Origin of the sequence: Haloferax chudinovii, assembly GCF_042663345.1 — an archaeon.
GTDB lineage: Archaea > Halobacteriota > Halobacteria > Halobacteriales > Haloferacaceae > Haloferax > Haloferax chudinovii.
Genome location: NZ_JBHTAB010000011.1, coordinates 53,506 through 107,544, shown reverse-complemented (window position 1 = coordinate 107,544; position 54,039 = coordinate 53,506). Strand labels below are relative to the sequence as shown.

Genomic DNA, 54,039 nt, shown 5'->3' with positions numbered 1-54,039 from the left:
CACCTCTAGTCGTGGCGTGGCGTTCGGGAGTCGCCCGACCCCCGCAAGCGATAGTTTAGTTATCCCGCCCCGTCCACGACCGTACATGGCAACGGCACGACGCGAGCGATTCATCCGCGCCCAGCTCGCCTGGATGCTCGGCGCGACCCTCGTCTTGGTCCTCCTCGACGCGCTGTCCTACGAGCTGGTGTTCGTCGTGTCCCTCATCGGTTTCCTCGTCGTCGTCGAACTCACCGCGCCGGTCGCGGTGACGCCCGCGTGGCGGCGACGGCTCCTGTGGCTCATCGGCGGCGGCCTCGTCGCCTTCGGCTACATCGTGGTCAGACGCATCCTCGACATCCTCCCGCCGGGGGTGTTCTGAGTGCGCCTCGGCTCCCGCGAGGTCGGCTACCCGCACCTGTTGGCGGCGGCGCTCCTCGTCGCGATGCTCGTCGGCGTCGGCGTCGGCGCGGGCACCTCGTCGTCCACCTACGGCGCGTTCAACGCCGCGTGGGACGGCGGCTCCGGCGTCCGCGGAGTCGCGGCCGACGCGGGCGCAGAGACGGCGGTCGTCTACAACACCACCGAGTACGACGCGGTCGACCCGGGAGGTACCGTCGCGTTCGTCGTCTCGCCCGAGCGAGGGTACACCGACGCCGAGGCCGCTCGCGTCGAGTCGTTCGTCCGCGCCGGCGGGACCGTCGTCGTCGCCGACGACTTCAGGCCGCACGGCAACGACCTGCTCGCCCGGCTGGGCGCGTCGGCGCGCGTCAACCAGACGCCGCTCCGCGACGACCGCCACCAGTACCGCTCCGGCGCGCTCCCGGTCGCCACGCGGGTCGCCGCCGACCCGGTCACCAGAAACGTGACGCGACTCACTTTGAACCACCCGGCGACGGTGACGGCAAACGAAAGCACCGTCCTCGTCCGCTCGTCGAACTTCTCGTACCGCGACCGCGACGACGACGGCGAACTGGACGACACCGAGACGCTCCGGTCGTACCCGGTCGTGACCACGGAGCGCCTCGGCGCGGGCGACGTGGTCGTCGTGAGCGACCCGAGCGTGTTCATCAACGCGATGCTCGACCGCCCGGACAACCGGGCGTTCGCGGCGGCGCTCGCGGCCGACCGACAGACCGTCGTGTTGGACTTCTCGCACGCCGAGGAGCGCCCGCCCCTGCAGGTCGCGCTTCGGGCGCTCCGGGGTTCGGCCGGATTCCAACTCCTGTTCGGCGTCGCCGTCGTCGGCGCGCTCGCGGTCGTCGCCCGGCGGGGACGGCTCTCGTAGGCCGTCGAGGCGCTCGGCATGCTCGGCGCGGTCGGCCCGCCGTCCGCCTCGCGGGGTCGACGAGACCGCAGTTATATGTGGCCGCCGTCCCGACTGTCTCCATATGAGTGCTCCCGAAGAGGTCTACGAGGCCATCCTCGACGAGACGTCGCAACTCCTCGTCGGGAACGAAGACGCGATAGAGGCGCTCACTATCGCGTTGCTGACCAACGGGCACGTCCTCCTCGAAGGGGTTCCGGGCGTGGCTAAGACGACTATCGCCAACCTGTTCGCACACGCCGCGAACCTCGACTACCAGCGGATTCAGATGACGCCCGACGTGCTCCCGGCGGACATCACTGGCACCCACATCTACCGCGAGAACCTCGGCGAGTTCGACCTCCAGCGGGGGCCGGTCTTCTCGAACGTCGTCCTCGCCGACGAGATAAACCGCGCGACGCCGAAGACGCAGTCCGCGCTCCTCGAAGCGATGGAGGAGGGGCAGGTGACAATCGAAGGCGAGACGCTCAAGCTCCCCTACCCGTTCATGGTCGTCGCCACGCAGAACCCCATCGAGTACGAGGGGACGTTCAACCTCCCCGAGGCCCAGCGCGACCGCTTCCAGTTCAAGGTCGTCGTCGACCTCCCCGACCGGGCCGACGAACGGGAGATTCTCGAACGGTTCGACCGCTCGCCGTCGCTCAAGCCCTCGGACATCTCGAACGTCGTCGACGACGCCGACATCGGAGAGGCCCGACAGGTCGTCACGGCCGTCCACGTCGACGACAAGGTGTTCGACTACATCCTCGACCTCGTCGGTGCGACGCGGACGCACGCCGCGGTGGAGTTCGGCGCGTCGCCCCGCGCTTCGCTGGCCTTCCTGCGGGCCGGGAAGGCCGCGGCGGCGATTCGCGGCCGCGACTACGTGATTCCGGACGACGTGAAGCGACTCGCTCCGATCATCATGTCGCACCGCCTCGTCCTCGGGACCGAGGCGGACATCAGCGGGCGCGACCCCCGAGACGTCGTCGAGGAGGTCGTCGACACCGTGCCGACGCCCGAAGTCGGTCTCGACGAGTCGACGACGACCTCGGTCGCGGGCGACGACGACTGAGGGCCGTCGGCTATCGCTCGTCGGCTTCTGCTTTTTCGGCCTCGGCGGCCCCTTCTTCGGCCTCGGTCCCGCTGTCCTCCGACGCCGCGCCCGCGGACGCCGCACCGACTCCGCTGTCGTCGACGTCCCACCGGCAGGTGACGGCGAAGTCCATCTCCTCGCCGGCGGCGACCTCGGTGACGACCGGCGCGTCGAGGCCGCGGGCGACGACCACGGCGACGAACGACGCGACGGGCGTATCGAACGTCTCGGCGGCGGCGAACCGGCAGTCTTCGACGCGAACCGTTAGGCGACCGTCCGCGGCGTCCGTCTCGGCGGTCGCTGTCTCGGCGAGTTCGAACAGTTCCACGAGGGCGTCGGTCGCCTGCCGCGCCAGCGCGTCGGGGTCGTCGCCGAGCGGGCCGTCGAGACTCCGCTCGAACTCGTCGAACAGGCCGCCGCCGCTGGGGTCGAACGCGACGCCGCGAGTCAGTTCGTCGTCGGTGACGACGAAGGTGTCGCGGAGCGTCTCGGCGTCGGGGAGCGCGTAGTCGCGGCGCTCCGGGACGAACAGGCGAACGCTGTCGCGGCCGGCGTCGGGGACGTAGACGGTCGCGTCCTGCAGGCCGAGTTCGTCGACGACGGCGGCGTGATTGCGAGCGTGCGGGATGAACACTGACGACCCGACGCCGACGGGGATGAACCGCTCGGGGCTGAGATACCGCGTCACCGCGGCGGCGAACAGCCCGATAGCGCCGAGGACGACCAGCGTCTCCCGGACGGGGGGAAACAGCGCGCCGCCGAGCAGGCCGGCGACGCCGAGCGCGGCCAGCGCGATGGCGGTCTGCCGGTACCGGCCCTTTCGAAGCGCCTCGTAACGCTGTCTGAGCCGGGCGTTCTCGCGTCGGAGGGCGGCGAGTTCGGTTCGGGCGTCGCCCGCCTCGTCGGTGCCCGGCCGACCCTCGTCGCCGGTGGCGGCCGAAACGACGCCGCGGGCGTCCCCGTTCGCCAACGCCGACTCCCGGTCCCGGTCGCGCGCGTCGTCCGCGCTCATCGCTCCGCCTCCGTCGCGTCGACGAGGCCCAGCGCGACGCGCTCGTAGCGGTGGAGTCCGTAGGCGACCGCCGCCGCGAGGACGGCGGCGACCAGCGCGGCCTGCCACGCCCACCGGAGCGTCGTCCAGAGCGCCCACGCGACCCCGAGGGCGACGACGTAGCCCGCCGCCAATCGGGCGACTCGAGCGGGGTCCGGCGGCCACGCGTACGCGGCGCTCGCGAGGAGCGGGAACGCGGCCAGTTGCGTGGCTCCGAGCGCGACGAGGCCCGCGTCTCCGAACAACGAGACGGCGGTCAGTTGGGCGACGACGAACGCGAGCGGTCCCTCGCTGGCCGCCGCCGCGACGAGGACGAGGGCGCCCGCGGCGACGCCCCACAGCCCGTCTGTCAGGCTCACCGCGAGGGTGAAACAGAGGACGCCCGCCGCGTCCATCGGGGTGAGCTCGTTCGCGTCCAACACGGTTCGAATCGTCCGTTCGCTCTGGTTCACAGGTGTCTCCATCGGTATCACTCCGCGGCGGTGGCCCGGCCCGTCGCCAGTGCCATCGCGCTCTTCGGGGCGACCTCGTAGGCGGTGACGTTCGGCAGGCGTTCGAGGCGCTTTCTGAACTCCTCGAAGGCGACGAACCCGGCCGCGTCCGCGTCTCTCGCACCGCCCGCCCCGCCCGCGTCGACGGTCTCGCTTTCGGCCGCGTCGTCGAAGAACGTCGTCGGCGTGAGGAAGACGCTCGTCTGGGAGCTCCGTTTCGACGCGACGACGACCGCCTCGTACGTCTCGACTTTCGCCGAGTCGTCGGTGACGAGCACGAGGTGGTCCTGTCGATCCGACCGCGAGCACGCGGACTTCACCGCGTCGAAAAGCGGCCGGTCGCTGACCCGCGAGACGTAGCTCTCGCCGTCGCTGAGGTACGGGCGGAGCGTCGCCGCGAACGCCGAGTCGTCGCCGTCGAGGCGGCGGCTCCGCTTGCGGGCGTCTTCCGGGGCGACCGGGCGGGACGCGCCGACCGGGCGGTGCGGGCTGGTCGTCGGCGCTATCGCGAGCAGTCGCCGCCGAACCGTCTGGTAGGCGTTCGACGACGAGGAGGGGCCGAACTCCCACGTCGTCGCGGCGTCCCCGACGAACTGCGCCGAGACGGGGTCGGCGTGGGACTCCGCGGCGTCGACGAGGCCCAGCGCGACCTCCCGCGCGTACGACAGCATCGTCCGCCCGGTCGGCCCGCGGTTCATGTGCGATCCGCAGTCGACGACGAGCGACAGCAGGTAGTCGGACTCCGATTCGAACTCGCGGATGTGCGGGTGGTTCATCCGCGCGGTGGTCTTCCAGTCGACCTGCGACAGCGTGTCGCCGGGGAGGTACTGCCGCGTCTCGTGGGGGACGAGCCCCGGGCCGGTCTGGTCGCTGGCGTGGTCGCCGAAGGTCGCGCCGACCAGTTCGCCGCCGCGGCCGACGTGGATGCCGTCGGGGGCCGGCGGTTCGACCAGACAGCGGGCGTCGAGGTCGAGCGTCACCGTCTCGGTGAAGAAGCCGGCGCGGCCCTCGATGTCGACGGCGACCTCGTCGAACGCGATTCGCCCGGCGACGGGGAACTCGACACTGCACGTGACCGACCCCTCGGTCTCGCTGGGGTCGAACGCGACCGTCCGGCGGGGCCGCTCCGGCGCGTTCACGCTCGGCGGCGCGACGAGTTCGACCTCGACGGGCGCGTCGACGGCCTCGGACAGCGACGCCGTCAGCGTCACCGCGGCGCGGTCGCCGACGAAGACCGACGTGGGTTCGACCGAGACGGTCGCCGAGAGGTCGCGGTCGACCGCGCGCATCGCCCCGACGGCGTCGACCTGCGCGACGACGAGCCACGCGGCGAGGCCGCAGGCGGCGACGAGCGGCGTCGACTCGTCGAGAACGACCGCGTACACGGCGAGAAAGCAGGCGACGCCTGCGAGCGCGGCCCACCGTCGGGTCGGAAGCATCGTGGATTCGATTCGTGCCCCCGAAGTTGAATGTTTGTGTTGGAGCGGGCCGCAGTCGGTCGCGCGCGCCCCGACGACTCGGGGCACATTCGGCGTCCACCCGGCCGTTAAATCGGGTGTTAACCCGGTGCAGTCCCCGAATCGCGCGACCCGCTCGTCCGCGGAGCGTCAGCCGAATGCCAAAACCCATTAGGTCCCCCCGTCTGGCTACGGGTAGTGCGTGGAGAATCGGGCCGCCCGGCGCGGGTGCTTTGGACGATGTTCGTCGTCGGTTGTCTCGTCGCGACAGCGCCGGTGACCGTGGTTTCTGCGGGGACGGGAGCGTGGTCCGCGCCGTCCGGTGACGGGGTGAGCGCGACGACGTCAGCGCCGGTCGGTGTCGACTCGGGCCGCGCGTCGGCGCTCTGGTCGGTCGCGGGGCCGCCGCGACAGATCGCGAACGAGACGAACAACAGCACCGCCGTCCTCCACGAGAACCCCGACGACGTCGACGACGAGAACGAGCTCGACCGCCTGCTTTCGTACCTCTCGGGCGAGCTCAACGGCGACATCGGCGCGAGCGCCCTACAACTCAGTCAGGGCGAGTACGCGGCCGCGAGGGCGGCGCTCGGCGACGACTACGACGACTCGCTCGCCAAGTACGTCGACGTGGAAGGCGAGACCGGAACCGACCCCGCGGGCGATGAGTACCGGACCGTCGGCGAGACCCAGCGGGAGTACGTCGACACCGTCAGCGAGTTCCGCGAGACCCGTCGCGAGTACGAGGCGGCGAGGCAGGCGGGCGACGATGAGCGCGCCCGCGAACTCGCCCGCGAGTTGACGCGCCTCGCAGAAGACGGCGAGACGCAGTCCGACCGGCTCACAGACGCGTTCGAGACGATTTCGAATCGGACCGATGGCGACCTGACGGAGTCTAGCGCCCAAATCGAGGCGGTGCAGGCGAACATCTCCGAACGACGCGACGAAATCGTCTCCCGAGAGTTCGTCGCCACCCGTCTCACCGTCGACGACTACGACCGGAACATCTCTTTTACCGACCCGCTCGTCCTCTCGGGGTCGCTCGTCGCCGACAACGGCACGCCGGTCGCGGCGACGACCGCCCGCTTCGCGGTCGGCGGCCGGACGGTCCAGTCGCCAGTCGCCCCCGACGGCTCGTTCGAACTGACCTACCGACCGACGCGGATTCCGGCCGACACCTCGGCGCTCGTCGTCCGGTATCTCCCGAACGACGCGTCGATGTATCAGTCGACAGAGCGGGCCGTCCCCGTCGCCGTCTCGCAGGTGAACGCGACCGCGGACTTATCCGGGCCGTCCGCGTCGCCCTACGGCTACGCCGACGCCGTCTCGGTTCGCGCGGCGGTTCGTGCGAACGGGACGCCGGTTCCCGACTATCCGCTTTCTGCGACGTTCGCCGGCTCGGCGGCGACCGCGGCGGCGACGAACGCGAGCGGCGCGTCGACCATCTCGGCGACCGTCCCGGCGACCGCGACGGGGACGGCCTCGCTCCGCGTCGCGCCCGACGGCGACGACAGAGCGGTCACGTTCGCCCCCGCGTCGGTGTCGGTCCCGCTCGAAACCGAAGGGACGGCGCTCGACGCCAGCGCCCGCGAGACTGACACCGGGACGGTCGTCGTCGACGGCCGACTCGAAACCGACGAGGGCGAGGCCGTGCGCGGCCAGACGGTCGTCATCAGCGTCGACGAGCGCGCGGTCGCGTCCGCGACGACCGGCCAGTCGGGCGCGTATCGGGCGACGTTCGACCTCCCGAGCGACGCCAGCGCCGAGAACGCGACCGTCTCGGCCGCGTTCGACGGTGCGGGGACGAACCTCGGGCCGTCCGACGCGACGGCGAGCATCAGGGTCTCAAACGCTGTCGCCGAAGCCGACGGCGGAAGCGGCGCGTCCGGCGGGCTCCCGTTCGACCCGCTCGACCTCGCGTGGGTCGTCGTCGGGACCGCGGTGGTCGGTCTCGCCGCCGCCGTCCTCCTCCGGCGGAACGGCGGTGACGACGCCGTGACGGCGGCGGTCACAGACGAGTCGGACGCCTCGGACGCCGGCGACGCGGCCGACCCGGAACCGGCGGCGACGGGGACGCCAGCGTTTGACTCGGCGGCCGCGGCCCTCGACGCCGGGCGGCCGAACGACGCGGTCGTCGTCGCCTACGCGGGCGTCCGGGAGTCGCTCGGGTCCGCCGCGGAGGTGGACGACGCCGCGACCCACTGGGAGTTCTGCGACCGCTGTATCGACGCCGGCGTCGCGCCCGCCGACGCGCTCGAATCGCTCACCGCGGGGTACGAGCGCGCGGCCTACAGCGGGCTCTCGGTGAGCGACGCGGACGCGGCCGAACTGGTCGAGACGGCCCGCTCGCTCGCCGACCCGTCCGGGTCCGACGCGCTCGAATCGCCCGCGTCGGGCGACGGTACGGACCCCTCGGAAGCCGTCGGCGCGGTCGAGTAGCGCCGTCGGAGCCCGCGGCTGACAAATGATTTTTGTGTTCGTGTCTCCCACCTCGGGTAGATGTCGCCGCGCCAAGACTGGCGGTTGTTCCTCCCCGGACCCGTCCGCGACCTCCCGGCCGACCTCGCGGCCGTCGTCGCGGGGGTCGCGCTCACGCTCGTCGCGACGCTCACGCCCGGACTGGCGGGGACGCCGCTTCGGGTCGTCGTCGGCCTCCCGTTCGTGCTTTTCATCCCGGGCTACGCGCTCATCGCGGCACTGTTCCCCGAGCGCGGCCCGCCGATTGACGCCGACGAGGACCAAGACCGGATAGGGGGTATCGACGGCATCGAGCGGGTGGCGCTGTCGTTCGGGACGAGCATCGCCGTCGTTCCGCTCCTCGGCCTCGTCCTCAACTTCACGCCGTGGGGGATACGGCTCGCCCCCATCCTCGTCGTCGTGAGCGGCTTCACGCTCGTCGCGACGGCGTTCGCGGCGAGCCGTCGGTCGGCGCTCCCCGAGGAAGAGCGGCTGGTAGTCCCGTACCGGCGCTGGGTCGCCGCCGCGCGCGACGAGCTGTTTAACCCGGCGTCGCGGACCGACGCGATGCTGAACGTCGTCCTCGTGGTGAGCGTGGTCCTCGCGACCGCGAGCGTCGGCTACGCGGTGGCGGTGCCGAAAGACGGCGAGTCGTTCACCGAACTGTACCTGCTGACCGAAGACGGAGACGACGAACTCACCGCCGACAACTACCCGGAGGAACTCGTCCGCGGCGAGCCCGCGTCGCTCGTTCTCGGCGTCGGTAACCAAGAACACCGGCCGGTGAACTACACCGTCGTCGCGGTGCTCCAGCGCGTCGAGGTGTCGAACAACTCGACGACCGTACTGGAGTCCGAGCGGCTCCGGACGTTCACCCCTCGACTCGAACACAACGAGACGTGGCACGAGCCACACGAGGTTCGCCCGACGATGACGGGCGAGCGCCTGCGACTGACGTACCTCCTCTACGAGGGCGCGCCGCCGGCGTCGCCGACGGTCGACAACGCCTACCGCGAGGTTCACCTCTGGGTGACAGTTCGCGAGAACTGACGGCCGAACCCGACCCCAGCCGGGCGGTGCGTAGCCGACCAGCCCGCTGACGTTTCTCGGGACCGCTCCGGAATCCGTGAGAACCGTCTCGTAGCTCGTGTAACTCGCTTGTGTTCTAGTTTTATCATCTCTGATAACCCATGGGTAACGCTTAGGGTGTTGCACGCTAAGCTTGCGATAGCGAAGTCACAATGCGAGACTCTGGAAGGACGGTATCCCGCCGTGGCGGCCGAGGTCCGAAGATAGAACGCATCGCGGACCGATACGGGCTCGACGGCCTCGGCGACGACCTCGTCGCCGCGTGGCTCGGGGAGGGGCGGCCACAACGGAGCCTCCGCGAACTGGAGGGCGACGTGAACGAGCGCCTCGTCCGGGCCGCCCTCGACGAGGCCGGCGCGCACGTGCTCGAAGGCGAGGCGGAGAACTTCTACCGACTCCTGACGAGCGACGACGTGACCGCGGGAAGCCGCACCGACGCGCGGAACACGCTCCGCGAGCGTGGTATCGATGTCGAGCAGTTAGAGGGCGACATCATCTCCTACCAGTCGGTGTACAACTACCTCAAGCGACACCGAAACGTCGAACGCGAGGACGACGACGAGACGGACGCGACCGAGTCGGGACTCACAACGATTCGAAAGCTTCGGTCCCGACTTCGAACCGTGACTATCGACGTCATCGACCGACTGGTGAAGAGTGAGGCGGTCTTCATCGGCGCGTACGAGGTCGAAGTCGATATTCGCGTCACCTGTACAGACTGCGACACGCGAATGACCCCGACGGCGCTTCTCTCTTCCGGGCACTGCGACTGCGACCACGACGGAGACGAGTAGCGGTTCGGGCGCTCTCACACACCCACATCCGACACATGAACGATTCAGAGGCACTTCAGGCGGCGGCTGTCCACATACGAAACATCGGCGGCATCGACGAGCGGCGCGTCAGGCTCGACCCCGGCGTGACCGTTCTGACCGGCCGCAACGCGACGAACCGAACGTCCTTCTTGCGCGCGCTCATGGGTGCGTGCGGGAGCGACGCGGTCAGTCTCAAGGGCGACGCAGACGAGGGGCTGGTCGAACTCGAACTCGACGGCCGGACGTACACTCGCGTCCTCTCGCGCGAGAACGGTACGGTCTCGACCGACGGGACGCCGTACCTCCGAGACACGACGACCGCGGACCGCTTTGCGTTCCTCCTCGGCTCGAACGAGGCGCGGCGGGCGGTCGTCGCGGAGCGCGACCTCCACGACGTCATCATGGCCCCGGTCGACACCGACGCCATCGAGGCCGAAATCGAGCGCCTGCAGAGCCGACGGACGCAGGTCGAGCGCCGACTCGACTCGCTCGACTCGCTCGAAGCCGACCGGCGGTCGCTCGAATCGAAACGCGACGAACTCGAAGCCGAAATCGAAGACCTCGAAGCCGAGCGCGACGAACTCGACGCAGAAATCGAGGCCGAAGACCGGACGGTCGAGTCCCAACGCGAGAATCAGGCGGCGTTAGACGAGGTGCTGTCCGACCTCCAGTCGGCGCGGTCGGACCTCGAAACCGTCCGCTTCCGCCTGCAAAGCGAGCGCGAGAGCGTCGAATCGCTCCGCGAGGAGCGCGGCGAACTCCAGTCGGAGCTCGATTCCTTCGACGCAGAGGCCGTCGACCCCGGCGAGGCGAGCGACCGCATCGACTCGATTCGGTCGCGCATCGAGTCGCTCAACTCGACGATTTCGGAGCTCCAGACCGTCGTCCAGTACACGGAGGACGTGCTCGACGGGAAGGCGGGCCTCATCGAGGACTCGCTGGGGTCGGTCGGCGGCGACGGCTCGGTGACCGACCAGCTCGTCCCGTCGGAGACGACCACCTGCTGGACCTGCGGCACCGAGGTCGGCCACGACCAGATTCGGGAGACGACCGACCGCCTCCGCGGGGTCAGAGACGAAAACCGCGAGGAGCGCGCCGAGCTCCGCCGCGAACTCGACGAGCTCGAACGGTCGATGCGAGCCGCTGAGCGGGCCGAACGCGACCGCCGGAGCCGCCGCGACAAACTCCGACGACTCGAAGACGAACTCGACCGCCGGACCGGGCAGATAGCGTCGCTGACCGAGCGGCGCGAGGCGCTCGCCGAGCGGGTCGAAGCGCTCGAAGCCGACGCGTCGGACCTCCGCGGACAGGCCGAAGGGGACCTCATCGAACTCCACAAGGAGCTCAACGAGGCCGAGTTCGCGCTCGACCGGAAGCGCGACGAACTCGCGTCCGTCCACGACGACCTCGACGCGCTCGACGCCCGGTTCGACGAGCGCGAGGAACTCGAAACCGAACGCGCGCAGGTCGAAGCGGAACTCGAAGCCGCGCGGACCCGAATCCGCTCGCTCACGACCGCGGCGGTCGAGGCGTTCAACGAGGAGATGGAGACGGTGCTCGGTCTCCTCGGCTACGACAACATCGAGCGCGTCTGGCTGGAGCGGGTCGAACGCCGGGTCCGAGAGGGGCGTCGAACGGTCGATAAGACCCAGTTCGAACTCCACATCGTCCGCGCGTCTGACTCCGGCGCGGTGTACGAGGACTCCATCGCCCACCTCAGCGAGAGCGAGCGCGAGGTCGTCGGCCTCGTGTTCGCCCTCGCTGGCTACCTCGTCCACGAGGTGTACGAGACCGTCCCGTTCATCCTCCTCGACTCGGTCGAGGCCATCGACGCCGAGCGCATCGCCGCGCTGGTCGACCACTTCGAGCAGTACTCGACGTTCCTCGTCGCGGCGCTCCTCCCGGACGACGCCCAAGCCCTCGACGCGTCGTACCGTCGCGTCACGTGGGGCACCGACGTGACGCCGACCGCCTGACTGACCCGTGCCCCGACCTGACCGCGTCACTTCGCGACGACAGGCGTTCTCGCGTCTCCGCTTCGTTCGCTTCCGGTTGACTCTCACTCGACTCTGTTGAAGCCCGCATCCTGCGTCTGGACTGGCGTGACACACAGGGCGCGTATTTGTCAAACAGAGACGCGGTGCGCGGGCACTCCGGGACAGTTTCGCCCCGGTTGACTTGGACATCGAATCGCCGAAATCGGGCACCCTTCGTCGTTACTGAAGCCAATCGAAGACGGCGAAGCCGGTCAGATATCCTCATGACCGGTCCCTCCGGTGCCGGGAAAACGACACTTGCTCGATGCACTCAGTCCGGGGCTCGTCGATGACGTCGCTGATGGTGCCGCGGGAGAAGTCCACGAGCGAAACGTCGAGCGACTATCGACGCACAAGCGACTCCTCTACGACATCGTCAAGCGCCACGGTGAAGTCTCGTCTACAGACTCCCACGCCGCGTACGAAGAGCACATCTCCGCGCCGAAATCGAAGGCGACCCGCCGTCGGTATCTCGGCGCGCACGAACGGTACCGACTCATCGAACAAGACGGCGCGACGCGGGGAACCCGGTATCGGCTCGTCGAGCCGTGACTGACAAAACGGTTAATACTATCAATTCGATACGTCCTTACAACGCATGTCCGCTGACAAACGAATCCCGGTGACCGAAGAGACTCGGGAGGAACTTCACGAACTGAAAAAGCCGGGGCAGACCTACGACGATCTCCTCAAGGAACTTGCCCAAAGCCGACGTCGTGAGGACCTCGAAAAGCGTTTCCAAGAGTTGGAGGACGCAGATAGTGATGATCTAACCTCGCTTGAGGATGCCTGAGGACGACTACGCTGTTCTTCTTCTTGATCAACCACGCGAGTTCTTGAGTGTCGCCGATGAGAAGACGACACGAATTTGCAAGGAGAAACTGGGGTACCTGAGCGAAACTCCATATCCGGGACGCGGACGCGGGCATAAAGAGCAGTTGCCCATCGACGGGCGACGCGATAGATTCCGAATGCACGTCTCGCGGAGCTACACAGCGATGTACACCGTCTTGGAAGAGGACAGAGAGGTTCGGGTCCTCGAAATACTACCAATCGACGATGCCCACGAGCGATACGGTTTCTGACAATCTAGTAACGATCCCAATCCAGCGGTAGGAATCCTCCCGGCTAAGTCGCGCGAGGAGGTCGGTCTCACAGGCTACGGCGCGGCGGCACCGATGTTGTTGTTCGAATCCTTGAACGGAAGGTCGATTTCGAGACCGTCGTAGGCGAGTACGGGTTTCTTCGGGAGTCCCGGCCCACCGCCTTCGAAGTCGATGACACCGATGTCGGCCAGTTCAGTCAGGTTCCGGTGAACCTGCTTGTAGTCGCGGTCAACCGACTCTGCGGCGTCGCGGATGCTGTCCGGCTCCGCCTCAGAGACGCCTCTAACAGTTCGAGGTTCTTCGGGCTGAGCAGTCGACTGAGTTCTGCGAACGAGTCGAAGTTCAGCACCGGCTGAGCGTCTTCGAGTTCCTCGCCTGCCTGTGCCGCTTTGAGCCGCTGTCTCGTGGTTTCGTCGGGGTCACTCTCCTCACCAACCGTCACTTTGAGCTTCGTCATGTCGTGTCAATTTTCCGTGATTTCTCACGTTTCCCAGTCCCAGGAGACGGACGACATCTCCTCGGCCTCTTGTTCGAATCGGTCGTAGAGCGTCAGCATCCCGGGGAGGTCGATTATCTCGATTCGGGCCCAGCGTGCCGCCCGTGACTTTCGTCCGTTCGTGGGCGTTGTCGTACCGAAGGGTGGTATCCCCCTGCGGGTGCCGAGATGGAGGCTGTAGTCCCACCCACTAGGATACTTGTCAGCCACCGTCTGGCGGATGGTTACATTGACGACGTACTCGTCTTTGACAGCCTTCCAATCTGCAATCGTGATGTAAGACGCTATCCGTCACCCTATGTTATTGGATCCATGGGGATCGCCTATGGACTTAGACACATGGCAGATCCGATGAAACGTTCAGTCGTTGATTCGCTCCCTGCGGGCTTTTTACGCCCCGCTTCCCCCCCCCAACAGTATTGTTCTAAATGCCCACTATCAAGAGCACATACCGATAGTACGCAAGAAATATAACAGATTGGGACGACATATCGAACAGACGATATCGGGGGGACGAAGCTATCATCACATCTGACACACAGCTCCGAGACGAGTTCGAACCGACACGGGTCTGGTACGACTGCGAGCGTACTCAGCCCGTCTCTGAAGCGGTCGCCGCGGCCGTGGACAAGCACACCCGCCGCGACGCGGACCTGCCGCCGCTCACAGAGCACGTAGACACCGACGCCCTCGACGCCCTCTTCGGCCGCGAAATGCCCGGTGCACCCCGCGTATCGGGCGCGTCGCTCGAATTCGACTACGCCGACCTCGTCGTCACCGTCGAGTCCGTCGGGCGCATCGAAGTCCGCGACGCGGGCCGGTAATCGGCCGGGTCGCTCGGCACGACGTCGGGACGGGTCGGCCGTCGCCGGATGGACTGCCCGGCCCGCGCCGTACCGACCTGCGCGAATCGGTATCGAAACCAGGTGGACGGGTCGTTCGAACGACCCGTCTGGACGCTCCATCGACTTAATTGGTTGAGAACGTTTAGGCAGTATACTTGCAGTTTATTTGAATTACTGCCTCCGATAACCGGTTTTCCGACTTCTCCGCGGCCCCGCCGCGACGTACCTTTTTGTCTCGTGGACGCCGACAAGGGGTATGGAACTCGAATTACGCTTCTTCGCGACGTTTCGAGAGGTGGTGGGCCAGAAGTCCATCTACTGGCGGGTCGACGACGACGCGACAGTCGGGGACGTCCTCCGGTCGCTGGAAGCGGAGTACGACGGCCTCGCCGGCCGACTCATCGAGGACGGCGAGGTCAAGCCGCACGTGAACGTGCTGAAAAACGGGCGCGAGGTGGTTCACCTCGACGGGATGGCCACGACGCTCGACGACGCGGACGCCGTGAGCGTCTTCCCGCCGGTCGCGGGGGGCTGACGTGGCACGTCGACAGCGGGCCTTCCGCGGTATCTCGCCCCGCCTCGCGATTCAGTACCTCGAAGGACTGGGCGGCGAGGCCGACGGCGGCGGCCGCGTGGTCGGTCCCGACTGGGCCGTCGACATCGAGACCGAGGAAGTCACGATAACGAGCAGTATCCAACTCACCGAGGTGCAACTCGCGTTCGAGGGCGACGAGGAGACCCTCGACGACCTCGTCGAGCGGTTCGCCCGCAAGGCGATGCGCGCGGGGGGATGACCGTGGGGGCAGACGGCGACCGGCGGCCGGGGCGCGAACGACTCAGCGAGCGCCTCGCGCCGGATGGCGACGACGGCGCGCCCCGCGGCGGTGCCATCGACGGCACGGCCATCATGCTCGCGGCCGCGAAGGCGAGCGTTCCAGCCAGCAGTCTGCCGCGGTTGCTCGACCGGGCGCAGGCGTACCTCGACGGGCGGGCCGGCGAGTACGCACAGGGGTTCGAGTGCGTCCACGAGGACGACGAGACGGCGGTGTTTCTCGTCCCGCTGGGCCACTGGGACACGAAGGGACTCGACCTCGGCTTCTCGCACCGCGAGGTCGACGCCGTCCGCCGGGCGCACGCTGAACACCTCCGGCGGGTCGGGGCGGACGCCGACCGCCGCGACGAGTTCGAGACGGCGCTCGAAATCCGCGAGGTCGCCGTCGTCAGTCGGTCGGTCAAAAGCCGGCAATCCGCCCGACGATAGACGCCTATTTTGGGGGCGACGCCGTGCTACCGACAGATGCCAACCCTTTCGTCCGACCTCCTCGACGGCGTCCGGGCCGCGGGGCCGCTCCAACTCGGCATCGCGCCGTTCGGCCTCGTCGCCGGCGTCGCGGCCGTCGAACAGGGGCTGTCGGTCGCGCACGCCCTCGGCTTCTCCAGTTTCGTCTTCGCCGGCGCGTCGCAACTCGCCATGATAGAACTCCTCGGCGCGGACGCGCCGCTGGCAATCGTCGTCGGCACCGCCGTCGTCATCAACCTCCGGACGATGATGTACTCGGCCTCCATCGCGCCCTACTTCCGCGACCTGACCGCCCGGTCGAAGGCGCTCGCGTCGTACCTCCTGACCGACCAGGCGTACGCGGTCTCTATCGCCCGCTACGGCCGCGACGGCGAGACCGACCGCTTCGCCTACTATTTCGGCGCGGGCGCGTCGCTGTGGCTCGTCTGGCAGGTGACGACCGTCGCCGGCGCGCTCCTCGGCTCCGGGCTCCCGCCGGAGTTGGGCTTCGACTTCGCCGCACCGTTGGTCTTTCTCGCCTTACTCGTCCCCACGTTGAAAGACCGCGCCTCCGGCGCGTCGTGTCTGGTCGGCGGCCTCGTCGCCACCGGCGTCGTCGTCGCGGGCGTCCCGTTCCACCTCGATATCATCGTCGCGGCCGTCGTCGGCGTCCTCGCCGGCCTCGCGGTCGACTCGCTCGGAGGTGACGCCTGAATGCCGACCGGCTACGACTCGGCGACCGTCTGGCTCGTCATCGCCCTCGCGGGCGTCCTCACGTTCGCCATCCGCGGGTCCTTTATCTACCTGTTCGGCCGCATCGACGACGTGCCGCCGGCGGTCGAGTCGGCGCTGGAGTACGTCCCCGCGGCCGTGTTCGCGGCGCTCGTCTTCCCCGCGCTCCTCGCGCCCGCCGGCGACCTCGCGGTCTCCGTCGGCAACGAGAAACTCCTCGCCGGCGCGTTGGCCGCGCTCGCCGCGTGGTACACCGAGCGCGTGCTCGCCACCATCCTCGTCGGCATGGGCGCGCTGTGGGTCCTCCGGTTCGTCGTCTGAGCCGCCGCCAGCCCCGAAACCGACATTTCCCCCCAAGAGACTCGTCTCCGGGCGACCGCGACCGCACGCGTGCCCTCTCCACCCCCGCGCCGCAACTCGCTCCCCAGCGACAGCGAGGACCGCGCCCTCCTCTCGACCGGGTTCGCCGTCGGTGTCGCCGCGCTCGTCGCCCGCGTCGTCTTCGGCGGGGCGGTGGCGTCGCTCGTCGATAGACTCGTCTCCGCGGTTCGCATCGGTCGAAAACAGCGTGATTCGGATTCGCGCGGGAGCCGACCGCGACCGTCGGGTCGGTCGCGGCGGTCGTCTCAGTCGTCGGCGGGCGCGGGCGAGTCGCCGCGGGAGACGCCCGTACCGGGGCCGATGTCGATGCCGAGCTCGTCGAGGCGCTCGTCGGGGACGACGCCGTCGACCCACTGGCGGCGGGCGTAGTACTCCTCTTTCATCTCGTCGAGTTCGCACAGTTGGCCCTCGGACGCGCCCTGTCCCGGCATCGCCCCGTCGCCCTCGACGAAGCGTCCCGGAAGCGAGTCGTCGGCCCCGTCGAAGCCGGCGAGGTTGTTGTAGTACCGCTCTAACGTGTAGATGCGGTCGCCGGTTTCGAGCAGTTCCTCTTCGGTCACGTCGCGGCCGGTCATGCCGTTGTACTGCAGGACGTACTCCTCGATGCCCTCCGCGAACGCGTTGAACTTGCAGATGTCGAACGAGTCCGAGATGGCGTGCATGTCCTGGAACAGCGCCACGAGCTCGCCCTTGCCGCGCCACTCGTGGGGGTCGTGTTTCTCCGGGATACCGAGAATCTCTGCGGACGGCGTGTAGCCGCGGAGGTGGCACGCGCCGCGGTTGGAGGTGGCGTAACCGATGCCCATCCCCTTCATACAGCGCGGGTCGTACGCCGCGATGGTCTGGCCCTTGACGGCCAGCGAGTTGTCGTAGGCGTCGAACCGCTCGGCGAGGCCGTTTGCGCCCTCCGCGAGGGCGTCGGCGAGGTCGCCGTCGCGGTTCGCGACCTCCGTGATGAGGTCGATCATGCGCTCGGTGTCGCCCCAGTTGAGCTGTTCGCTCAGGCCGTCGAGCTTGCCCTGTTCGGACATCTCCATGGCCATCGCCATCATGTTGCCCATCTCGATGGTGTCGACGCCCATGTCGTTACAGCGGTCGATCATGACGGCGATTTCGTCGCGCTCGGTGTGTCCGGAGTTCGGGCCCAGCGCGTACGCGGACTCGTACTCGTAGGACTCGCCGCGGACGTTCAGCTCCTCGCCTTTGTGCATCACCGACACCTCGACTTCCTTCTTACAGGCGACCGGACAGGAGTGACACGTCGGCTCGTCGACGAGGATGTTCTCGCGGACGTTCTCGCCGGAGACGCGCTCGGAGTCGATGTCAGCGCCCTCGGCGTCTCGCATCGCCGCGGTCGAGGTGTACTTTCCGTTTTTCGTCGGGAGGCCGTCGAGCTCCTCGCCCGCGTTCATCAGGACGTTCGTCCCGTACAGCGACAGGCCGCCCTCGTTGGGCGCGGTGACCTCGGACTCGCGGATGAGTTGCATCGCCTGCTGGTAGCCCTGTTTGAACGTGTCGGCGTCGGCGGGCTTCGGCATCCGCGTGCCGGACTTCACGACGATTGCCTTGAGGTTCTTCGACCCCATCACCGCGCCCGTGCCGCCGCGGCCGGACGCGCGGTCGTCCTCGTTGATGATACAGCCGAACTTGACCTCGTTCTCGCCGCCGGGGCCGATGGCCATTATCGAGAGGTTCTTGCCGAGGCTCCCGTCGACCTCGCCTTCGAGCTCCTCGATGGTCTCGTGGACGCCCTTGCCCCAGATGTGTTCGGCGTCGTGGAGCGTCAGTTCGCCGTCTTCGACGACCGCGTAGCTCGGCCGCTCGGCCTTCCCCGTGAACAGCAGGCCGTCGAAGCCGGACCACTTGAGCCGCGCGCCGCTCCAGCCGCCGTGGTGCGAGTCGGTGACAGTCCCCGTGAGCGGGGATTTTGTCACGACCGCGATTCGACCGCTCATCACGGTCTGCGTGCCGGTGAGCGGGCCGGTCATGAACGCGAGGAGGTTGTCCGGTCCGAGCGGGTCCACGTCCGGTCCCTGGTCGAAGACGTACTTCACGCCGAGGCCGCGGGCCCCGATGTACTTCCGCGCGTCCTCGTCGTCGATTCCCTCGTACGCGATGTCGCCTGCCGACAGGTCCACCCGAGCGACCTTGTCGTGATAACCACCGAGTTCAGTCATTGTAATCCTCGTTAGTTATATACGGTCGCTGGCGGGTTAGTGATTCCCACCGCTGAGTAACCGATAGTAGTTACACCGGTGTGACCCGACGCCGGACTGTCTCGGGATTGCGGCAATCCGTGCGACTCATCCCGGTTGCGGGCCGGCCGCCCGAAACGCGACGGTTCCGGTGGCGTCGACGACGACGCTCGCGGGGCCGCGCGGCGGGCACGACCACCAGGTTCCCGAGACCGCCGCGCCGGTTTCGAGCGTCGCCGACACGGCGTGGCCCCCGGAGGCCGTCACGGGGACGAGGTCGCGGACCTCACCGGGGTCGAGCGCGAGCGTGCGGTCGAACGACTCGCCGTCGCCCGCGGCGTCGACCCGGAGCGAGAGGCGATGTGGCTCGTCGTCGCGGTTGGCGACTGTGAGCGTCGTGTTCGCCGGTCCGCAACCGGTCGTCCCGTTCGACACGTCGACGTACTTCGTCGGCTGGTCGGGCACCGGCCACGCCGTCTCGACGCGCCGCTCGGTCGTCTCGACGGCGACGCGGTAGCTCCCGCTCCGATAGGTCACCGGCACCGACAGCCGCGCTCCCGTGGGGACGCGGTACGTCCGGTCGACCAGTGCCGTCTCCCCGAGGTCGATGCGGAGTCGCGCGGTCGTCTCGGGGCCGGGGTTCTCCACGACGACGCCCGCGGGCGCGTACCACCGTGCTGAGCCGTCGCCGACGAGCGGGAGGTCGAGTCTCGGCCCGTCGTCGGGGGGTGCCGCCGCGAGCGCACACTCCCCCCGCGCGTCGCACGAGACGGTCCGCCAGAACGCCGCGGTGTCCCGACCGAGGACGACCTCCAGCCCCTCGAACGCCGCGTCGACGGTCCACGTCGAGCGCGCCCGCAGGCCGGAGTCCGTCTCGACGAGCACCGCCGTCTCCCCGGTCGGCACCGCCACCGACAGCGCGGCGCGCTCGCCGGGCAACAGGTCGCGGTTCTCGAAGAACGCGTCGCGGCCGCCGCGGACGCCGACGACGGTCGTGAACACGGGGTCAGGCGTCGGGTTCCAGAGCGTCAGCGACCGCTCTACGCGCGCTTCGGTCGTCGGCGTCGCGGTCGGCGCGTCGGTCCCCTCCTCGGGCGTCGGCGTCTCCGTCTCTCCGTCTGGCGTCCCGCACCCGGCGAGTCCGGCGACGCCGCCCGCGAGAAGCGAGAGGAGCGTGCGGCGCTCCATACCTCATCTACGGGCGCGACCCATATGAACGCCTGTCACCGCGGCCCCGGCCTCCAAAACAGCTATCTCGTCGGCGGTCAGTCGTGTTCATGAACAGATGGGACTCGACAGCTTTCTCGGCGCGATTGACACCGCGAGTCGGTCCCTCACGGTGGTCAATCGCTCGGCACCTGACCCCGTCCAGCGGATGCTCGAAACCACGTTCACCGACCAGCCGGTCGACGTCGACGAGCTGTCGGACGACGCGCGCGGCAACGACGTGATCGTGCTCTCCGAGCAGACGCCAGCGGGGCGCGAGGTCGTCGCGACCTCGTCGCTGGAGGACGTGATGAACACCGTCCTCCTCGTGAACTCCGACCTCTACAAGACGGGGCAGGCGAAACTCGACGAGTTCGAGCTTCCGTCGGTGCTCACGCGGCTCGACGACGTGCCGTTTTCCCTCCGCGGCTATCCCGAATCGGACAAGGAGAAACTGCTCCTCGTGGCGATTTCGCGGTACATCGAGCGCCACGCGTGGCGCGCCGGCGACGGCAGGCTCCGGTCGTCGTTCCAGCGGCTCTCCCGAATCGAAGACGAACGCGGGACGCGGGCGGTCTACCAGAAGGTCGCGTCGACCGACGTGCAGACCCACGTCTACGGGATTCCGGACTGGATGCCGCCGTCGGACTCCGACCTCCTGACCCACGGCGGCTACACGGAGGATTTCTACGACTCGTGGTTCGTCGTCTACACGCCGCCGGACGGCCGCTCGGTCGGGACGGAACCCGCGACCGACGGGAGTCACTCGGGCGGCGGGACCGTGGACGGCGCGGCACCGGGCCAACCCGTCGCTCTCCTCGCCTTGGAGACCGAACCGAAGCGTTGGGAGGGCTACTGGACGTTCCGCCCGTCGCTCGTCGCCGACATCGACCGCTATATCTCGCGGAACATGTGAGCTCCGACGGTCGGTGCCCGTCGGCCGTCGAACCCAGACGAAGCCGCTTTACGCACCCGTCCGATACGGGTATCCAATGAGTAAGCCGAGCCCCGAGGTCTACGAGCGGGGACGCGGGATGGACGCGCACAACAAGGTGATGCGCGACATCCGTTCGCGGAAGCAGAAGACCTACGACCCCCACGAGCCGACCCGGGTGTGGATAGACGAGGACAACACGCCCGACGGCGTCTACGACTCGCTGACGATTATCCTCAACACCGGCGGCTGTCGGTGGGCGCGCGCCGGCGGCTGTACGATGTGCGGCTACGTCGCCGAGTCCGTCGAGGGCGGCACCGTCGCCCACGAGGCGCTGATGGACCAGATTCAGGTCTGTCTCGACCACGAGGCCGAGGAGATGGATGACGGCGAGCAGGCGGGTCTCATCAAGATTTACACCTCCGGCTCGTTCCTCGACGAGCGCGAGGTGCCGGCCGAGACCCGCGACGCCATCGCCGAGACGTTCGCCGACCGCGACCGCATGGTCGTCGAGTCGCTTCCGGACTTCGTCACGCGCGAGAAGCTGGCGGACTTCACCGACCGCGGCCTCGAAACCGACGTCGCGGTCGGCCTCGAAACCGCCACCGACCGCGTCCGCCACGACTGCGTGAACAAGTACTTCGACTTCGCCGACTTCGAGGACGCCTGCGAGGAGGCCGCCGCGGCCGGTGGCGGCGTCAAGGCGTACCTCCTGATGAAGCCGCCGTTCCTCTCGGAGCCCGAGGCGCTCGACGACATGAAGTCCTCCATCCGCCGGTGTGCGGCGGTCGACAACTGTCACACCGTCTCGATGAACCCGACGAACGTCCAGCGCTACACGATGGTCGACGAGCTGTTCTTCAACGGCGGCTACCGCCCGCCGTGGCTCTGGTCGGTCGCAGAGGCGCTCCGCGAGACGGCCGACGTGGACGCCATCGTCGTCTCCGACCCCGTCGGCGGCGGCCAAGAGCGCGGCGCGCACAACTGCGGCGACTGCGACGAACTCGTGTTCAAGGCGGTCAAGGACTTCAACCTCCGACAGGACCCGAGCGTCTTCGACCAGGTGTCCTGCGACTGCGAGGCGACGTGGGAGTTCGTCCTCGACAACGAGACGAGCTACAACATGCCGCTGGTCACCTGAGCGCCGCGCGCTGAGTCCCCACGCAGTTTCTCCCCGTGCGGACCCGACGCCCGCCGCCAACTGAGCCGCCGCCCCGAACCGGCGACCGTTCGTCCAGTATCTCGGTTCGTTTTCTCCGATTCGGCCGCATTAGGGGGAGCTATCGGAAAGTAACTGGCTCCTAACCGTCGGATAGGATATTCGTATCAAAGAGGGTGTGAGTCGTTGTCATATTCGGTGGCTCGGACGTGTCCATCCGAGCCGCCCGCCATCATGACGAAACACACGTACAAGACCGTCTACTACGCGGATGGGTGGTTCGAGATTCGCGAAGAGGAGAACGCCGAGGCGTGGATCGCCACGGACGCTCCCTGCGCTCTCGCCCCATAGCACGCGGTACGCGGGCCGAAACCTCGACACTCCAACGTCGCTCATCGTGTACGCCGCTCCGCTCGCCAACCGGCCCCGTACCGCCCGCCACCGCGGCGGACGGTCTTTTTTATACCTCTATCCCTCGAAGCCAGCCAGCACGCCCCGACCGTCGGTGTTCCCGAGTTGCGGGAGCGACGCCCGCTCGGGGTGGGGCATCAGCACCGCGACGGACTCGCTATCGCCGAGGACGCCCGCGACGTTCCCGAGCGAGCCGTTGGGGTTCGCCTCGTCGGTGACGTTGCCGTCCTCGTCGCAGTAGCGGAACAGAACCCGGTCGTCGGCTTCGAGCGCCTCGTAGCGCTCGGCGTCGAGTTCGAAGCGACCCTCGCCGTGGGCGATGGGGAGTTCGATGACCTCGCCTTCCTCGTACGCCGCGGTCCAGCGCGTGTCGGCGTTCTCGACGCGGAGGTAGACGTGTTCGCACTGGAAACGGGCGCTCGCGTTCGTCGTGAACGCGCCGGGGGTGAGCCCGGACTCACAGCCGATTTGTGCGCCGTTGCAGACGCCGAGGACGGGCACGCCGTCTTCGGCCGCCTCGCGGACCGACGCCATGATGGGCGAGCGGGCGGCCATCGCGCCGCCGCGCAGGTAGTCGCCGTACGAGAAGCCGCCGGGGAGCACGATGCCCGTCGTCGCCTCGGGGAGGGGGTCTTCGTGCCAGACGCGCCTCGCCTCGAAGCCGAGGTCGGACAGCGCGCGCACGGCGTCGCGGTCGCAGTTCGAGCCGCCGAACTGCACGACTGCAATCATCTCAGGCCTCGGCGACCGCGACCTCGTAGTCGTGGATGGTCGGGTTCGCCAGCAAGCGTTCTGCCATCTCGTCGGCGCGGGCCTCGGCCTCGTCGGCGTCGGCCGCGTCGAGGTCGACTTCGTAGCGTTCGGTGAAACGTAGCGCGTCGAGCTCGAACCCGAGTCGTTCCAGCGCGCGCTTCGTCGTCTCCGCCTCCGGGTCGAGCACGCCGCGCTTGAGGCGCACCGTCACCGTCGCGGTGTAGGTAGTCATCAGGTGGCGATGCGCGGTCATGTGCAAAAACGGTTTTGGGTCGTGTTTGATATGCACAGATGTGCGTATTCGTGCGCCGGTCGGTGACGAAGCCACCGGAGACCGCGCCACATCGCCGCCGTCGGAGGCTCTAACGGGCGAGTCTCTGCGTCGACTCCTCTGTACTGGCTCTATTTTTTGTTATACTTACTGTACAAATTATTTCCCTTAATTTATACTATAATAATTACATACATGATATATGATAATCATTTTTATAGTGTGAGTGATACGGCGTCTCACGCATGGCAATCGAATTCGCACAGAGTCCGCTTTTGACGTTCGTCGTCGGACTCGCGTTGGTCGTGTTGCTACTGGTCGTGTTAGACCTCCCCGCGTTCGTCGGCTTGGCGATAGCCGCGTTCGCGGTCGGGCTCGTCAACGCGGCGTTCGTCCCCGACTTCGCGCTCGCCGACGCGGCTACCCGGACGGCGAGCGCCTTCGGCGACGGGATGGCCGGTATCGGGATTCCCATCTTGATGGCCGCCATCATCGGGAAGTCGATGCTCGAAAGCGGCTCCGCCCAGCGCATCGTCCGCTCCTTCCAGTCGCTCGTCGGGAGAGAAAACAGCGACATCGCGCTGTGGGGGAGCAGTACGGTGCTCGCCATCCCCGTGTTCTTCGACAGCGTGTTCTACCTCATGGCCCCGCTCGCGCGGTCGATGCGGGCGCGGATGGGCGACAACTACGCGCTCTACCTCGTCGTCGTCGGGGCCGGCGCGGCGACGGCCCACGTGTTCGTCCCGCCGACGCCCGGCCCGCTCGCGGTCGCCAGCGAAATCGGGGCCGACATCGGCACCACGATGCTCATCGGCGTCACCGTCGCCGTCCCGTCGGCCACCATGGGCGGGCTCGTCTACGGCCGCTGGATTAACCGCCGCATCGACATCCCCCTCCGCGACGCGATGGGGACGACCACGGAGGAACTGCAGGAGCGCGCCCAGCGCGACGTGTCGTCCCTGCCGAGTTTCCTCGAAGCCACCGCGCCCATCGTCATCGCCGTCGCGCTCGTCGGCTCGCTCACCGTCGTCAACGCCCTCGAAGGCGTGACGCCGGCGGTCGAACAGGTCCGGCCGTTCGTCGCGTTCATCGGCGACAAGAACGTCGCGCTGACCGTCGCCGCGCTCGCCGCGGCCTACACGTACTACCGCTGGTCCGACCTCTCGCGGTCCGACTGGGAAGACGAGCTCACCGAGGCGCTGAAAAGCGGCGGCAACATCGCGGCTATCACCTCGATGGGCGGCGCGTTCGGCGCGCTCCTCGCGGCCTCGGGAATCGGCTCGTACCTCGCCAACGGGCTCGAAGGCTTCGGCATCCCGCTTCTCGTGACCGCGTGGCTCATCGCCGCCATCGTCCGCATCGCGCAGGGCTCCGCGACCGCGGCGATGCTCACGGCCGCCGGCATCATGGCCCCGCTCACCGGCCAGCTTCCGGTCCACACCGCGTATCTAGTGATGGTCATCGGCGCGGGCGGCAACATCTGCTCGTGGTACAACGATTCGGGCTTCTGGCTCGTCAAGGAGATCGGCGGGCTCACGCAGGCCGAGACGCTGAAGACGTGGACCGCGCTGACGACGATTATCTCCGTGACCGGTCTCGTCGTCGTCCTCGTCGTCTCGTCGGTGTTGCCGCTGGCGTAGGCCGGTCTCACCGTCACGTCGGATTTTCCTTCTCACGGGTGATTCACGGTCGTTCCTCAGGGATTCGCTTGCGGAGAACGACAGCGGTTTACCGCTCGCCGACGCAGGACGGGTATGTTCAGCTTCGAACAGCTGGAGGTGACGGTATGACTCGCGAACTCACCGAAATCACGGTCATCGGAGGAGACAAGACCGGACTCATCGCGAACGTGACCACCCTGCTGTTCGAGCGCGGAATCAACGTCGAGGACTTAGACCAGGCGGTCCGCGAGGGAATCTTCCGGATGACCCTCCACGCCGACACCGCGGAGATGACCTGCTCGCGCGACGAGCTTCGGTCGGCGCTGTCCGACCTCGGCGACGACCTCGGCGTCGACGTGCAGGTCCGGTTCCCGTCGGACCGCGAGACCCGCGAAATCGCCGTCCTCGTCACGAAGGAGTCCCACTGTCTCGAAGCGCTGTTCGAGGCGTGGGCCAACGACGACCTCGGCGCGGAAATCTCGGTCGTCATCGGCAACCACGACACGCTCGAACCGCTGGCGAGCCACTACGACGTGCCGTTCCACGACATCGGCGACCAGAAGGGCACCGCCAACGAACAGCGCTTGCTCGACCTCCTCGAACAGTACGACGTGGACCTCATCGTCCTCGCGCGCTACATGCGCATCCTCGGCCCGAACGTCGTCTTCCGCTACGAGGACCGCATCATCAACATCCACCCGTCGCTCCTCCCGGCGTTCCCCGGCGCGGCCGCCTACCGGCAGGCGAAAGAGGAGGGCGTCCGCATCGCCGGCGTCACCGCCCACTACGTGACGACCGACCTCGACCAGGGTCCCGTCATCGCCCAGCGCGCCTTCGACGTGCCTGACGACGCCACCATCGACGAGATAAAAGAGCGCGGCCAGCCGCTGGAGGCCGACGCGCTCCTCGAAGCCGTGAGGCTCCACCTCAACAACGACGTGTCGGTCCACCGCGGGCGCACCAGCCTCCGCGAGAGCGCCGACCCCGAGCGCTACCAACTCGGCCTCACCCGCGAGGCGCAGGCGTCGAACCCCGACCGCCCGGTCGACGGCATCATCGACGCCCTCGGCGAGCGCGACGCGCTCGCGCCCGAGCCGTCAGAGGACTGAGCCGACGCTGAGCGGGGCGACCCCCGCCAGACCTATTCTCCCTGCGACACGACTCGGAGCCGTGCCCGTCTCCCTCCGCTATCGCGTCGCCCTCGGCTGTTACGCGTTGTGGCTCGTGGCGACTGTCCTCCTCGCCGCGCACGAACTCGGACTTATCCCGCTCCTTCCCGGCGTCGAACCGGGCGTCGTGACCGGCGCGACGGTGTTTTTCGCGCTCGGCGTCGTCCAACTCCTGCGCCGCGGCTGGCGATTCCTCGTCGGCGACGACGCGTCGTGAGAACTAAAAAAACCGGAGTCGCTCGCTCCGCCGATTACAGGTCGCGGACGCGTGCCACGGCGTCCTCGACGGCCGGCGCGTCGAACCAGTCGTGGGCGACGTAGGCGTTGGTGCCGGCGCAGTAGAGGGCCGACAGCGCCTCGACGATATCGGCGGGCAGATTGTCGGGTTCGACCGCACAGTTCTCGCGCCAGTTCGGCTCGCCCGTCTCGATGGCCTCGGCCTTCGCGTCCTTGACGGCCGCGACCCACTCGGGCTGGACGCGCTTGTAATACTGGCGGACGACCTCCTTCGAGACCTGCTGGCCGCCGTAGGAAAACCGGTTCTCGTCGAACGTGCCGACCACGTCGCCGACCTTGACGGTGCCGTCGTGGTAGAGACACTCGATTTTGCCGTCCTCGTGGTCGAAGCCGGCCGTCTCGGCGCGCTCTGTCAGCACGTGGTTCACGGCGAGCGCGAGTTCCTCAAGACGGTCGAGGTCGACTTTCCCGGCGATGTCGTCGGCCTCCTCGCGAGAGAGGTAGCGGTCCTGTTCTTCGTACTTCGTGGAGAACTCCACGACCGGCTCGGGGAGCGAGACGGCCTCGTCGGGCCACTCGTCGGCGTCGAGCCCGTAGTCCGCGGGCTCGCCGCGCCGCCGGAGGCTCGACCCCACGGGGACGGTGTTGCGGAAGACGATTTCCAGCGGGATGAGGTAGTTGTCGCCGGCGGCCTCGTGGTAGGCGTCGTAGTCGTAGTCGCCGTCGACGTGCGGGAGGTCGGGCACCTGCGTGAGTTCGATGGCCATCTCCGTCGGCGGCGACCCGCACTCGCCGAGTTCCTTGACCTCGCCGTCTTCGACCACGCCGAGGTAGTGGGTCGGGACGTGGTTCACGTCGAGCAGTTCGAAGTTGTACGCGCCCATGAGACAGAGGCTCGCGCCCTTGTTCGGGACGTGGTCGGGCATCTCGCCCCAGTCGAACACCGAGTAGCGGTCCGAGAAGACGAAGCGGCCCCGCCCGAGGTCGGTCGCCGTCGGCTCCTCCTCGACGCGGAAGTCCTTCACGCTGGTCATGGTCGTTCTCTGGGCTCATCCCACTAAGAAGCTTCCACTTCCGTGCGTATCTCGACCAGTGACGAGGCGAATCTATGCACGAACGCGCTCACCGAGCGAATCGTGTCGCTTTTTCGCGGCTGTCCCGTCCGTTGGGCTATGGACGCTGCCCTCGAATCAGACGCCGCGTGGGTCGCCCGGCGACTCCGCGAGGCCGACACCGCCGTCGCCTTCACCGGCGCGGGGATGAGCACCGCCTCGGGCATCCCCGATTTCCGCGGCGACGACGGCATCTGGGAGACCGAGTTCGACCCGGCGTCGTTCCACCGCGACCGCTTCGTCAACGACCCCGCCGGCTTCTGGCGCGACCGCGTCCGCCTCCAAGCGCGCATGTTCCCCGACGGCGTCAAGCCGAATCCCGGTCACGAGGCGCTTTCGGGCCTCGAATCGCGAGGTGTCCTCGACGCGGTCGTGACGCAGAACACCGACGGCCTCCACCGCGAGGCAGGCTCTGACCGCGTCGTCGAACTCCACGGGAACGCCGCGGAGGTCGTCTGCGAGGACTGTGACGCTCGAACCGACGCCGAACCCGCGCTCGAGACGGTCCGCGCCGGCGACGCGCCGCCTCGGTGCGAGGACTGCGGCGGCCTGCTCAAGCCCGGCGTCGTCCTGTTCGGCGAGCGCCTCCCGCGAGTCGCCTACAGCGAGGCGAACCGCCTCGCCGGCGACGCCGACGTGTTCCTGTCGCTCGGGTCGTCGCTGACGGTCCATCCCGCGGCGGGCCTCGCCGGCCGGGCCGCCGAGGGCGACTCGCTCGTCGTCGTCAACTTCGACGCGACGCAGTACGACGACCGCGCCGACCGCGTCGTCCGCGGCGACCTCGCGGCGTTCCTCCCCGAAGTGGCAAAACGAGTCTGAGCGCGGTCGCGAGCCCGCGCGACCGCACGCCAGCGAGACCGCGAGACCGCCGTGTCAGGCGTCGAACAGCTCGGCTCGCGGTCGTCAGGTCCGCCTCGGTGTCCTCGGCCATCGGGCCCCTCGCCCACCTCGCTCGCTGGGGATAGCTGATGGTAGAATGTCACGAACTGCCGTCGCACTCACCAATCAATTGATACTGGTTCCCAGTCATATCGATGCATGACTCGGTCACCCTCGCCGGGTGCGCCGGCGGGGACGGCACCGTCCGTTCTCTTCGTCGCTCCCGACCGCACCCGGGCGGACGCCGTCGCGGCCGCGCTCGACCGCCACGACGTGTCTGTCACCGTCGAATTCGACCTCGGGACGGCCCTCGGGCACGTCACCGACCGGACGGTCGACTGCCTCTTGATTCCCGGTCAGTTCGGCCAACACACCGCCGCCGACGTGGTCGCAGTGGTCCGCGGCCGTCACCCGGAGGTCCCGGTCGTCCTCCTCGGCCCCGGTCGGCCGGACGCCGACGGCGACGGCGACGGCGACGCGGTCGCGGACGACCCCGCGGTATACCGCTTTTCGGACGACGTCGACTCCATCTCCTACGACCGACTCGCCGACCGCGTCCGGGCGGCGGTCGCCCGCTACCGTAGCTCGCAGGCCCAGCGCACCGAACGCGACATCGTCTCCCGACTCGAACGCCGGATTCAGCGCACCGAGCGCAAGATAACGTCGCTCCACGGCGTCGCCATGCGGCTCGCGTCGGCCTCAGACGCAGACGACATCTACGCGGAGACCGTCGAGGCCGCAGAGCGCATCCTGGACCTCGATATCTGTTTCGCCTTCGAGGCCGAGGCGGACCGCTTCGTCCCGCGGGCGCAGTCGTCGACGCCGACCGACCGCGACCTCCGACCGGTCCCGAAAGACGCGGGCGCGATGGGCGAGACGTTCCGCACCGGCGAGTCCCACCGCGCGGTCGACATGGAACTCCACGCGTTCGGCCGCCCGGAGTTCGGCGACTACCGCTCCGGCCTCAGCGTCGCCATCGGTTCGTTCGGCGTGTTTCAGGCGGTCTCCGAACAGACCGGCGCGTTCGACGAAATCGACCTCGAACTCGCGGAACTCCTCGTCGCCCACACGAACGCGGCGCTCCAGCGGCTCAGCTTCGAGCGCCGGCTTCGGGTCGAACGCGACCAGTACGCCGCCCTGTTCGAGAACAGCGCCGACTGCATCATCGACTCGGAGTTCGTCGACGGCGAGTCCGTCATCCGCGCGGTGAACCCGGCGTTCGAGGCGACGTTCGGCTACGACGAAGCGGCGGTCGTCGGCCGCGCCATCGACGACGTGGTCGCGCCGGACGACCGTCTCGACGAGGCCGCGAAGCTCACCGAGATGGTCCGTGCCGGCGATTTCGTCCAGACGGAGGTGCGCAGACAGACCGCCAACGGCGAGCGGGACTTCCTCCTCCGGTCGGTCCCGGTCGGCGAGGACACGATATACGCGGTGTACACGGACATCACCGCGCGACGGGACGCCGAGCGCGAGATGAAGGCCCAGAACCGCCGGCTCGACGAGTTCACGAGCGTCGTCTCTCACGACCTCCGCAACCCGCTTGCGGTCGCCACGGGCCATCTCGACCTCGCCCGCGAGAACGTCGACAACGACCACCTTGCGGCGGTGGCGCGGGCGCACGACCGGATGAACGCGCTGACGGAGGAACTGCTCGTTATCGCGCGGCAGGGCACCGACGCGTTCGCCACGACGACCGTGTCCCTCGCGGAGACCGCAGAGCGGTGCTGGGAGCACGTCGAGACCGGAGACGCGACGCTCGTCGTGGCGTCCGACCGGACCGTCGTCGCCGACGCGGGCCGGCTCCACCAACTGTTCGAGAACCTGATTCGGAACGCTGTCGAGCACGGCTCGACAGGCAGTCGGATTTCATCCGACGACGCCGTGGAACACGGCTCGCCGGAGCAAGCCGGCTCTACCGACGGCGGCGACGACGCCGACACCGTCGACGCCGACGACCGTCTCACCGTCACCGTCGGCGCGCTCGACGACGGTTTCTACGTCGAAGACGACGGCGCGGGCGTCCCGCCCGAACTCCGCTCGCGCATCTTCGACACCGGCTTTTCGACCGGCACCGCCGGCATCGGCTTCGGGCTGACAATCGTCTCGAACGTCGCCGACGCCCACGGCTGGACGATCTCGGTAGTGGAAAGCGCCGCGGGCGGCGCTCGCTTCGAGTTCACCGGCGTCGAGTCCGAGCCCGAGTCTGAGTCCGAGTCCTGAGTCCCGGGGCGGACCGAACCGGACTCAGGCGAACTCCTCGTGGAGGTACGCGCCGAGGTAGCCGCCGAGCGCGCCGAGGCCGACGGTGTAGAGGAGGAGCGCGCCGAGGCCGAACAGCGCGACGACGGCGATGCCGAGGATGCCGAGGCCGAACCCGCGCGGGCCGACGCCGATGGCGAAGACGCTGAAGAAACCGAGAACGACGACGCCGAGAACGACGCCGATGAGGCTCACGAACAGCCCCGAGACCGCGCCGGACTTCACGCCGAGTTCGCGGTCGCTCCCGGTCAGGTAGCCGGCGACCGCCCCGCCGAGGACGGTCGACCCCGGAAGCGGCGAGAGGACGACGCTGGCGACCGCGCCGACGAGCGCCGAAAACAGCAGGCTCTCGCGGTCGTCGCCGAGAGCGGACTCGGTTTCCGAAGACGGGGTGTGTTCCATGCCCGACATAACACGGTCGGAGGGCCTAACGCTTTCTCCGCCGCGGCGACCCGCGGTCGGAGTTCCGGTACCGCCCCGCTTTTACGACCGTGGCGCGTTGCCAACGAGCATGACCGGTGCCGCCCACGACTTCGGGTTCGACCACGTCCCGGAGACAGACCAGTCGTTCGAGAACGCCTTGGCGAAGGCGCGAGCGGGCGAGCGCCTCACGGTCGCCGACGGCGTCGAACTCATCACGACGGGGACCGACCGCGACGGAATCGACGCCGAACGCAAGGAGCTCGTGCTCGAAGCCGCCGACCGGCGGCGCGCCGAGATGGTCGGCGACGACGTGACGTTCGTCGCCAATCTCAACAACAACGTGACGACGGCCTGCAACACCGGCTGTCTGTTCTGTAACTTCAAGAACACCGCCCACCTGTTCGAGTCCGACTCCGACGCCGACCACGGCGGCTTCACGAAGACGCCCGCCGAGTCCCGCGATATCGTCGCGGACGCGGTCGAGATGGGCGTCTACGAGGTCACGTCCGTCTCCGGCCTCCACCCCGCGCTCGTGCTCGACGAGGAACACCGCGAGATTCTCGAAGCCTACGACAACCCCGCCGCCGAGGTGAACTACAAGCCGCCCGAGGCGTACGACACCGACCCCGCGAGCTACGCCGAACAGCTCTCGGCGATGTCGGTTGACGGCGCGCACGTCCACTCGATGACGCCCGAGGAGGCCCACCACGCCAAGCGCGGCACCGACTGGAGCTACGAGGCGATCTACCGCCGCCTCGCCGACGCCGGCCTCGCCAGCGCCCCCGGCACCGCCGCGGAGATTCTCGTCCCCGAGGTGCGCGAGGTCATCTGCCCCGGGAAAATCGGGACTGACGAGTGGGTCGCCGGGATGGAGGGCGCGATGGAAGCCGGCCTCGACGTCACGGCGACCATCATGTACGGCCACGTCGAGACCGAGAAACACCGCGTGCTCCACCTCGACGTGATTCGCGACCTGCAGGACCGCTACGGCGGCATCACCGAGTTCGTCCCGCTGTCGTTCATCCACCAGAACACGCCGCTGTACGACCGCGGCCTCGTGACCGGCGGCGCGTCCGACGACGAGGACGAACTGATGGTCGCCGTCGCGCGGCTCTACCTCGACAACGTCGACCACATCCAGTCGTCGTGGGTGAAGTTCGGGAACGCGAAGGCGCTGAAGCTCCTCAACTGCGGCGCGGACGACCTGATGGGGACGATTCTCTCCGAGGAGATAACGAAGCGCGCCGGCGGCGGCTTCGGCGAGTTCCGCTCGTTCGACGACTACGTCGACATGATAACCGCCATCGGCCGCCGCCCGGTCGAGCGCTCGACCGACTACCGGACCCGCCGCCCAATCGATATTGACGACGGCCCGCACGGCCCGATGCTCGGCCCGCGCGCCGACGGGACGCCGCTCCTCGACGGCCGCCGCGACCCGGCGACCGCCGACGACTGAGATGATGGCGACCACCCACGCGGTCGCGGGGCTGACCCTCGCCGTGCCGCTGGTCTGGGTCGCGCCCGAACTCGCCACCGCCGCGGCCGTCGGCGCGCTCGCCGGCGGCGTCTTCCCCGACCTCGACATGGTCGTCGGCGTCCACCGCAAGACACTGCACTTCCCCGTCTACTACAGCGGCGCGGCCGCGGTGGTCGGAGCCGTCGCCGCCGTCTCGCTCTCGACGCTCACCGTCGCGACTGCCTTCTTCTTCATCTCGGCGGGGCTCCACTCCGCGTCCGACTGGCTCGGCGCGGGCGGCGAACTCCGGCCGTGGGACCGGACCTCCGACCGCGCGGTGTACGTCCATCCCGCGAAGCGCTGGCTCCGGCCCCGCTATCTCGTCCGCTACGACGGCGCGCCCGAAGACCTCGCGCTGACGCTCCTGTTTTCGGTCCCCGGCTTCCTCGCCTTCTCCGGGGGCGTCCGCGTCGCCGTCGCGGTCGGCGTCGCCGTCGCGCTGTTCTACGCGGGGTTCAGAAAGCGGATGCCCGAGTGGTTCGGCATCTGAGGCGCGGCGTCCGCGAGGACGACCGCGCCCGCGGGGCGGCCCGCGGGTGTTCGACTCGACCACGACACTCATACGTCTCGGTCGCCGAGTAGGCGAAGCGATGGCGATTCGACGACTTCGACCGGGGGCGGTCGCCCCGTGATGGCCCCGACGCACGTGGCGATGAGCCTCGCGCTCGCCGCCGCCGTCGCGGTCGTCGCCCCCGCGGCCGCGCCCCTCGTCGTCGCGGCGGCGCTCGTCGGCGGCGTCTTCCCCGACCTCGACATGGTCGTCGGCGTCCACCGGAAGACGCTCCATCAGGTCGAGGCGTTCGTCGCCGGCTCGGTCGGAGCGGGCGCGGGCGCGGTCCTCACTGGCGACCCGCTGGTCGCGGCCGCGGCGACTGGCTTCGTCGCGGCGGCGCTCCACTGCGCGGCCGACTACCTCGGCGGCAGCAGCGAGGCCCGCCCGTGGGAGGCCCGAACCGACCGCGGCGTCTACGTCCGCAGTCTCGGCGGCTGGGTCGAACCCCGACGCCTCGCCGCCTACGACGGGTCGCCCGGCGACCTCGCGCTCGCCGCGGCGCTGTCGGTTCCGGGGTTCCTGACGCTCGGCGACGGCCCGCGGGGGGTTCTCCTCGCCAGCCTCGCCGTCGGCGTCGCCTACACGCTCGTCAGAAAGCGCGTGCCACAGCTCTCGGGGCGCGCGCCCGCCGTGACCGCCGCGGTCGTCGCGCTCTACTCAGTTCTCGTCCGGCGTCGGTAGCAAACGACATCACACGACCGACGGCCGCGGCGCTCTCACCGCGGAATCGACAGCGGACCGTCGCCGCGAGCGACGTTTCGGAACCGCCGGCCGTGAACGTCGTCGGCTTCCAGCCGGTCGGTAATCGGGTCGCGGAGCCACTCGCACTCCGGCGCGTTCTCGCGCGCGTTGTCGGCCTCATCCGCCGAGCCGTGGGCCTCGTCCGGCAGGAACCGCTCGTAGACGGGCAGTCGCTCGCGGAGCGGGACGCCCGCCTCGTCGGCGATGTCGGCGAGTTCTCGGAGCGCGGGCCACTCGTAGTCGGGGTTGACGTAGTCCTCGGTGACCGGCGAGACGCCGCCGAGGTCGTCGACGCCGCACGGGACGAGGTCGGCCGCCGCCGAGAGGTTCGGCGGCACCTGTACCGACACCTCCTCGGGGAGCGCGACCCGCGCCATCGCCACGACCCGGCGCATCGCGTCGAGCGACGGGCGCTCGTAGTCCGACCGCTCGTTGGGGACGACGTTCTGGACGATGACCTCCTGTATGTGGCCGTAGCGCTCGTGGAGCGCGCGGATGGCCAGCAGGCTCTCGGCTCGGTCGCGCCACGTCTCGCCGATGCCGACGAGGATGCCCGTCGTGAAGGGGACGCCCACCTCGCCCGCGGCGCGGATGGTGTTGAGCCGCTGTCCCGGCGTCTTCCGGCGGTTCCCCGAGTGGGCGGCCACGTCGGCGGTCGTCTCCAGCATCACGCCCATGCTGGCGTTCAGGGGCGCGAGGTCGGCGAACTCCTCGCGGGTCAGGTCACCGGGGTTCGAATGCGGCAGGAGGCCCTCGTCGAGCGCGACGTCGCACGCCGCCGCGAGGTAGTCGAGGATGTCGTCGTAGCCCCACTCGTCGAGTTGGCGGTGAATCGCCGTGTAGCGCTCGTCGGGGGCGTCGCCGAAGGTGAAAAGCGCCTCCGTACAGCCGGCGTCCGCGCCCGTGCGGACCGTCTCGCGGACCTCGTCGAGGGACATGAGCGTCGCCTCGCCGGGCACGTCGTAGTAGGTGCAGTAGGTGCAGGTGTACCGGCAGGCGGTCGTCAGCGGGACGAAGACGTTCCGCGAGAACGAAAGCGACGCCGGCGCGTCGGCGTCGTCGGGGGTGACGGCGAGCAGTCGCTCCACGTCGGCGTCGTCGATAGTCAGGTTGACTCCGTACTCGTCGGCACCCGGGAACATACCTCCCGGTGTGTGACGAGCCACTAAAAGCGTGTCACTCGCGGCCGATACGGTGGGTGTTCGAGACTGCGGCGGCAGAACGGAAGTGGAGCGCGGGCCGGATAGTTGGTGCCAGACACGTCTCCGGCCCGTCCGAGGCGCCGTCAGGCGCTCGCCCCGAGTTGGTTGCGAGTGAGACTCGCGTCGTCATCGCGACGTTCGGACTCCACTTCGACTCTCGCGTCGTCTTCGCGACGCGGAGCGCGCGGCGCACGTTGCCTCAGTTCCCGCCGGGCAGACAGACAGCCGCGCCAGACAATGTTTATCGCGGACCGTTAAGGTCCTATCGGCGAGCGCGGACGGCCTCGACCCGACCGGACCCGCGTTCGAGCCGGACGCCAGCGTCGACCAGCCACTCGCGGGCGCGACCCTCGCCGTGGACGAGCACCTCGACGAGGTCGCTCGGCTCGTCCACGTCGACGGCGAGCCGCATCGAATCCACCTCGGCGAACGAACAGCCGACGTCGCGGGCGATTCGCCGGTGGTCGAGGATGGACGCGCCGTGGTAGTCCACGGAGAAGTCTGGGTGGCGGACGACGAGCGCGTTCGTGCCGCCGCCGAGACCGGGCGCGGCGACCACGTCGCCGTCGGTTTCGAACAGCCGCGCGAGCGCCGCGGGCGTCGCGAGCGCGAGGTCGGCCATGACGACCGCGACGGGGTCGCCGCCGAGTTCGTCGCGTTCGGCGAGTTCGTCGCCGACGACCTCAGTGAGCGGCCGGTCGTCCACGGTGACGGATGCCCCGACCGAGACGGGCGCGTCCGCGACGACCGCGGGGTCGCCGCCGGCCGCGCGGACCGCGTCGAGCACGTCCCGGAGCATCGAGACCGCGAACTCCCGTCGCTCGTCGGCGTCGAAAAACGGGGCGAGTCGGGTCTTCGGCTCGCGTCCCCCGAAGGGAACGACGACTCGCACGGAGAATCAGCCCAGTTTGTCGTAGCTCGTCTGCTGGGACCGCCAGTAGAGGAACCCGCCGACGATGAGCGCGACGACGAGCAGACCGCCCGCCGCGTAGATGAGCAGTTGGGTCGTCTGACTCGACTGCCGAGCCTGATTCGCGTTCGTCTCCGCCTCGTTGGCGAGGTTCGTCGCGAGGTTGAACTCCTCGCCGTTGAACGCTTCGACGGCGTTGTTGAACGTCTGCTGGGGTTGTTGCGTGTTGGCCCCACTCGCACGCTGAATCGCGGCCTGCGCGCTGTCGAGTTCGTCGCGCGCGGCGGCGCTTTCTTCGGTGTAGTGGTGGACCGTCCACGAGTCGATATCGTTACTGGAGCCGCCTTCGCGGGTCTGGTCGAGCGAGATTATGGTGAACGTCTGTGCGGGGTCGTAGCTGAACGACTCCACCTCGGGAACGATTCCCGTCACGGTGACCTCCACTTCGCTCGTCCCGTCGGCAGTGGCGATCTGCGCGCCGCTGAAGTTCTGCCCGTCGAAGGACTGCTGGTCGACTCTCGCGCCCGTCTGGTCGTAGTACGCGACGGTCCACGTCACGTCCTCCAGGTCGGTCTGGCCCGCGAGCGTCCACGATTCGAGTTGCGGACTCCGGTACAGTTCTTCGAGGGTGACCGACGCGGTCACTTGCGAACCGACCTGCGCCTCGTCGGGGACGTCGTCGGACGCGACGCTCACCGCCCCTGCCTGCCCCGCGAGGGCCGACAGGAGTACGACGAGCGCGAGCGCCAGCTTAGAAAAGCGACTCCAGTTCGTCTTCGTCATCGTTTATGAGGGTCTCCAGATTCGAATCGCTTTCTTGACGGATCTCTTCGATGTTGTCCTGCGCTTCGATGGCGACCTGTTGCAGTTCCTTGATGCGCGGGACGTTCGTCACGCCCGACAGGAGGATGACACTCGCCACCTTCTCCGCGCCCGGGATGGGGTAGTCGCCGCCGCGAACTTCCATGGAACCGGTCTGCTCTTCGATCCACTTCCGCCCGCGCTCTATGCCTTTCCGATTCAGATGCTCCGGGGGACCAGCGAGGACGAGCAGTGCGCGCTCCGCGCCTTCGATCTCACACGGGAGCGTGAGTCGACCGAGCGCGGCCTTGCGGACGAGGCTCGTGATGCGGTTGGTCGTGTGCGCTGTGTCGAGGTTGTCGTCGGGCTCGTCGCCGCCCGTCAGCCGAGACAGGAGGCCGCCGCCTTTGTTCTTCCGCGGTTCGACGCCCTCGGAGGCGTAGCCGACCGTCGAGACGCCGCCGCCGGCCAGCGTGTTGATGATCTCCGACGAGTCGACGACGGACTCCGCGACTTCCTGTCCGTCCTGGACCTCGCCGGCACCGAAGAGCACGCCGAATCGGTTGACGATCTCCGCGTTGATCTCGTCGTATCCCCCTTGGACCGACTCGCCGGTCTTCCGCCAGGCGTCGTTGTCGAACACGAGGAGGTTGTCGACCTCGCGGACGAACGTCTGGAAGGAGCGCGCGGCGTTGAGCGTGTAGATGCCACCCTCGTCGGACCCCGGCAGGATGCCGATCCCGTAGACGGGTTCGGTGTAGATGCGCTTGAGATGTTTCGCGAGGACCGGCGCGCCGCCGGAGCCGGTGCCGCCACCGAGCCCGGACACGACGAGGAAGGCGTCGACTTCGTGGACGGGGATGCTGTCGATGGCACCCTGTACCTCGTCGATGTCCTCCTCGGCGATTTCGGCACCGAGTTCGTTGTCCGCACCGACGCCGTGTCCCTTCACGCGGGACTGGCCGATGAGGACGCGCTGGTCCTTCGGGATGTTCTTCAGTCCGAGCAAGTCAGCCTTCGCGGAGTTCACCGCGACCGCCGCGCGGACGATTCCCGCGTTGCGTTCCCGGTCGTACTCGACGAACTTGTCGACTACTTTTCCCCCGGCTTGCCCGAATCCGATCATTGCGAGCTTCATAGGTTCAGTCCCCTCGCCATTGCGTGAATGGCAGTACGAACGCGGACATAAGCGTTGTGATGGGGAAGTGTACCTCAAGCATCAGATTATCGGCGAAAAACGGCGACTCGAAACCGATGTTAATCGGTCATTATCCCCGGAGAGCGCCTCATACCGGCGAAATAGGCCGCAGTTCACGACCGCTTAACCTCGGAGAACGGTTGGTGCGCCGTCAGTTCCGCTCGGCGAGGTACGAGGCGAGCGTCTTCATCGACGACACGTCGACGCCGAAGACGTCCACGTCGTTCCGGTCGGTCGTGTTGTCGAACTGGAGCGAGCGGTACTGGTCTTTCCCCATCGGGAAGCCCGGGACCGCCCCGAGGACGGTCAGGCCGACGCCCGCGAGACCCATCGGGAGCGGAACGATGGTGATGGACTTGTTCTCGGCGTCGTACACCATCTCCGTGATTTCGCGGAGCGTGAGCTTTTCCGGGCCGCCGATGCGGTAGGTCTCGCCGGCGTGTTCGTCGCCCTCGACGGCGTCGGCGAGCATCGGCACGAGGTCGCCGACCCAGATGGGTTGGAACCGCGTCTTCCCGTTGCCGGGAAGCGGGTACAGCGGGACGCCGGGCGCGAACATCCCCTTGAGCCGCTTCGTGAAGGAGACGAACTCGCCGCCGTCGCCGAAGACGACCGACGGGCGGAAGATGACCCAGTCGAGCCCCGACGACTTGACCGCCCCCTCGGCTTTCCCCTTCGAGCGGATGTAGGCCGTGTCGCCGTCGGTGTCGGCCCCGAGCGCGCTCAGCTGGACGAGTCGAGGCACGTCGTTGGCCTCGGCGGCCTTCACGACGTTTTCGGTCCCCTGCCAGTGGACGATGTCGTGCATCCGATTGCCGCCGCTCGGCTCGAAAAGCGGCGAGAGCGCGACGAGGTTCACGACCGCGTCCTTCCCCTCGAACGCGCCCGCGATGGAGTCGTAGTCCGTCACGTCCCCCATCGCTTTCTCGACGCCGTCGGGGAGGTCCTCGCTGTTCGGACTCCGCGACATCGCGGTCACGCTGTGTCCCCGCGACTGCAGTTCGCGGCAGAGATGGCTCCCGATGAATCCGCTTCCGCCGACAACAAGGACTTTCATGCCATAATATTCGGCGGAATGAGGGTAAAGCTAACGGGAGAATGAGGTCGATTTCGCCGGCGGACGTTCCGATGGGAACGACTGTCGCTCCGGCGGGCGCGCCGGCCCGAGACCCCGGCCCACGCTGGGCCCCTCGCGGCCGCGCTCAGAACAGCACCGAGGGCGCGACCGACCCGTCTGTGCGTTTCACCATCCGACCGATTCGGTCGTAGATAACGAGCTCTTCGGCCGCCGCGGGCCACTCGTCGGGCGCGTCGTTCGGGTGGTCGACCTCCGACTGCTTCGTCGCGAACGCCGGGTCAGTCGGGGACACCAGCTCGTCGAAGCGGACGACGCTGTACTGTTTGTCCCTCGGCCGGAGGTCGTCCCACCGCTCGCGGGTGGGTGCCACTACAGCGTATATCGGTCCGCGTTGACATTATCGTTGCGGCGGCGCGCTTCGGCGCGCTTTTTCCGGAGCACCGAGTTGATGGGGTATGCTCGTCACGCTCGAAGGGCTCGACGGGAGCGGGAAGACGACCGTCTGGGAGGCGCTCCACGACGCGTACCCCGACGCCGTCTTCACGCGCGAGCCCACGTCGGACTCGTGGTACGGAGAGGCTGTCAACCGCGCCATCGACGACGACGACGCCGACCCGCTGGCCACGCTGTTCCTCTTTACCGCCGACCACGCCGACCACCTCTCGCGGGTCGTCCGGCCCGCGCTCGCCGACGGGGACCTCGTCGTCTCCGACCGCTACTCCGACTCGCGGTACGCCTATCAGGCGGCCGCGCTCCGCGACAGCGACCTCCGCCGCCCGATGGAGTACATCATGGGCATCCACGCGGCCTTTACCCGCCCGCCGGACAAGACCATCTACCTCGACGTCGACCCCGAGACGGCCGCCGCGCGGAGCGGTTCGACGAACAAGTTCGAACAGGCGGCGTACCTCGCGGACGTGCGCGCCAACTACGAGCGACTCATCGATGCCGAGCCGGAGCGGTTCGTCCGCGTCGACGCGACGCAGTCGCCGGAGGCCGTGCTCGACGCGGTCGAGGCGGCGCTCGAAGAGATTCTCGCGGAACGCTAACCGCCGACCGCTCGCGCCTCACCGCGAGTTCGGGAGGTTCTCGTACGCTTCCGGCGGCGGAACGTAGAGCGTGTCGATGGTGAAGCCGAGCGCGAGCGGCATCCCTATCATCACGCCGAGCGCCGCCGTCGGACTGCCGAGGTCCACGCCGATGCTGAAGACCCCGGAGAACACCAGCGTCGAGACGAAGAGCACGAGCGGGATGAGAAACAGGGCGTACAGGACGGACCCCCACCGCGTGTTCAGTCGCAGGCGGAAAAAGCGGGTCATGACCGCCGCGATGAGGGTGTGGAGGACGATAACCGCGCCCATGAGCACGAGGTTGACCACCGAGACCATGACCGACTTAGGGGGGCGGTGGTCTTTGGCCTGTCGCTCTCGGCGACCCGCTCGTCCCGCGCCGCCTGCTGTCGAACCGCCCGACTCGGACCGCCCCGGACCGTCCCGCAGACGGGTGACGTTTATCACGAAGGACCGTGACTCACCGCCATGCACCGACTCATCGCAGAGCGCGGGCTGGACGACACGGGTTTCACCGCAGACGACGCCCGCGCCGCCCTCAGCGACATGATTCGAGCGCGACGGTTCGACGAGCGTGCACTCGCCCTCCAGCGACGCGGGTGGATGAGCGGCTACCCGCCGTTCCGCGGACAGGAGGCCTCCCAAATCGGGGCCGCCCACGCCATGGGCGACGACGACGTGTTACTGCCGACCTATCGGTCCAACGCCCTCCAACTCGCCCGCGGCGTCCCGCCGAGCGATATCTTCCTCTTTCGGCGCGGTCACGCCGAGTACGATTCCGACCACGACGTGCCGGTGTTCCCGCAGGCGGTTCCCATCGGGAGCCAGATTCCCCACGCCGCCGGCGTCGGCATGGCCGCGAACTACCGCGGCGACGACCGCGCGGCGCTGGTCTGTTTCGGCGACGGCGCGACCTCCGAGGGCGACTTCCACGAGGGGCTGAACTTCGCCGGCGTCTTCGACGCGCCGGTCGTCTTCTTCTGCGAGAACAACGGCTGGGCGATTTCGCTCCCCCGCGAGCGCCAGACCGCGAGCGAGTCCATCGCGGCCAAGGCCGACGCCTACGGCATCGACGGGATGCAGGTCGACGGCAACGACCCGCTGGCGGTCAGGGAGGCCGTCGAGCGCGGCTTCGAGAAGGCGCGCGCCGGGGAGCCGGTGCTCATCGAGAGCCTCACCTACCGGCAGGGGCCGCACACGACCGCCGACGACCCCTCGCGCTACCGCGACGACGAGCCGGAGCTCCCCGAGTGGCGGACGCGCGACCCCCTCGACCGCTTCGAGTCGTTCTGCCGCGAGGAGGGCGTCGTCGACGACGCGGCCGTCGAGGCCATGCGCGACGACGCGGACGAGGAACTGCGCGAGGCAGTCGAGCGCGCCGAGGCGACGCCCGAGCCGGGGACCGACGAGCTGTTCGACAACGTCTATGAGGAACTGCCGCCGGAGCTCGCCCGCCAGCGCGAGGACCACGTCGCGTTCGTCGAGCGCAACGGGCCGTTCGACATCGAGCGCTGAGCCGCGTTCGGCCCCTCAGTCGTCCAAGGAGATGTACGTCTTCGTGTCGGCGACGCCCTCTAAGCTCTGCACGCGACTCGACGCCGTCTTCAGCACCTCGTAGACCGCGTCGGTGTCGACCTCGGCGATGACGTCGTACGCGCCCGCGACGATGTGGGCCTCGGTCACCGTCTCGAAGTCGCGGATGGGACCGAGCAACCGCTCCGACTCGCCGGCTCCGGTCTTCACCATGATGAACGCGTGAACCATGCGTGAGATATTCTACCACTGTGGTCAAAAGCCTTGCTTCGACCGGGGACGGCCCGCTCGCCCCAACCGGGGGAAGGTTATTTGCCTCCGCCGACATACCGTCTTATCATGCGGTTCGTTATCATTGGTGCTGGACGGGTTGGGCTGCGCACCGCTCGCGTCCTCCGCGAGGAGGGTCACGACATCGTCTTGGTGGAGTTGGACCGCGACCGGGTCAAGCGGGCCCGCGAGGCGGACTTCGACGTGGTCGAAGGCGACGGCTCCCGCGAGGAGGTGCTCGTCGAGGCCGGTATCGAGGCAGTCGACGCCCTCGGTGCGCTCACCGCCGACCTCAACGTGAACTTCGCGGCCTGCATGATCGGCAAGCACTTCGGCTGTCGGACGGTGCTCCGGGTCGACGAGGACTACCGCGAGGAGGTGTACCAGAAGTACGCCAAGGAGGTCGACGAAATCGTCTACCCCGAACGCCTCGGCGCTATCGGCGCGAAGAACGCGCTTCTCGGCGGCTCCATCCGCGCCATCGCCGACATCGCCCAACACCTGCAGGTCATCCTCGTGACGGTGACGGAGGGGTCACCGATGAACGGCTACAGCATCGAGGAGGTGGCGCTCCCGGCGAACGCCCGCATCCTCGCGTTCGGGAAGAAAGACGAGCCGATGGGTATCCCGCTTTCGGACGACTCGCTGGAGACGGGTGACCGCGTGGCCGTCCTCGCGGACTTCGACGTGCTCGACGACGTGCGACAACTGCTCGTCGGCGACGAAGTCGCCACCGCGGCGGGGGGTGCGTGACGATGGTCTACGCCTACATCATGGTCAAGGCCGCGCCCGTCTCCGGCGGCATCGACCAACTGAAACAGGACCTCTTGGCCGTCTCCGACGGCATCGTCAGCGTCCACATCGTCGCCGGCGACGTGGACTTCATCGTCAAAGTCGAGGTGGAATCGCCCACCGAAGTAAAGGACATCGCCGGCGGCATCCAGTCGGTGTCGGGCATCGAAGACACCCAGACGTACATCGCGATGGACTGAGTCGGCGCACGTCCCGCGCGGCGGCCCGAACGGGCGCGACTCGACCCGTCCCGACTGTTCCTCAGAAGCCCGCGCCGGCGGCGTCTCTCGCGTTCTGGATGAGGCTCGTCACCGGTTCGCCGTAGTCGTAGCCGGGGATGATACCCTCGACGAACGTGCCCTCGACGTAGTCGATGACCGCGCCGGCGTCGTCGACGCCGCGGCGCTCGTTGATGTCGGCGAAACTCGCCCGAACGACCGCCTCGTCGCCCGCCCGGGTCACGTCGGGGTCGAGGTCGTGGTCGCCGGCGACGACGCCGCCCACGTCTTCGAGGCGGCGTTCGAACGTCTCGTACCAGCCGTCTTCGACCACGGGGGCCACGTCGTCGGCGACCGCGGAGAGCATCGGGACGCGGACCTCCACGTCGAACTCGACGTGGCCGCTGTCCTGCGCCGCGACGCCGACAGTGCCGTCGAACGGCGTCGTCACGGACTCGAACGTCTGGTCGTCGACCCGCTCGAACGACCCGTGGTCGCCGAACGCGCGGCGGACGCGACCGGGGATGTCGTCTTCGCTCATACCCGGACGAAGGTCCCGACGGGAGAAAAGCCCGTTGTGTCGCGAGCCCGCTCGAATCGCCCGTCTGCGGCGGTTTTGGGCGAATGGCGGCACGTTTAAGTATCTCGCCGCACTCCGTTCAGGTGACGCTTCGCTTTGGAGGGCCGAAGCGTCAGCGGGGACCAATCTAGGGCGGCATTCGCCGCGCGGGCCGCTCCCGTGCGGCTGCCTATCCCTTTCTCACGAAACTCACACCTGAGAGCCGCCGGCTCGCGTTCGCGCGCTCGAATCGAACACCGACCCGAGCGACAGCCGAACAGTAACACTCCGCCAGCGACGCGGCCGCGTCAGGTCTCGCCCGGACCGTCGCCGGCAGGTTCGCGTTCACCCGAGTCGGTTCGGTCCTCGACAGACACGTCTCCGCCCGAGTCGTCGGTGGCGAGGTCCAGCGTGGCGAGCTTCATGCCACTGAGAGAAAAAACGGCACCCGTCTCACGTACCGAGTTACGAGTTCCGAGAACCGGCTACAGTTCGCTCGCGGTGACGCCGAGCGCGAGGGCGGCGGCACCGGTCGCGCCGCCGCCTGCGGCCACCGACGTCGGGAGGGTGGACACGGCACCGACGACGGCCCCCGCGAGGAGACAGACGGCCATGCCGAGGAGCGCGGCGTCGAATCGCGTGATGAGGTGTCCGGGCGTCACGACTAATTACATCTCATTATTCGAACTGTCAAAATAGTTGTGGGTGCGGCCCTACTCGCCTCGCTCTCTCACGTCCGGGTCAGCCGCGTCGGCGGCGGGCTCGCGCGTCTCGGCCTCCGCGTCGCGGGCGCGTTCCGGGGCCGCGCTTTCCCGCGCTTCGGTCTCGCTCTCGACGGCGTCAGCTTCGAGGAACGCGTGGATCGCTCGCGTTCGCCCCGCACCGAGGCGTCGCGCATCCCGAGGGCGATGGCGGCGTCGAAACAGCGGACTGCCTCCTCGTGGAGGCCGCGCTCGGCGAGGAAGAAGCCGCGGTTGTACCACGCCTGCGGGAGCCGCGGGTCGAGTTCGACGGCGCGCTCGGCGCGGTCGAGCGGGGCCGACGAGTCGCCGAGTTCCCACAGCGCGTACGCGAGGTTCGTCTCCGCGGCCGCGGCGTGTTCGCCGTCGCCGTCGATGCGGAGCGCCTCGCGGTACGCGCCGACCGCCTCGTCGTACTCGCCGAGTTGGGCGTGGGCGACGCCCCTGTTCACCCACGCCTCGCACGCCGTCGGGGAGTCCTCGTCGGCGTAGGCGACCGCGCGTCCGAAGCTGTCGACGGCCTGCTCGTACTCCTCGACGGCGGCGTAGGCCAGTCCGACCTCGACGAGCGCCGCCGGGTCGACCGCCTCGGGGTCGATTCCCGCTTCGTCCACCAGTTCGGCGAGGGCGTGGTCGTCCGCCGGGTCGACGAGCCGCCCGTTCACCCGGTACGTCGGCGGGTCGAGGTCGAACCCATCGTACGGCTCGCCGAACCCCTGCCCCTCCGAGTAGCGGTGTCTGCGCGTCGAAACCATTCGTACACTTGGCGGGGAACCGGGATAACGTGGTCGGGGCCGCCGGCTCGACGTCTCGTCTGAGCGCCGGACGCGTCGCTCCCGCGTTCACGCGCGACCGGACGCGTCGCTTTGTTCGCTCCGCTCCCGAGTTCAAATTCGTCGTTGGGTTTTCACGCCTCGCCGTCGCTCGGCGATGAAAATGCGGGGGACGAGATTCGAACTCGCGAACCCCTACGGGAGCGGATCTTAAGTCCGCCGCTTTTGGCCTGGCTCAGCCACCCCCGCGCACTCTTCCGTTCTTCGAGGGGGTGAAAAGTGCTTTCGCTTTACCAGTCGACGGAAAGCGTCCCGTCGCCGTGCGGGTTCGGCGATAGCTCCTCGTCGGTCCGGCGGTCGATGACGTGGATGACGCCGCGGCCCTTCTTCGCCGGGCAGACCTCCGCCGCGTCGACGTTCTCGTCGAGTTCGTCCTCGCCGACGAAGTAGGATTTGGCGCGGGCGAGGCCGGTTTCGAGGTCCATCTCCCAGTTGTCGGCGACCTCCGCGCACCGGCCGGCCCCGAAGCACTTGTTCGCCTCGAAGATTATCTTGTAGGGCTTTTCGTCGACCGGTGGGGCGTTCTCGTCGGTTCCGAAGTCGCTCGGCTTCGGACGGTCGGACTCCTCGCTCATCGTCGGCCCTTGCCGCGCGGTGGTCTTTGCGCTGTCGGTCGCGCGGCGACACCACGGGCCGGCCCCGCGCGACGCCTCGGTGTTCTGGTACGTCCTCCGAAGCGCATCTTCCGCGCGCTCTCTCGGAGACACGGCGACTGTACGTACTGTATTCTCTTCGGGGAATCCGGACTCAGTGGGGCGCTTCCGACGACCGGGACGTCGGTGAATCCACCGACAGTCACGAATCTGTTCTCAGATATGATACCCGAGGGCGTGGTCTTATCATCAACCAGAGAATTTCTGGACTAATGGACGACGACAGCCACCTCCGGAGCCGAGTGTCGTCGGTTCGCGCAACCGTCCGGGCCGCGCTCGGTTCGCGCGCGACCGAAGACGAATCCGAATCGGACGCCGCAGACGCGCCGGCGCACGAGGACGCGCGGAGCGACGGCGGGGGACCCCCCTCGGTCGTCGCCGAGTCGGGCGGCGGGGACTCGCACCCCGTCGTCGACGGTGCCGACGCGTCGTCGCCGTCGACCGCCACCGCGCTCGACGACCTCGACGACTTCTCCGCGGCTATCGAACGCTGTATCGAGGGCGACCTGACGGTCCGGGTCGACGTCCCCGACGACCCGGCGCTCGCGCGCCACGCCCGCGCTCTCAACAAACTGTTCGAGGAGTGGCAGACCGCCATGCGGACCGTCGACGCCTTCGCCGACCAGGTCTCGGCGTCGACCCGAATCGTGGCCGACGCCGCCGAGGAGAGCCGCGAGGAGAGCCGGTCGGTCGCAGGCTCCGTCGACGACATCGCGGCGGGCGCGCGCCGGCAAAGCGAGAGCGTCGAGGAGGTCGCAGACGAGATGCGGAACCTCTCGGCGACCATCGAGGAGGTCGCCGCCTCCGCCGACGAAATCAGGCACGCGACCGACGAGGCCGTCGCGCGCGGCGACCGCGGCAAGCGCGCCGCCGAGACCGCCATCGACGAGTTGGCGGCCATCGGCGAGCGGACCGACGCGACCGTCGAGCGCGTCGCTGAACTCGACGACCGAATCGACGACATCACCGGCATCGCGACCAAAATCTCCGATATCGCGGAGCAGACGAACATCCTCGCGCTCAACGCCTCCATCGAAGCCGCCCGCGCCGGCGACGCGGGCGCGGGCTTCGCCGTCGTCGCCGACGAGGTGAAGGCGCTCGCCGAGGAGACGCAGACCGCGACCGCCGACATCGAATCGACCATCGAGACGGTTCGCGCGGAGTCGGCCGCGACGGTCGACGACATCACCGACACGAGCGACCGCCTCGACGAGGGGAGCGAGACGATTCAGGACGCGCTGTCGGCACTCGACGGCGTCGTCTCCGACCTCGAGGAGACGAACGGAAGCCTCCACGAGATTTCCGACGCCACGGACTCGCAGGCGGCGACCTCCCAAGAGGTCGTGAGTCAGGCCGACGGCGTCGGCGAGATAAGCGACGAGACCGCGGCGCTCGCGGTCGACGCCGCGGGGTCGGCCCGTCGGCAGACGGTGTCGCTCTCGGAGGCGGTGGCGAAGATTGGCGCGCTTTCCGACCAAGCCGACCACCTTCAAGAGTCCATCGACGACTACCGCCTCCACGGCGAGGCGAGCGAGTCGCGCCAGACCGTCGTTCAGTTCTGGCACGGCATGTCCGGCGACAAGGCCGAGGTTCTGGAGTCGCTCGTCGACGAGTTCAACGCCGACCACGACGGCGTCCGCGTCGACACCGCGTCGAAGGGGAGCTACCGCGGCACGTTCGACGCGACGCTCGCCGCGGCCCGGTCGGGGACGCCGCCGACCATCGCACAACTGTACGAGGTCGGCACCCAGCGCGCCCTCGACAGCGGGGCGTTCACCCCGGTCGAGTCGGTGCTCCCCGACGGGGCGTCCGCGGGCGAACTCGTTCCCGAAATCGCCAACTACTACCGCCACGACGGCGCGCTCTGGTCGATGCCGTTCAACGCCTCCAACCCCGTGTTGTACTACAACGCCGACGCGTTCGAGCGAGCTGAACTCGACCCCGACGACCCCCCGGGGACGTTCGACGAGGTCACTTCGGCCGCGGCGACGCTGAAGGCGAGCGGGAACGTCGACTACGGCGCGACGTGGGCGAACTACAGCTGGTTCGTCGAGCAGTGGTTCGCCGCCGCCGGCGAGTGCCTCTTCGACGCCGACAACGGGCGGAGCGGCACCGCCCGCACCTCGCACCTCGACGGCCCGGTCGGAACGCGGGTGTTCGAGTGGTGGCGCGACCTCGAACGCAACGACCTGCTGTACGACCCCGGCGTCGAGGCCCGCCGGGACGCGCGCGAGGCGTTCCTCGACGGCCGCGCCGCGATGCTCGTGGACTCCAGTTCGAGCGCCGCGTCGGTCGTTCGCGGGGCCGCAGACCGCGGGTTCACCGCCGAGGTCGGCCGGTACCCCGCCCCCGAGTCGTCGCGCGAGGGCGTGGTCGTCGGCGGTGCGTCGCTGTGGGTTGCAGACGGCGTCGCATCCCGGAAACGGGCCGCCGCGGGCGAGTTCATCGCGTGGCTCACCCGGCCCGAACAACAGCGTCGCTGGCACCGCCGGACGGGCTACTTCCCGGTCCACCGCCGGACGCGGGACCTCCTCCGCGACGACGGCTGGTTCGACGAGCACCCCGGCTTCGCGGTCGCGTTCGACCAACTGGCCGAGACCGACGACACGCCGGCCACCCGCGGCGCTCGCGTCGGCCCCTTCACGACCGTCAGGACCATCGTGTCGGAGGGGCTGTCCGAACTGTTCGACGGCCGCGACCTCGACGCCGTGTTGGCGACGATGGACGAACAGGTGTCGGCCCGCCTGTCGGAGTACGAGAACGCGACGGACCGCTAACTCGGCGAGGTCGGGACGGGCTCGACCGCGTCAGTGCCGCCCGAACCCGACCGACCCGCCCCTCAGCGCCCCCGGTGATTCTTTCGCCATCGAGCCCTAACTTCGGGCGATGCGGCAGTCCCGTCGCTCGCGTTTCGGGGACCTGATTCGCGCCGCCAGTCCCAGCGACCGCCGCCGGTTCCTCGCCGACCTCTGGGCCGCCCGCGGATGGGCGACGACCGTCGAAAGTCACCTCGTCGTCGCTCGCAGAGGCGACCGAACCGACCGACTCGCGGTGGTCTCGCGCTCGCGGTTCCGCCCGTCGCCGTCGGTTCCGGCCGAGGCGACGGTCGTCGTCGCGCTCGGCGACCCCGCGCGAACCCGGCGCGCGGCCCCCAACGACGCTCGGATTCTCTCGGTCGACGACCTGTACGACCTCGTCCGGTACGGTCTCCCGGAGGGCCGCGGCGACGACCTCGTCGCCGACCACTTCGGCGTCCGACTCGCCGACCTACCGGGTGGCGACGGCGGTGCCGGCGGCGCTGACGACTCGGGCGGGGCGTTCGCGTCGCTCCGTCGGCGGCTTTCCTCGCTCTCGTCGCTTCCGGTCGCGCCGCTTGTCTTCGTCGCCCTTCTCGTCGCGGCGGTCGTCGTGACCGCCGGTCCGGGTGGCGTGCCGGTGCTCGGCGAGGCGTTCGGCGGCCAGCAACCACCGTCCTCGACGCCGGCCGCGACGACGACCTCCGAGCCGATGCCGACTCCCGAATCGCGGGCGGTCGCCCCCGGCGTGAGCACCGCGGGCGTCGAGAACGCGACGCGCCTCGCGGCGGCCCACCGCCGGGCCGCGGCGAACCGGTCGTACCGCTGGACGCTCGGCTACCGCGAGTCCATCGCCGGCGACGAGACGGGCCGCGAGGTGGAGGTCGTCCGCGTCGAGGCCCCGAACGTCTACGTCTCCGAGGTGGGTCGCGCCGGACAACTCAGGGCGTTCCCGCGCCCGACCGCCTCGGAGGACTCCTACGCGGACGGGACCACGCGCTACGCCCGCCGCCCCGCCGAACCGGACGGTGTCGCCGCCCGCGTCCTCGACGCCGACGTGCGCGACGGACCGGGACGGCAGGCCTCGCGCGCCGCCCGCTACCTCGAGTGGTACCTCTCGGCAGACGAGACGAGTGTGACGCGCGTGGAGCGCGCGGCGAACGCGGCCGCCGAACCTGAACCCGAACTCGGACCCGCGCTGTACCGAATCGAGGGCCGCGGCACCGACTTCCCGCGGTCGCGCGGCTATCGGGTCCAAGCGGTCGTCGAAGAAGACGGGTTCGTCCGCTCGATGCGCGTCACCTACGAGACCCGCGACGGCCTCGGCGTCGAGGTCTGGTTCGCGTACGACGCGGTCGGCGAGACGACGGTCACGCGACCGGCGTGGCTCGACCGCGCCGGCGGGTCGACCGGAGGCCGGACCGTCGTGCCAGCGAACGCGAGTAGATAGCGTCCGGGCGCGTACCGCCGGTCGAGGTGATGGCTTTGAGGCGCTTACTGCTCGATATCGACCGATTCGAGGACCACGTCGGACACCGGCTTGTCGTTGCTGTCGGTCGGGACCGAGCCGATGTCCTCGACGACGTCCATGCCGTCGGTGACCTTCCCGAAGACGGCGTGTTTGCCGTCGAGGTGGGGCTGGGCGTCGAGCGTGATGAAGAACTGCGAGCCGTTCGTGTTGGGGCCGCGGTTCGCCATCGAGAGCACGCCGGGGCCGTCGTGGCTGAGGTCCGAGTGGAACTCGTCGTCGAAGGTGTAGCCGGGGCCGCCGCGGCCGGTTCCCGTCGGGTCGCCGCCCTGAATCATGAACTCCGAGATGATGCGGTGAAAGAGGATGTCCTCGTAGAGGGGTTCGCCCTCCATCGTCTCGTCCGTCTCGGGGTGGACCCAGGTCTTCTCGCCCGTCGCGAGGCCGACGAAGTTCTCGACCGTGTTCGGGACCTTGTCCTCGAAGAGTTCGACCGCGATGTCGCCCTTGTTCGTGTGGAGCGTGGCCGTTGGGTTGTCGCTCATACTCGCCCCGTCGGGCGGGCGAGTGAAAACCGTGCCGCCTTCCGGTTCGTCACCGGTGGCACGACCCTTTGTCCGCCGTCGGTGACACGTTCGCGCTCGGCCCGCGTCGTCCTGTCGGCTTTCCCGACTGTCACACCGACAGACGTTTTCCTCCCCCGCGACCGAGTGGTGTGAGATGACACCACAATTCGACGGAGGGCGGTCGGAATGAACGCCCGCTCGACTCTCGAACGCCTGTCGGAACTCGCAAACACCTACTTCGTCGGCCTCGTGCTCCTCGCGTCGGCCGCCGCGTTGGCGCAACCGGACCTGTTCACGTGGATTGCGCCGTACATCTCGCCGCTCCTCGGGCTCATCATGCTCGGGATGGGACTGACGCTCCAGCCCGTGGACTTCCGTCGACTCGCGGAGCGCCCGCGAGACGTCGCCATCGGCGCGCTCGCCCAGTGGCTCATCATGCCGACCGCCGCCTACGCGCTCACGGTCGTCCTGTCTCTCCCGCCGGAACTCGCCGTCGGCGTCATCCTCGTCGGCGCGGCCCCCGGCGGCACCGCCTCGAACGTCATGGCCTACCTCGGGAAAGGCGACGTGGCGCTCTCGGTCGCCATCACGACCGTCACCACGCTGGCCGCGCCGCTCGTCATGCCCGCGTGGGTCGTCGCGCTCGCCGGCGAACAGCTTCAGGTCGGCTTCATGGACCTGTTCGTCAACATCGTCCAAATCGTCTTCATCCCGGTCGTGCTCGGCTTCGCGCTCCGCCACCTGCTCGACCGCAACGCGCCCGACGTCGCCGAGGTGGGCCTCGACGTGTTCCCGCTCGTCTCGGTCCTGAGCATCGTCGCCATCGTCGCGGCCGTCGTCGGCCTCAACGTCGACACCATCCTCGGCGCGGGCGCGGCCGCCATCGGGGCCGTCGTCCTCCACAACGCCATCGGCCTCGGCACCGGCTACGGCACCGGCCGCCTCGCCGGGATGTCCGAGGACCGCGTCCGGACGACGACGTTCGAGGTCGGCCTCCAGAACAGCGGGCTGGCGGCGGCCCTCGCGCTGTCGTTCTTCTCGCCCGCCGCCGCCCTGCCGCCCGCGCTGTTCAGCGTCTGGCACAATATCACCGGTCCGCTCCTCGCGAGCTACTTCTCCCGGACCGCGAGCGATTCGCCCGGTGGGTCGCCCGCTGACGACTGAGACCGCCGGGAGATACGCGACGCGATTTTTCGACTCGTCGACTGAGAACCGACGCCACGTTAATGTATTGCGGACAACAAGCACTACTGTATGGTACGAAACGTCGGCACGCTCGACCGGACTGTTCGCCTCGCGCTCGGTACGCTGTTCGTCATCGGCGGGGTCGGAAGCTACGCGGGGCTGTTCTCGCTCGGGTTCGGGCCAGTGCCCGCGGCGCTCGGTGCCGCGTTCGTCGCCGCCGTCGGCGTCATCCTGCTCGTGACCGGGTTCCGCCGGACGTGTCCGCTGTATCTCCCGTTCGGCATCGACACGTCGGACGACCGGAACTGACGGTCGCCCCGCGCCGTCCGCTTTTCTCGCTCCCCTAACTACAAGATACCCCACCGCGATGCGTCGGATATGCACACCGCGGAGACCGTGACGCTCACTCGCCTCCCCTCCGGCGTCCCGGTACAGACGACAGTTCACACCTACGAACCAAAAGACGGGACCGACGGCCCGACGCTCTACGTGCAGGCCGCCCAGCACGGGCGCGAAATCAACGGCACCGAAGTGCTCCGCCGACTGCACGGCCGCCTCGAACGCGCGGAGCTCTCGGGGCGCGTCGTCGCCGTCCCCGTCGCCGACCCGCTGACGTTCGACCGCGTCTCCTACGTCACCCCCGAGGTGCTCGACTCCGTCAACTCCAACATGAACCGCGTCTGGCCGGGCGACGCCGACGGCTCGCTCCACCAGCGCATGGCCGCGAAGCTCTGGGAGTACATCAGCGACGCCGACGCCATCGTCGACCTCCACACCGGGAGTCCGGACATGCTCACTCACACCGTCTATCTCCGGGGCAACGAGTCGTCCCGCGACCTCGCGCGGGCGTTCGGCGTCGACGTCCTCCTCGCGGAGGCCGCGGGCGACGAGGCCGACGACGAGTGGACCGAACGGAGCTTCGACGGCAAACTCCGCGTCGCGGCCACGAACGCGGGCATCCCCTCTATCACGCCCGAACTCGCCCACAACAAACAGCTCGTCGAGCCGGCCATCGTCGCCGGCGTCGAGGGCCTTCTCAACGTCTGCCGCGACATGGGCATCCTCTCGGGCGCGGTCGAGCCGTGGGACGGCCGCACCTACCGCAACCACCTCGGCCGCGTCACCGCCGACGCCTCGGGGCTGTTCGTCGCCCGCGAGGACGTCGAACTCGCCCGCGAGGTCCGCCCCGGCGACCACCTCGGCTGGGTGTACGACCCGACAACCTACGAGGTGCTCCAAGAGGTCGAAGCCGAGCGCGCGGGCATCGTCTACTCTATCGCCCGCGAGGCGACCGTCACGGCCGGCGAGACGCTCGTCGGCATCGCGCTCCCGCTGGACGACGGCGAGAGCGACATCGAGGGGGACGACCCCTTCGGCGAGGCCGACGGCGACCTCGACATCTAGAGAAACGCGGGTCGGTCGAACTAGCGAGACCGACGTGTCGAAGCGAGCGCGTTCGAGTCGGCGTTAGAACGCGCGCAGGTCTTCGAGCACGGCTTCCGCGTCGCCGGAGGCGATGGTCTCGCGGGCCAGTTCCAGTCCCTCGTCGATGCTGTCGGCGTCCTCGCGGGCGTAGATGCGGAGCGCCGCGTTGAGAGCGACGGCGTCGGCGAAGCGGTCCTCGCGGTCGCCGGCGAGCACGGCTTCCGTGATTTCGGCGGAGTCGCCGGCCACGTCGTCCTCGTCGACGCCGAGGTCGTCGTACTCGAAGTCCATGCCGTACTCGGCGGTCTCGATGTCGAAGTCGTCGAAGGTGGCGTCGCCGTCGTCGCCGGCGGTCCACTCGGCGACCTTCGTGTAGCCGGGGCGGATGTCGTCGTAGCCCTCCATCCCCTGGAACATGAGCACGCGGTCGAGGTCGTGGTGCTCGCTCGTCTCGAAGGTGTCGACCATCTTCTTGGCGAACGCGAGATGGTAGAACGACCCGAGGTGAACCGCGGCGTTCGCGGGGTTGGCGATGGTCTCGACGGTGTTGACGAACGTCCGGACGCCCATGTTGTCGCGGCGCTCCCAGAGGGCGTGGATGGCGGGGTTGAATCGCGGCTGGTAGTAGAAGCCGAAGCCGGTGTC

The 54,039-nt window shown here is 68.6% G+C and carries 58 protein-coding genes, 1 tRNA gene and 3 pseudogenes (2 of these 62 cut by a window edge); 36 read left to right on the top strand and 26 right to left on the bottom strand.

Annotated elements, in window-relative coordinates; translation table 11 throughout:
• The 4 genes from ACFQI8_RS17045 to ACFQI8_RS17030 all read left to right on the top strand — a co-directional run.
• A protein-coding gene (locus ACFQI8_RS17045) for an ABC transporter permease (RefSeq protein ID WP_390246899.1) crosses the window boundary here: on the top strand, positions 1-9 show its final stretch. Its footprint begins 1,299 nt before the window's first position; the window shows 9 of its 1,308 coding nt (coding positions 1,300-1,308); the start codon falls outside the window, past its left edge; its stop codon occupies positions 7-9.
• A gap of 76 nt (positions 10-85) precedes the next feature.
• Positions 86-361: a hypothetical protein gene (locus tag ACFQI8_RS17040; RefSeq protein WP_004969163.1), complete on the top strand. Its 276-nt coding sequence runs from the start codon at positions 86-88 to the stop codon at positions 359-361.
• Positions 362-1,267: a DUF4350 domain-containing protein gene (locus ACFQI8_RS17035; RefSeq protein ID WP_390246897.1), complete on the top strand. Its 906-nt coding sequence runs from the start codon at positions 362-364 to the stop codon at positions 1,265-1,267.
• A gap of 103 nt (positions 1,268-1,370) precedes the next feature.
• A complete protein-coding gene (locus ACFQI8_RS17030; protein ID WP_390246895.1) occupies positions 1,371-2,360 on the top strand; it encodes an AAA family ATPase in 990 nt (329 codons plus the stop codon).
• A gap of 10 nt (positions 2,361-2,370) precedes the next feature.
• On the opposite strand, the gene ACFQI8_RS17025 is transcribed toward ACFQI8_RS17030, so the two are convergent.
• From ACFQI8_RS17025 to ACFQI8_RS17015, 3 genes are read right to left on the bottom strand one after another with little or no spacing between them, the layout of a single operon-like run.
• Positions 2,371-3,393 carry a DUF7982 domain-containing protein gene (locus ACFQI8_RS17025; RefSeq protein ID WP_390246893.1) on the bottom strand — a complete coding sequence of 341 codons (1,023 nt, stop codon included), beginning with the start codon at positions 3,391-3,393 and terminating at the stop codon, positions 2,371-2,373.
• Positions 3,390-3,884: a hypothetical protein gene (locus tag ACFQI8_RS17020; RefSeq protein WP_390246942.1), complete on the bottom strand. Its 495-nt coding sequence runs from the start codon at positions 3,882-3,884 to the stop codon at positions 3,390-3,392. The genes ACFQI8_RS17025 and ACFQI8_RS17020 overlap by 4 nt, the downstream gene beginning before the upstream one ends.
• Positions 3,885-3,901: 17 nt before the next feature.
• On the bottom strand, positions 3,902-5,362 hold the full coding sequence (locus ACFQI8_RS17015) for a DUF58 domain-containing protein (RefSeq protein WP_390246891.1): 1,461 nt from the start codon (positions 5,360-5,362) through the stop codon (positions 3,902-3,904).
• 258 nt (positions 5,363-5,620) lie between these two features.
• On the opposite strand from ACFQI8_RS17015, the gene ACFQI8_RS17010 reads away from it, so the two are divergent.
• The 7 genes from ACFQI8_RS17010 to ACFQI8_RS16980 all read left to right on the top strand — a co-directional run bounded on the left by ACFQI8_RS17010 (position 5,621) and on the right by ACFQI8_RS16980 (position 12,862).
• The gene (locus ACFQI8_RS17010) at positions 5,621-7,819 is read left to right on the top strand and encodes a DUF4129 domain-containing protein (RefSeq protein ID WP_390246940.1); all 2,199 of its coding nucleotides are present in this window, start codon (positions 5,621-5,623) and stop codon (positions 7,817-7,819) included.
• Positions 7,820-7,879: 60 nt separating this feature from the next.
• Positions 7,880-8,887: a DUF1616 domain-containing protein gene (locus ACFQI8_RS17005; RefSeq protein ID WP_390246889.1), complete on the top strand. Its 1,008-nt coding sequence runs from the start codon at positions 7,880-7,882 to the stop codon at positions 8,885-8,887.
• 191 nt (positions 8,888-9,078) lie between these two features.
• A complete protein-coding gene (gene rdfA, locus ACFQI8_RS17000) occupies positions 9,079-9,720 on the top strand; it encodes a rod-determining factor RdfA (RefSeq protein ID WP_390246887.1) in 642 nt (213 codons plus the stop codon).
• Between the two features lie 35 nt (positions 9,721-9,755).
• Positions 9,756-11,717, top strand: a complete 1,962-nt coding sequence (locus ACFQI8_RS16995; protein ID WP_390246885.1) for an archaea-specific SMC-related protein — start codon at positions 9,756-9,758, stop codon at positions 11,715-11,717.
• A 318-nt stretch (positions 11,718-12,035) separates the two neighbouring features.
• Complete coding sequence (locus ACFQI8_RS16990; protein WP_390246883.1) at positions 12,036-12,329, top strand: hypothetical protein; 294 nt, start codon at positions 12,036-12,038, stop codon at positions 12,327-12,329.
• 46 nt (positions 12,330-12,375) lie between these two features.
• Positions 12,376-12,570, top strand: a complete 195-nt coding sequence (locus ACFQI8_RS16985; RefSeq protein ID WP_390246881.1) for a DUF7557 family protein — start codon at positions 12,376-12,378, stop codon at positions 12,568-12,570.
• The gene (locus ACFQI8_RS16980; protein ID WP_390246879.1) at positions 12,563-12,862 is read left to right on the top strand and encodes a type II toxin-antitoxin system RelE/ParE family toxin; all 300 of its coding nucleotides are present in this window, start codon (positions 12,563-12,565) and stop codon (positions 12,860-12,862) included. The genes ACFQI8_RS16985 and ACFQI8_RS16980 overlap by 8 nt, the downstream gene beginning before the upstream one ends.
• 74 nt (positions 12,863-12,936) lie before the next feature.
• On the opposite strand, the pseudogene ACFQI8_RS16975 reads toward ACFQI8_RS16980, so the two are convergent.
• Together ACFQI8_RS16975 and ACFQI8_RS16970 are read right to left on the bottom strand one after the other, a co-directional pair.
• Positions 12,937-13,340: pseudogene (locus ACFQI8_RS16975) on the bottom strand (HVO_A0114 family putative DNA-binding protein).
• A gap of 24 nt (positions 13,341-13,364) precedes the next feature.
• Positions 13,365-13,667 (bottom strand): annotated as a pseudogene (locus ACFQI8_RS16970) (toxin-antitoxin system TumE family protein).
• A 182-nt stretch (positions 13,668-13,849) separates the two neighbouring features.
• On the opposite strand from ACFQI8_RS16970, the gene ACFQI8_RS16965 reads away from it, so the two are divergent.
• The 6 genes from ACFQI8_RS16965 (at position 13,850) to ACFQI8_RS16940 (ending at position 16,556) form a co-directional block, all read left to right on the top strand.
• On the top strand, positions 13,850-14,203 hold the full coding sequence (locus tag ACFQI8_RS16965) for a HalOD1 output domain-containing protein (RefSeq protein WP_390246938.1): 354 nt from the start codon (positions 13,850-13,852) through the stop codon (positions 14,201-14,203).
• A gap of 277 nt (positions 14,204-14,480) precedes the next feature.
• Positions 14,481-14,759: a ubiquitin-like modifier protein SAMP3 gene (gene samp3, locus ACFQI8_RS16960; protein WP_390246877.1), complete on the top strand. Its 279-nt coding sequence runs from the start codon at positions 14,481-14,483 to the stop codon at positions 14,757-14,759.
• Between the two features lies 1 nt (position 14,760).
• Positions 14,761-15,018, top strand: coding sequence for a MoaD-like domain-containing protein (locus ACFQI8_RS16955; protein ID WP_390246875.1), 258 nt, complete (start codon positions 14,761-14,763; stop codon positions 15,016-15,018).
• Positions 15,015-15,485, top strand: coding sequence for a DUF8048 family protein (locus tag ACFQI8_RS16950; protein WP_390246873.1), 471 nt, complete (start codon positions 15,015-15,017; stop codon positions 15,483-15,485). Before ACFQI8_RS16955 ends, ACFQI8_RS16950 begins: the two co-directional genes overlap by 4 nt.
• A 36-nt stretch (positions 15,486-15,521) precedes the next feature.
• Positions 15,522-16,217 (top strand): AzlC family ABC transporter permease, encoded by a 696-nt coding sequence (locus ACFQI8_RS16945; protein ID WP_390246871.1) that lies wholly within the window; start codon positions 15,522-15,524, stop codon positions 16,215-16,217.
• A complete protein-coding gene (locus tag ACFQI8_RS16940) occupies positions 16,218-16,556 on the top strand; it encodes an AzlD domain-containing protein (RefSeq protein ID WP_390246869.1) in 339 nt (112 codons plus the stop codon).
• A 305-nt stretch (positions 16,557-16,861) separates the two neighbouring features.
• Here the strand turns inward: ACFQI8_RS16940 and ACFQI8_RS16935 are convergent, their stop codons facing one another.
• Positions 16,862-18,793 (bottom strand): aldehyde ferredoxin oxidoreductase family protein, encoded by a 1,932-nt coding sequence (locus ACFQI8_RS16935; protein WP_390246867.1) that lies wholly within the window; start codon positions 18,791-18,793, stop codon positions 16,862-16,864.
• 126 nt (positions 18,794-18,919) lie between these two features.
• The gene (locus ACFQI8_RS16930) at positions 18,920-19,999 is read right to left on the bottom strand and encodes a hypothetical protein (protein ID WP_390246865.1); all 1,080 of its coding nucleotides are present in this window, start codon (positions 19,997-19,999) and stop codon (positions 18,920-18,922) included.
• Positions 20,000-20,096: 97 nt separating this feature from the next.
• Between ACFQI8_RS16930 and ACFQI8_RS16925 the strand changes: the two genes are divergently transcribed.
• The gene (locus ACFQI8_RS16925; protein ID WP_390246863.1) at positions 20,097-20,933 is read left to right on the top strand and encodes a histidine kinase; all 837 of its coding nucleotides are present in this window, start codon (positions 20,097-20,099) and stop codon (positions 20,931-20,933) included.
• A 76-nt stretch (positions 20,934-21,009) separates the two neighbouring features.
• Entirely contained in the window at positions 21,010-22,092 is a 1,083-nt protein-coding gene (locus ACFQI8_RS16920; RefSeq protein WP_390246861.1) for an archaeosine biosynthesis radical SAM protein RaSEA, read from the top strand.
• Between the two features lie 486 nt (positions 22,093-22,578).
• On the opposite strand, the gene purQ is transcribed toward ACFQI8_RS16920, so the two are convergent.
• Positions 22,579-23,253, bottom strand: coding sequence for a phosphoribosylformylglycinamidine synthase I (gene purQ / locus ACFQI8_RS16915; RefSeq protein WP_390246859.1), 675 nt, complete (start codon positions 23,251-23,253; stop codon positions 22,579-22,581).
• A gap of 1 nt (position 23,254) precedes the next feature.
• Positions 23,255-23,506 carry a phosphoribosylformylglycinamidine synthase subunit PurS gene (gene purS, locus ACFQI8_RS16910; protein ID WP_004969187.1) on the bottom strand — a complete coding sequence of 84 codons (252 nt, stop codon included), beginning with the start codon at positions 23,504-23,506 and terminating at the stop codon, positions 23,255-23,257.
• A 284-nt stretch (positions 23,507-23,790) separates the two neighbouring features.
• Between purS and ACFQI8_RS16905 the strand changes: the two genes are divergently transcribed.
• From ACFQI8_RS16905 to ACFQI8_RS16895, 3 genes are all read left to right on the top strand, one after another.
• Entirely contained in the window at positions 23,791-25,185 is a 1,395-nt protein-coding gene (locus ACFQI8_RS16905) for a GntP family permease (RefSeq protein WP_390246857.1), read from the top strand.
• Between the two features lie 146 nt (positions 25,186-25,331).
• Positions 25,332-26,315, top strand: coding sequence for a formyltetrahydrofolate deformylase (locus tag ACFQI8_RS16900; protein ID WP_390246855.1), 984 nt, complete (start codon positions 25,332-25,334; stop codon positions 26,313-26,315).
• A gap of 61 nt (positions 26,316-26,376) precedes the next feature.
• Entirely contained in the window at positions 26,377-26,592 is a 216-nt protein-coding gene (locus ACFQI8_RS16895) for a hypothetical protein (RefSeq protein WP_390246853.1), read from the top strand.
• Positions 26,593-26,626: 34 nt separating this feature from the next.
• Here ACFQI8_RS16895 and ACFQI8_RS16890 read toward each other — a convergent pair whose 3' ends face one another.
• A complete protein-coding gene (locus tag ACFQI8_RS16890) occupies positions 26,627-27,646 on the bottom strand; it encodes a phosphoribosylaminoimidazolesuccinocarboxamide synthase (protein ID WP_390246851.1) in 1,020 nt (339 codons plus the stop codon).
• Positions 27,647-27,784: 138 nt separating this feature from the next.
• On the opposite strand from ACFQI8_RS16890, the gene ACFQI8_RS16885 reads away from it, so the two are divergent.
• Positions 27,785-28,543 carry an NAD-dependent protein deacylase gene (locus ACFQI8_RS16885; RefSeq protein WP_390246849.1) on the top strand — a complete coding sequence of 253 codons (759 nt, stop codon included), beginning with the start codon at positions 27,785-27,787 and terminating at the stop codon, positions 28,541-28,543.
• Positions 28,544-28,762: 219 nt separating this feature from the next.
• Positions 28,763-30,826 carry a hybrid sensor histidine kinase/response regulator gene (locus tag ACFQI8_RS16880; protein WP_390246847.1) on the top strand — a complete coding sequence of 688 codons (2,064 nt, stop codon included), beginning with the start codon at positions 28,763-28,765 and terminating at the stop codon, positions 30,824-30,826.
• A gap of 24 nt (positions 30,827-30,850) precedes the next feature.
• On the opposite strand, the gene ACFQI8_RS16875 is transcribed toward ACFQI8_RS16880, so the two are convergent.
• The gene (locus ACFQI8_RS16875) at positions 30,851-31,267 is read right to left on the bottom strand and encodes a DUF5518 domain-containing protein (RefSeq protein ID WP_390246845.1); all 417 of its coding nucleotides are present in this window, start codon (positions 31,265-31,267) and stop codon (positions 30,851-30,853) included.
• Between the two features lie 109 nt (positions 31,268-31,376).
• On the opposite strand from ACFQI8_RS16875, the gene cofH reads away from it, so the two are divergent.
• The 3 genes from cofH to ACFQI8_RS16860 all read left to right on the top strand — a co-directional run bounded on the left by cofH (position 31,377) and on the right by ACFQI8_RS16860 (position 34,038).
• Positions 31,377-32,744: a 7,8-didemethyl-8-hydroxy-5-deazariboflavin synthase subunit CofH gene (gene cofH, locus ACFQI8_RS16870; RefSeq protein ID WP_390246843.1), complete on the top strand. Its 1,368-nt coding sequence runs from the start codon at positions 31,377-31,379 to the stop codon at positions 32,742-32,744.
• Between the two features lies 1 nt (position 32,745).
• Positions 32,746-33,294, top strand: a complete 549-nt coding sequence (locus ACFQI8_RS16865; protein ID WP_390246841.1) for a metal-dependent hydrolase — start codon at positions 32,746-32,748, stop codon at positions 33,292-33,294.
• Between the two features lie 141 nt (positions 33,295-33,435).
• Positions 33,436-34,038 (top strand): hypothetical protein, encoded by a 603-nt coding sequence (locus tag ACFQI8_RS16860; RefSeq protein ID WP_390246839.1) that lies wholly within the window; start codon positions 33,436-33,438, stop codon positions 34,036-34,038.
• A 35-nt stretch (positions 34,039-34,073) separates the two neighbouring features.
• On the opposite strand, the gene cofG is transcribed toward ACFQI8_RS16860, so the two are convergent.
• The 6 genes from cofG to ACFQI8_RS16830 form a co-directional block, all read right to left on the bottom strand.
• Positions 34,074-35,240: a 7,8-didemethyl-8-hydroxy-5-deazariboflavin synthase subunit CofG gene (cofG, locus tag ACFQI8_RS16855; protein ID WP_390246837.1), complete on the bottom strand. Its 1,167-nt coding sequence runs from the start codon at positions 35,238-35,240 to the stop codon at positions 34,074-34,076.
• A 322-nt stretch (positions 35,241-35,562) separates the two neighbouring features.
• Complete coding sequence (cofC, locus tag ACFQI8_RS16850; RefSeq protein ID WP_390246834.1) at positions 35,563-36,192, bottom strand: 2-phospho-L-lactate guanylyltransferase; 630 nt, start codon at positions 36,190-36,192, stop codon at positions 35,563-35,565.
• Positions 36,193-36,198: 6 nt separating this feature from the next.
• Positions 36,199-36,993, bottom strand: coding sequence for a hypothetical protein (locus ACFQI8_RS16845; RefSeq protein WP_390246832.1), 795 nt, complete (start codon positions 36,991-36,993; stop codon positions 36,199-36,201).
• Positions 36,962-38,149 (bottom strand): tubulin/FtsZ family protein, encoded by a 1,188-nt coding sequence (locus ACFQI8_RS16840; RefSeq protein WP_004969204.1) that lies wholly within the window; start codon positions 38,147-38,149, stop codon positions 36,962-36,964. Before ACFQI8_RS16840 ends, ACFQI8_RS16845 begins: the two co-directional genes overlap by 32 nt.
• Before the next feature lie 211 nt (positions 38,150-38,360).
• On the bottom strand, positions 38,361-39,266 hold the full coding sequence (locus ACFQI8_RS16835; RefSeq protein WP_390246830.1) for a complex I NDUFA9 subunit family protein: 906 nt from the start codon (positions 39,264-39,266) through the stop codon (positions 38,361-38,363).
• A gap of 145 nt (positions 39,267-39,411) precedes the next feature.
• Positions 39,412-39,657 carry a hypothetical protein gene (locus tag ACFQI8_RS16830; protein ID WP_390246828.1) on the bottom strand — a complete coding sequence of 82 codons (246 nt, stop codon included), beginning with the start codon at positions 39,655-39,657 and terminating at the stop codon, positions 39,412-39,414.
• 85 nt (positions 39,658-39,742) lie between these two features.
• Here ACFQI8_RS16830 and tmk point away from each other — a divergent pair, with 85 nt between their 5' ends.
• Positions 39,743-40,336 carry a dTMP kinase gene (gene tmk / locus ACFQI8_RS16825; protein ID WP_390246826.1) on the top strand — a complete coding sequence of 198 codons (594 nt, stop codon included), beginning with the start codon at positions 39,743-39,745 and terminating at the stop codon, positions 40,334-40,336.
• Between the two features lie 18 nt (positions 40,337-40,354).
• Here the strand turns inward: tmk and ACFQI8_RS16820 are convergent, their stop codons facing one another.
• Positions 40,355-40,675 carry a hypothetical protein gene (locus ACFQI8_RS16820; RefSeq protein ID WP_390246824.1) on the bottom strand — a complete coding sequence of 107 codons (321 nt, stop codon included), beginning with the start codon at positions 40,673-40,675 and terminating at the stop codon, positions 40,355-40,357.
• Between the two features lie 150 nt (positions 40,676-40,825).
• On the opposite strand from ACFQI8_RS16820, the gene ACFQI8_RS16815 reads away from it, so the two are divergent.
• On the top strand, positions 40,826-41,872 hold the full coding sequence (locus ACFQI8_RS16815) for a thiamine pyrophosphate-dependent dehydrogenase E1 component subunit alpha (protein ID WP_390246822.1): 1,047 nt from the start codon (positions 40,826-40,828) through the stop codon (positions 41,870-41,872).
• A 15-nt stretch (positions 41,873-41,887) separates the two neighbouring features.
• Here the strand turns inward: ACFQI8_RS16815 and ACFQI8_RS16810 are convergent, their stop codons facing one another.
• Positions 41,888-42,121, bottom strand: coding sequence for an Lrp/AsnC ligand binding domain-containing protein (locus tag ACFQI8_RS16810; protein WP_390246820.1), 234 nt, complete (start codon positions 42,119-42,121; stop codon positions 41,888-41,890).
• Positions 42,122-42,229: 108 nt separating this feature from the next.
• Here ACFQI8_RS16810 and ACFQI8_RS16805 point away from each other — a divergent pair, with 108 nt between their 5' ends.
• Together ACFQI8_RS16805 and ACFQI8_RS16800 are read left to right on the top strand one after the other, a co-directional pair.
• Positions 42,230-42,913, top strand: coding sequence for a potassium channel family protein (locus ACFQI8_RS16805; protein ID WP_390246817.1), 684 nt, complete (start codon positions 42,230-42,232; stop codon positions 42,911-42,913).
• Between the two features lie 2 nt (positions 42,914-42,915).
• The gene (locus ACFQI8_RS16800; RefSeq protein ID WP_390246815.1) at positions 42,916-43,152 is read left to right on the top strand and encodes an Lrp/AsnC ligand binding domain-containing protein; all 237 of its coding nucleotides are present in this window, start codon (positions 42,916-42,918) and stop codon (positions 43,150-43,152) included.
• A gap of 61 nt (positions 43,153-43,213) precedes the next feature.
• Here the strand turns inward: ACFQI8_RS16800 and ACFQI8_RS16795 are convergent, their stop codons facing one another.
• The 5 genes and pseudogenes from ACFQI8_RS16795 to ACFQI8_RS16775 form a co-directional block, all read right to left on the bottom strand.
• Positions 43,214-43,711: a DUF5813 family protein gene (locus ACFQI8_RS16795; RefSeq protein ID WP_390246813.1), complete on the bottom strand. Its 498-nt coding sequence runs from the start codon at positions 43,709-43,711 to the stop codon at positions 43,214-43,216.
• 503 nt (positions 43,712-44,214) lie between these two features.
• Positions 44,215-44,391 (bottom strand): DUF8015 family protein, encoded by a 177-nt coding sequence (locus ACFQI8_RS16790; protein WP_390246811.1) that lies wholly within the window; start codon positions 44,389-44,391, stop codon positions 44,215-44,217.
• Between the two features lie 51 nt (positions 44,392-44,442).
• Positions 44,443-45,224, bottom strand: a pseudogene (locus tag ACFQI8_RS16785) (tetratricopeptide repeat protein).
• Positions 45,225-45,406: 182 nt separating this feature from the next.
• A tRNA-Leu gene (locus tag ACFQI8_RS16780) sits at positions 45,407-45,491 on the bottom strand.
• Between the two features lie 41 nt (positions 45,492-45,532).
• Entirely contained in the window at positions 45,533-45,877 is a 345-nt protein-coding gene (locus ACFQI8_RS16775; RefSeq protein WP_390246809.1) for a ferredoxin, read from the bottom strand.
• A 290-nt stretch (positions 45,878-46,167) separates the two neighbouring features.
• Here ACFQI8_RS16775 and ACFQI8_RS16770 point away from each other — a divergent pair, with 290 nt between their 5' ends.
• Both ACFQI8_RS16770 and ACFQI8_RS16765 read left to right on the top strand, forming a co-directional pair.
• A complete protein-coding gene (locus tag ACFQI8_RS16770; RefSeq protein ID WP_390246807.1) occupies positions 46,168-48,732 on the top strand; it encodes an extracellular solute-binding protein in 2,565 nt (854 codons plus the stop codon).
• Positions 48,733-48,841: 109 nt separating this feature from the next.
• Positions 48,842-50,200, top strand: coding sequence for a hypothetical protein (locus tag ACFQI8_RS16765; RefSeq protein ID WP_390246805.1), 1,359 nt, complete (start codon positions 48,842-48,844; stop codon positions 50,198-50,200).
• Positions 50,201-50,244: 44 nt separating this feature from the next.
• Here ACFQI8_RS16765 and ACFQI8_RS16760 read toward each other — a convergent pair whose 3' ends face one another.
• Entirely contained in the window at positions 50,245-50,763 is a 519-nt protein-coding gene (locus tag ACFQI8_RS16760; protein WP_390246803.1) for a peptidylprolyl isomerase, read from the bottom strand.
• A gap of 207 nt (positions 50,764-50,970) precedes the next feature.
• Here ACFQI8_RS16760 and ACFQI8_RS16755 point away from each other — a divergent pair, with 207 nt between their 5' ends.
• The 3 genes from ACFQI8_RS16755 to ACFQI8_RS16745 all read left to right on the top strand — a co-directional run bounded on the left by ACFQI8_RS16755 (position 50,971) and on the right by ACFQI8_RS16745 (position 53,373).
• Complete coding sequence (locus ACFQI8_RS16755) at positions 50,971-51,948, top strand: bile acid:sodium symporter family protein (protein WP_390246801.1); 978 nt, start codon at positions 50,971-50,973, stop codon at positions 51,946-51,948.
• 90 nt (positions 51,949-52,038) lie between these two features.
• Positions 52,039-52,278 (top strand): YgaP family membrane protein, encoded by a 240-nt coding sequence (locus ACFQI8_RS16750; RefSeq protein WP_390246799.1) that lies wholly within the window; start codon positions 52,039-52,041, stop codon positions 52,276-52,278.
• Between the two features lie 69 nt (positions 52,279-52,347).
• Positions 52,348-53,373, top strand: coding sequence for a succinylglutamate desuccinylase/aspartoacylase family protein (locus tag ACFQI8_RS16745; protein ID WP_390246797.1), 1,026 nt, complete (start codon positions 52,348-52,350; stop codon positions 53,371-53,373).
• A gap of 63 nt (positions 53,374-53,436) precedes the next feature.
• Here ACFQI8_RS16745 and ACFQI8_RS16740 read toward each other — a convergent pair whose 3' ends face one another.
• Positions 53,437-54,039, bottom strand: partial view of an anthranilate phosphoribosyltransferase gene (locus ACFQI8_RS16740; RefSeq protein ID WP_390246795.1) — the 3' portion only. Its footprint extends 480 nt past the window's final position; the window shows 603 of its 1,083 coding nt (coding positions 481-1,083); its start codon lies beyond the right edge, outside the window; the stop codon is at positions 53,437-53,439.

What these genes read in the sequence shown, in the direction of transcription:
- ACFQI8_RS17040 (WP_004969163.1), top strand. Translation starts at nt 86, where the DNA reads ATGGCAACGGCACGACGCGAGCGATTCATCCGCGCCCAGCTCGCCTGG.
- ACFQI8_RS17030 (WP_390246895.1), top strand. Translation starts at nt 1,371, where the DNA reads ATGAGTGCTCCCGAAGAGGTCTACGAGGCCATCCTCGACGAGACGTCG.
- ACFQI8_RS17025 (WP_390246893.1), bottom strand. Translation starts at nt 3,393, where the DNA reads ATGAGCGCGGACGACGCGCGCGACCGGGACCGGGAGTCGGCGTTGGCG.
- ACFQI8_RS17015 (WP_390246891.1), bottom strand. Translation starts at nt 5,362, where the DNA reads ATGCTTCCGACCCGACGGTGGGCCGCGCTCGCAGGCGTCGCCTGCTTT.
- ACFQI8_RS17010 (WP_390246940.1), top strand. Translation starts at nt 5,621, where the DNA reads ATGTTCGTCGTCGGTTGTCTCGTCGCGACAGCGCCGGTGACCGTGGTT.
- ACFQI8_RS17005 (WP_390246889.1), top strand. Translation starts at nt 7,880, where the DNA reads ATGTCGCCGCGCCAAGACTGGCGGTTGTTCCTCCCCGGACCCGTCCGC.
- rdfA (WP_390246887.1), top strand. Translation starts at nt 9,079, where the DNA reads ATGCGAGACTCTGGAAGGACGGTATCCCGCCGTGGCGGCCGAGGTCCG.
- ACFQI8_RS16995 (WP_390246885.1), top strand. Translation starts at nt 9,756, where the DNA reads ATGAACGATTCAGAGGCACTTCAGGCGGCGGCTGTCCACATACGAAAC.
- ACFQI8_RS16985 (WP_390246881.1), top strand. Translation starts at nt 12,376, where the DNA reads ATGTCCGCTGACAAACGAATCCCGGTGACCGAAGAGACTCGGGAGGAA.
- ACFQI8_RS16980 (WP_390246879.1), top strand. Translation starts at nt 12,563, where the DNA reads ATGCCTGAGGACGACTACGCTGTTCTTCTTCTTGATCAACCACGCGAG.
- samp3 (WP_390246877.1), top strand. Translation starts at nt 14,481, where the DNA reads ATGGAACTCGAATTACGCTTCTTCGCGACGTTTCGAGAGGTGGTGGGC.
- ACFQI8_RS16950 (WP_390246873.1), top strand. Translation starts at nt 15,015, where the DNA reads ATGACCGTGGGGGCAGACGGCGACCGGCGGCCGGGGCGCGAACGACTC.
- ACFQI8_RS16945 (WP_390246871.1), top strand. Translation starts at nt 15,522, where the DNA reads ATGCCAACCCTTTCGTCCGACCTCCTCGACGGCGTCCGGGCCGCGGGG.
- ACFQI8_RS16940 (WP_390246869.1), top strand. Translation starts at nt 16,218, where the DNA reads ATGCCGACCGGCTACGACTCGGCGACCGTCTGGCTCGTCATCGCCCTC.
- ACFQI8_RS16935 (WP_390246867.1), bottom strand. Translation starts at nt 18,793, where the DNA reads ATGACTGAACTCGGTGGTTATCACGACAAGGTCGCTCGGGTGGACCTG.
- ACFQI8_RS16930 (WP_390246865.1), bottom strand. Translation starts at nt 19,999, where the DNA reads ATGGAGCGCCGCACGCTCCTCTCGCTTCTCGCGGGCGGCGTCGCCGGA.
- ACFQI8_RS16925 (WP_390246863.1), top strand. Translation starts at nt 20,097, where the DNA reads ATGGGACTCGACAGCTTTCTCGGCGCGATTGACACCGCGAGTCGGTCC.
- ACFQI8_RS16920 (WP_390246861.1), top strand. Translation starts at nt 21,010, where the DNA reads ATGAGTAAGCCGAGCCCCGAGGTCTACGAGCGGGGACGCGGGATGGAC.
- purQ (WP_390246859.1), bottom strand. Translation starts at nt 23,253, where the DNA reads ATGATTGCAGTCGTGCAGTTCGGCGGCTCGAACTGCGACCGCGACGCC.
- purS (WP_004969187.1), bottom strand. Translation starts at nt 23,506, where the DNA reads ATGACTACCTACACCGCGACGGTGACGGTGCGCCTCAAGCGCGGCGTG.
- ACFQI8_RS16905 (WP_390246857.1), top strand. Translation starts at nt 23,791, where the DNA reads ATGGCAATCGAATTCGCACAGAGTCCGCTTTTGACGTTCGTCGTCGGA.
- ACFQI8_RS16900 (WP_390246855.1), top strand. Translation starts at nt 25,332, where the DNA reads ATGACTCGCGAACTCACCGAAATCACGGTCATCGGAGGAGACAAGACC.
- ACFQI8_RS16890 (WP_390246851.1), bottom strand. Translation starts at nt 27,646, where the DNA reads ATGACCAGCGTGAAGGACTTCCGCGTCGAGGAGGAGCCGACGGCGACC.
- ACFQI8_RS16885 (WP_390246849.1), top strand. Translation starts at nt 27,785, where the DNA reads ATGGACGCTGCCCTCGAATCAGACGCCGCGTGGGTCGCCCGGCGACTC.
- ACFQI8_RS16880 (WP_390246847.1), top strand. Translation starts at nt 28,763, where the DNA reads ATGACTCGGTCACCCTCGCCGGGTGCGCCGGCGGGGACGGCACCGTCC.
- ACFQI8_RS16875 (WP_390246845.1), bottom strand. Translation starts at nt 31,267, where the DNA reads ATGGAACACACCCCGTCTTCGGAAACCGAGTCCGCTCTCGGCGACGAC.
- cofH (WP_390246843.1), top strand. Translation starts at nt 31,377, where the DNA reads ATGACCGGTGCCGCCCACGACTTCGGGTTCGACCACGTCCCGGAGACA.
- ACFQI8_RS16865 (WP_390246841.1), top strand. Translation starts at nt 32,746, where the DNA reads ATGATGGCGACCACCCACGCGGTCGCGGGGCTGACCCTCGCCGTGCCG.
- ACFQI8_RS16860 (WP_390246839.1), top strand. Translation starts at nt 33,436, where the DNA reads ATGGCCCCGACGCACGTGGCGATGAGCCTCGCGCTCGCCGCCGCCGTC.
- cofG (WP_390246837.1), bottom strand. Translation starts at nt 35,240, where the DNA reads ATGTTCCCGGGTGCCGACGAGTACGGAGTCAACCTGACTATCGACGAC.
- ACFQI8_RS16845 (WP_390246832.1), bottom strand. Translation starts at nt 36,993, where the DNA reads ATGACGAAGACGAACTGGAGTCGCTTTTCTAAGCTGGCGCTCGCGCTC.
- ACFQI8_RS16840 (WP_004969204.1), bottom strand. Translation starts at nt 38,149, where the DNA reads ATGAAGCTCGCAATGATCGGATTCGGGCAAGCCGGGGGAAAAGTAGTC.
- ACFQI8_RS16835 (WP_390246830.1), bottom strand. Translation starts at nt 39,266, where the DNA reads ATGAAAGTCCTTGTTGTCGGCGGAAGCGGATTCATCGGGAGCCATCTC.
- tmk (WP_390246826.1), top strand. Translation starts at nt 39,743, where the DNA reads ATGCTCGTCACGCTCGAAGGGCTCGACGGGAGCGGGAAGACGACCGTC.
- ACFQI8_RS16820 (WP_390246824.1), bottom strand. Translation starts at nt 40,675, where the DNA reads ATGGTCTCGGTGGTCAACCTCGTGCTCATGGGCGCGGTTATCGTCCTC.
- ACFQI8_RS16815 (WP_390246822.1), top strand. Translation starts at nt 40,826, where the DNA reads ATGCACCGACTCATCGCAGAGCGCGGGCTGGACGACACGGGTTTCACC.
- ACFQI8_RS16810 (WP_390246820.1), bottom strand. Translation starts at nt 42,121, where the DNA reads ATGGTTCACGCGTTCATCATGGTGAAGACCGGAGCCGGCGAGTCGGAG.
- ACFQI8_RS16805 (WP_390246817.1), top strand. Translation starts at nt 42,230, where the DNA reads ATGCGGTTCGTTATCATTGGTGCTGGACGGGTTGGGCTGCGCACCGCT.
- ACFQI8_RS16800 (WP_390246815.1), top strand. Translation starts at nt 42,916, where the DNA reads ATGGTCTACGCCTACATCATGGTCAAGGCCGCGCCCGTCTCCGGCGGC.
- ACFQI8_RS16795 (WP_390246813.1), bottom strand. Translation starts at nt 43,711, where the DNA reads ATGAGCGAAGACGACATCCCCGGTCGCGTCCGCCGCGCGTTCGGCGAC.
- ACFQI8_RS16775 (WP_390246809.1), bottom strand. Translation starts at nt 45,877, where the DNA reads ATGAGCGAGGAGTCCGACCGTCCGAAGCCGAGCGACTTCGGAACCGAC.
- ACFQI8_RS16770 (WP_390246807.1), top strand. Translation starts at nt 46,168, where the DNA reads ATGGACGACGACAGCCACCTCCGGAGCCGAGTGTCGTCGGTTCGCGCA.
- ACFQI8_RS16765 (WP_390246805.1), top strand. Translation starts at nt 48,842, where the DNA reads ATGCGGCAGTCCCGTCGCTCGCGTTTCGGGGACCTGATTCGCGCCGCC.
- ACFQI8_RS16760 (WP_390246803.1), bottom strand. Translation starts at nt 50,763, where the DNA reads ATGAGCGACAACCCAACGGCCACGCTCCACACGAACAAGGGCGACATC.
- ACFQI8_RS16755 (WP_390246801.1), top strand. Translation starts at nt 50,971, where the DNA reads ATGAACGCCCGCTCGACTCTCGAACGCCTGTCGGAACTCGCAAACACC.
- ACFQI8_RS16750 (WP_390246799.1), top strand. Translation starts at nt 52,039, where the DNA reads ATGGTACGAAACGTCGGCACGCTCGACCGGACTGTTCGCCTCGCGCTC.
- ACFQI8_RS16745 (WP_390246797.1), top strand. Translation starts at nt 52,348, where the DNA reads ATGCACACCGCGGAGACCGTGACGCTCACTCGCCTCCCCTCCGGCGTC.